A 43408-nucleotide genomic window follows, 5' to 3' on the forward strand; every position below is an offset into this window, starting at 1 on the left:
GTCACCGTCACGCCGGAGAACGATCCGCCGGTGGGTGAGGACGCATCCGTGACCACGCCCGAGGACACGCCGGTCAGCGGCACCGTCAGCGCGACGGATGTGGACGGCGACGACCTGACCTTCACGCTGGACGGCGGGCCGTCGAACGGCACCGTCACGGTGAACCCGGACGGCAGCTACGAATACGTGCCGAACGCCGACTACAACGGCCCCGACAGTTTCGACGTCGAGGTCAGCGACGGCAACGGCGGCACGACCACGGTGACGGTCGACATCACCGTTCTGCCGGTGAACGACCCGGCGACGATCTCGGGCGATACCGACGGCGCGGTTGTGGAGGCCGGCGGCGTCGCCAACGGCGATCCCGGCACGAGTTCCGCGAGCGGCACGCTGTCCGTGTCGGATGTGGACGCCGGTGAGGAGGTGTTCCAGACCCCGGCCGATCTCGAGGGGACTTATGGCACCTTCTCGTTCGACCCGGCGACCGGCGCCTGGTCCTACCAGCTCGACAACGACCGCGCGGCGACCCAGTCGCTGAACGACGGCGATGTCGTGAGCGACACGCTGAGCGTGACCAGCCTCGACGGCACCGCCTCCGAGACCATCACCGTCACCATCACCGGCAGCAACGATGTGGCCGTGGTGACGGACGACACCGGCACCGTGACCGAGGATGACGACGCCGGCACCGACATTCTGACGACCTCGGGGCAGATCACCGTGACCGATGTCGACGACGGCGAGGATGTCTTCGACGACAGCAGCACCAGCTTCGCGTCGGGCAGCCATGGCGGCGCCTCCGCGCTTGGCTCTCTCGTCGTCCAGCCGGATGGCAGCTGGGTCTACGAGATCGACAACGACCTGCCCGAGGTGCAGTCGCTGGCGGTCGGTGCGACCATGACCGAGACGTTCGAGGTCACCTCGGCCGACGGCACCGCGACCAGCACGATCACGGTGACGATCGAGGGCAGCAATGACGACCCGGTGATCTCGGGCGATTCCACCGGCGATGTGGCCGATGACGGCGTGCTGATCGCGACCGGCGATCTGGATTTCACGGATATCGACATCGGCAACACGCACAGTTTCGCGGTCGAGGGGACGACCGGCGCCTATGGCACGCTCGTGGTCGATCCCGCCACCGGGCAATGGACCTATACGCTCGACAACGCCGATCCCGATGTCCAGGCCCTCGCCGACGGCGAGACCCTGACCGACGAGATCACCGTTCGGGTGACCGATAACGACGGGGGTTTCGACGAGCAGGTGGTGACCATCACCATCACCGGCACGAATGACGCGCCGGTGATCGACGCGGGGTCTGAAGTGACCGGCACCGTGACCGAACTGGCCGATGGCGACCCCGACGAGAACACCGCCGAGCACAGCCAGACCGGCACCATCACGGCGAGCGATATCGACAACGGCGACAGCCTGGCGGCCTCCTTCGTGCCGGACGGCGCCGGCTATCTCGGCAATTTCTCGCTGGGCCCGATCGACCCGACCACGGGTGAATTCGACTGGACCTTCACCGTGGACGATGCCGATCTCGACGGGCTCGGCGCGGGGGATGTGCTGACGCAGGACTACACGGTCACGATCACCGACGCCGACGGGGCGATCGACACGGTGACCGTGACGGTCACCATCAACGGCGCCAACGACCGGCCCGAGCCGGAGGACGACAGCTCGCTGACCGCGATGGACGTGGCCGCGGTGCTGAACGTTCTGGCCAACGACAGCGACGCCGACGACGGCGAGACCGCCACTCTGGCGGTGACCATGGTCGACGGCCAGGCGATCGTGCCGGGCGGCAGCGTCACCCTGACCGACGGCAGCGGCACCGTGTCGCTCAGCGGTCTGGGCGAGCTGACCTTCACCCCGGCGTCCGGCTTCACCGGCCAGGTGACGATCGCCTACACCGTCGACGACGGCAGCGGCACGTCCAACGCCACGGCGAGCGCCGACTGGGTCGTCAACGTGGCCGGCGTGGATATCGTCGACGATTCGAGCCGCGACGCGCCGGGCGTGAGGGATGACGTCCTGTCCAATGTCGACGACCTGACGCAGGTGCAGATCGACGGCCTCGCGGCGCCGGGCGGCTCCGTGACATCGCTGGTCATTTCGGACGGCACCAACAGCGTGACCGTTCCGCCGGCCAGCATCATCGTGCAGCCGGACGGCAGCTATTCGGTCACCGCCGATCTGAGCGGGCTGGACGACGGCACGCTGACCGTGACCGCCGGCATCGAGGATGCGAGCGGCGCCACCACGACGACCAGCGACACGATCCTGAAGGACACCGTCACCGAGGTGACGATCGACCCGATCCTGGTGGTCGACGGCGTCGCGCCGACGATCACCGGCACGTGCGAGCCGGGCGCGAGCACGGTCACCGTCACGGTGAACGGCACGGAATACGACGCCGTGGTCGACCCCGCGGGCACCTGGAGCCTGACGCGGCCCGGCGCGCTCGGCACGGATGATCTGGAGGTCTCGGCCGAAGCCACCGACGTCTACGGCAACACCAATACCGACGACCGCACCGTCACGGGGCTGACGATCACCGACGCGGAGACGGGCCTGCCCGTCGACATTCTGGTGTCGGAAACCGGCCTTCCGGACGGCTCGGCCCCGGCCAGCGGCGCGCAGACCGCCAGCTCGACCTTCGCGCTCGGCGACACCTCCGAGCTGAGCGAGGTCGTGATCGGCGGCTCGGTCTCGGGCAGCGGGCTCGGTGGCGGCACCACGGTGACGCTGGCGCAGCTTCAGAACGCCGGGACCGTGCCGGTGAACGTGTCGACCGAATACGGCACGCTGACCATCACCGGCTATGACGCCGGGACGGGCACGATCACCTATAGCTATACGATCGACACGAGCACCGAAGATCACAGCGCCGCCGGTCAGGACGTGGTGTCCGAGACGATCCAGGTCGCCGTGGTCGAGACCGATGGCGACATCCGCGTGGACCGTCTGGTCGCCGGGGTCGAGGACGACGTGCCCGGCACCCCGGTGGACGACACGCCGGTGTCGACCGTCGAGGGCGGCGCCGCGGTCGGTTCCGCCAGCGGCGGGGCGAACCTCCTGGCCAATGACGAGCTGGGCGCCGACGGCGGGCGGGTGCATCAGGTCACCTATACCGACCGGGCCGGCAACAGCGCCACGGTCACCGTGGCCGAGGGCGGATCGCAGACCGTCGAGACGCTTTATGGCGAGCTGACCGTCAACAGCGACGGCAGCTGGAGCTATACCCCGCTCGACACCGTCAACCACGTGCAGCCCACGAACGACACCGAGCTGCGCGACGATTTCAGCTATAGCACCATCGACGGCGACGGCGACGTTTCCGCCGGTTCGGCCACGCAGCAGATCACCGTGACCGATACGGTGCCGCTGTTCGGCACGCCCGACACCGCCTCGATCGACGAGGAACATCTGGCCGTCGGCAGCAACCCCGACCCGGCCTCGCGCGAGGTGACGGGCAGCCTGAACCTGACACCGGGCGAGGACAGCCTCGACGTTCGCCTGACCACGACGACCCCGCCGGTGGGGCTGCAATCGGGCGGCGTGGATCTGCGCTACGTGCTCTCGGGCGACGGCCATACGCTGACCGCCGACACGGGCCCGGGCACCGATGCGGTCTTCGTCGTCACGCTGACCGATCCCACCGATGCCTCGGCCGGCTATTCCTTCGAACTGCTGCGTCCGCTGGACCACGGGGCCAATGCCACCATGGACCTGACCTTCGATGTCGAGGTCACCGACAGTGACGGCGACACCGACACCGCCAGCTTCGACGTCGAGGTGGTCGACGACAGCGCGCTCGCCACGCTGGGCGCGGAGATCGACGAGGACGTGGGCGTCTTCACCGCCAACATCTCGGCCGATGCGACCTCGGGCAACACCGTCGTCAACCAGGGCGGCATCGACCTGAGCGGCACCCCGGTTGCCGGCGGCATGGCCTACAAGACCGAGCACGGCACCGTCACCATCGGCGACGATGGCGAAATGACCTATGTGCCCGACCCGAACTATAGCGGGCAGGAGGTCTTCTCGATCGTCACCCAGGACGATGGCACCGCCAGCACCACGGTGGTGACGATGGATGTCACGCCGGTCGCGGATGCGGCGACCGTCGCGGTCGCGGATGCCGAGGTGAATACCGTCGAGGATACGGCGGTCGCCCTGGGTCTTGTCGCGCCGGTCATCACCGATGACGGCAACGGCACCGGCAACAACACCACGCCCGAGCGGATCGGCGTGATCACCCTGAGCGGCTTCCCCCTCGGCTCGGTCCTGACCTGGCCCGGTGGTGGCAACCTCACCGTCGGAGACCCGGCGGGGGTGGTCACGATCGGACTCACCGATACCGGGCTGAGTGTGACCGGCACCACAGGCATGGTCTCCATGAGCGCGGCGGATTTCGAAGCGCTGATGGTGACGCCGCCGCCGCATTCTTCGGACAATTTCGAAATCACCTACAAGGTCACCAGCTACGAGGTCGACGGCGCAGGCGACCGGCTGACCGGGATTGCCGGCGCCGAAAGCGAAGAGTCCGTGACGGTCTATGTCCAGGCCGCGACCGATCCGGCGACGCTGACCTTCGACACCGCCCTGGTCCTGGCCGATCTCGACAACGCCTCGCAGCTGAGCTTCATCAGCGGCACCGAGGCCGAGGTGTCCGTGGCCGAGGATGAAACGATCAACGTCGCGCAGATCCTCGAGGCGAGCTTTGCCGATCTCGACGGCAGCGAGGTCCGCTCGTTCACGATCACCAACGACAGCGGGCACGACATCGTGGTCAACGGCACGACCGTGCCGGCCGGGGGGACGTTCACCGTCCCCGCGCCCGACCTGAGCGACAGCACGACCGGCTTCCCGGCGATCAACATCGGCGGCACCGCTGATTTCAGCGGCACCCTGAGCGGCATCAAGATCACGCTGAACGCGCAGGACGTGGACCAGGACGGCTATTGGAACGGCACCGCCGAGGTGGGCGGGCCGACCAACGGCCTGGCCGAGGTCGACACCAGCGACAACACCGTCACGCTGAACCTGAACGTCACCCCGGTGGCCGATGACGTGCGTGTCTCCGATGTCGAGGGCGACGAGGACAGCGCGATCAGCTTCCTCTCCGGAATCTCCGTGACCGACACCAGCGGCGGCACCTCGGACGGCGGCTCCGAGGTCATCACCGAGGTCTCGTTCGACATCCCGACCGGCTGGACCCTCGGGGCGTCGAGCGTCGTGAACGGTGCGACGGCCACGACCGGGCAGCTCGGATCGACCTACACGATCACCTTCACCGCCGGCACCGAGGCCGAGCGCGAGGCCTATCTCGACGGTTTCACCCTCACCCCGCCCGCCCATGACAGCACGGATACCACGATCGCGCTGACGATCACCACGCAGGACTCCGTGCTGCTCGCCGGCGATGTGGTGCTGACGACGGACACGGCGACGCAAACGCACGATGTCGAAGTGACGGTGAACCCGGTGGCCGAGCGGGTCGGCACCGACACGGACGGCGACACCGTCGCCGACCTGACCATGACGGCGGGCGTCAACTACACGACTGCGGCGACGGAAGACGAGTGGTTCGACCTCAACAGCGACGGTTTCGACCTTGGCGCTGGTTGGAGCAACCAGGATGCGGGCGAGGAGACCTTCGCCCGGCTGACCCCCGAGCTGCTCGCCGGCGACGGCAATCCCACCAACGCCATCGGCTCGGAATTCCGCTGGGTCGAAGGCGGCGAGGTGAAGACCGCGGTCTATAGCGGCACGCCCATCGACGTGCCGGTCAGCGCGCTCGGCACGCTGGAATTCCGCGCGGTCGAGAACTTCTCCGGGCAGTTCCGCATCAGGGTGCAGGCGCATACCGTCGACACCGACGACAACGGCGGCACCACGGCCAGCGCAACCAGCGGGGAGGCCTGGCTGGACAACCTCGTGGTCGCGCCGAAGGCCGACGAAGTGACCCTGGCCCTCGCGGCCCGCACGCAGGGGCGCGAGGATACCGACATTCCGCTGTCGATCCGTCCGACCAGCTCCGACCCGTCGGAGGTCTTCGAAGTCACCATCTCCGGCATCCCCGCCGGCGCGGTGGTGACCTATGGCGGCACGGAACTGACGGTGGTCGGCGGCAGCGTGACCATCGAGAACTTCGACGCCTCGACCCTTCTCACCCTGCGTCCGCCGCTGAACAGCAACGAGGACTTCGACCTGAGCGTGACCGCGCAGTCGGTCGACAGCGTGATGATCGGCGGCACGCTGCTCACCGACCGCTCCCCGGAAATCACGCTCGACATGCATGTCGAGGTGCGGGGCGTGGCCGACGAGGCCGATGTGTCGGTGACGCCGCAGGTCTATTCCGAGGCCCTGGTGGATGCCGGCGCTGAGACGGTGAAGCTCTCCGATCTGGTTTCGGTTGGCCTGACCGATGGCGACGGCTCCGAGGTTCTGACCATGCGGGTCACCGGCCTGCCGGACGGGTTCGACCTGACCAACGCCACCCTGCTGACTGGCCCCGATGTCACCGGCGAGGACCGGGTCTGGGTGTTGCAGCAAACGCAGTTCGCCAACGCCGAGATCACGGTTCCCGCGAACCACAGCGGCGAGGTGAGCTTCGTGCTCGCGCCGGTCACGACCGAGAACGATGGCGCCTCGCTCACCGGCGTCCGCCAGGCCGTCAGCTTCACCGTGACGCCCTCGCCCGAGGCGACCGTCACCTCCGCGGCGGTGATCGCCGAGGACACGCTGCAATCCATCGGCTTCGGCATCGTCCACCAGTACGGCGACACCGACGAGACGCTCGATTCGGTGCGCATCCTCGCCTCCGATCTCGACGGGGCGGACTTCACGCTCTACCTCGGCGCACCGGGCTCGGAGCAGCCGCTGACCTCGGTCCTGTCGCCCGTCGATGTGGGCGGTGTGCTTTATTACGAGTTGACCGCGGCGCAGGCCGAAACGCTGTCGGCGCAGGGCGCGCCCCATCTCGACGGGGCGCTGGGCGGGTTCGATCTGCTCTACAAGATCACCGACCCGGGCGACGGCAGCGTGGCCGCGGTCACGAGCGACTGGCTTCCGGGTCGGCTCGATCTGACCGCGACTCCGGTGACCGACGCGCCGGTTCTGTCGATCCAGGGCGTCGATGTCGGCGCGGGCGGGGGCTCTGCCTCCGGCACCAGCGTGACGGTCGAAACCCCCGGAACGCCGGTCACGCTTGATCTCAACATCGCGAGCCCCGACAGCGACGGCAGCGAACATGTGGTTCGCGTCATTCTCGAGGGCGTGCCTGACGGCGTGACCGTCGAGGGGGCCGAGCTTTCGGGCGCGAACACCTGGATCTTGATCTACGAAGGGGGGGACGCGCTGCAGATCGGCGATGCCGGCGGCTATGTCCTGCCGGTGACCTTCGGCGTCAGCGGCATCGCCGGCGGGCTGGCCGATGCGCCGATCACTGTGATCGTGCAGACCCAGGACCGGGGCGACGTCCCCGGCACGGCGACCGAGGTGCTGGAAGACCGCACCCAATGGACGCTGACGACCACCTTCCTGCCGGGCGAGGGCGAGGTGCCGCCGACCATCGAGACCTGGGAATACAACGGGAGCAGCTCCACCGAAGACCTGAGCTTCGCGCTGTCCGAACGGGTCGATGCGGAATTGTCCGTGGCGATCCCCAGCACGGTCTCGAGCGTCCTGACCGTCACCATCACCGACCTGCCCCCGGGCAGCCAGGTGTCGGGCATGGTGCGCACCGTGGTCGACGGGCAGGAGGTCTGGACGGCCTCGACCGCCACCGCGCCGGGCGACGATACCGCCGCCGCGCAGGCCAAGCTCGACGCGCTGATGGACAGCATCATCATCGAGCTGCCCGAGCATGCGAACGACAACAACCTCGGTGAGCCCTTCACGCTGAACGCCACGCTCTCCGCGGCGATCGCCGGCGGCGGGCGCTCCAACACGGCCTCGCTGACGGACGACATCCCGGTCGCGCCGGTGACCGATCCGGCCGTGGTGTCCATCGTGCTCGGCGCGGCCGATGCCGACGGCGCCCTGACCGAGTCGGATACGGAAATCCCGCTGACCGTGACGGTAACCAACCCGGCCGATGGCGCTGCGGGCTCGGTGCTCGGCGATCTCTACTTGCAGATCGACGGAACCAACGGGCTGGGCGCGGGCACGCTGACCATCGGCGGCGTCGACTATGCGCCGCAGGCGATCAGCGGCGTGGAGGGGATCCCGAACGGCACCTATTACGTCGTCCCCGGCGTCACCATGGACGGGCCGTTCGACATGGTCTTCACCCCCGATGTGATGACCGAGGGCAGCGTCACCGTCGACGCCTGGGTCCGCAATATCGAGACCGGCGCGACGGCCGTGACCTCGACCGGCTCGACCACCCTGCCGGTTGCGATCAGCAACGACGGCGTCAGTCTGGACGTTACCGGCCCGTTCTACGGCAACGAGGCGGCCGACAGCGAGGCGGCCTCGCGCATCCCGCTGGATCTGTCGGTGTCGCTGAGCGATGACGACGGGTCGGAGGCGATCGGGACGGTTCTGCTCAGCGGCTTGCCGGAGGGCTTCCTCGTCTATACCGGCGACACCGCGGGCACGGCGACGCTTGCCGTCAACGCGGGCGGCAGCGGCGGGCTGAACACCTGGGTGCTTGCCGGCGAGGGCGAGAGCATGCCGGCCCATATCTCCATCCTGCCGCCGCGCAACTGGAGCGGGACGCTCAGCGATCTCGAGCTTCTGGTGAAATCCGGCGAGACGACGCTGAGCGAGGAGCGGGTCGATATCCTGCCGATCGGTGACGTGGTCGTGTCGCCGGTGGCGAACGGGATCGAGCTGACCGCGACCAACTCCTTCGGCGTGGAAGGCGCGATCGTGTCGCTGAACATGAACGCCTCGATGGACGACTTCCAGGACGCTTCCGTCCCGGGGGCGCCCGACGAGAGCCAGGAGACGGTTACGCTGGAGCTGACCGGGCTCGGCGCCTATGCGTCCTTCTACATCGGCACGACGCTGATCGAGAGCGGCGTGAGCTACGATCCCGGGACCGAGACCTACACGCTGACCGGGCTCAGCCAGTCCGACCTCGACAACCTCGGGGTTCGCCAGGCGGCCGCCGCGCTCGACGATCAGGACGGCGGCACCGCCGGCATCCAGATCGCCGTGACGGCGCGCACCGTGGACGGGACGGACGTCTCGGCGCCGCAAAGCAGCAGCATGACGCTGAACCTGAGCGCCCAGGTGCCGAGCACCGGCGATGACAGCCTGATCTGGACCGGCAACGCGATCAACGGGCGCGCCGGCGAGGATACGGTGGTCTTCCGCCAGGGCGAGTCCCTGACCGGGGCGGAGCTGGGGGCGCAGCTGAGCAACATCGAGACGCTCGATCTGGGCATCGCCGGGGCCAACGGCATCAGCGATCTGACGCCCGAAGAGGTCGCCGCCATGACCGATGGCGACAACCTGCTGACGATCCGCGGGTCGGCGGAGGACAGCGTGACGCTGTCGGGCGACTGGGTCGACAATTTCGACGGCACCTATACCGGCTCGCTGGCCGGCGGTGGCTCGGTCACGCTGACCGTCGAGGATGCGGGCGTCACCATGCCGCCGAGCGGGTTCGCGGCCTTCTTCTCGAGCGCCTCGTTCATGAGCTTCGGCCTTGCCTCGCTGGAGGAAGGCCCGGCGCCGCAGCAGGACACGCCCGAGGGCGAGACCGTCGCTCTCGACGAGGTTCTGGCAACGGGCACGCCGGAGGAAGACCTGACCGCCGGTCTGCCCGAAGAGACGGTTGCGGTTGCGGTGGCGCAGGCAGACGGTGGCGACACGGCCGAGCCGATCGCCCCGCCGCCGGCATCGGCGCTGGAAGACGATCTGCTGTCCAGCCCAGTGTACGAGGTCTAGGCCGGTGGCACTCGCAGCCGCAGACGAGGGACCAGCCCCGGGGGGGAACACCCCGCACCGGGGCTGGAGCGATGCTGTCTTGCGCGTGGCCGCGCATTACCGCATCGCCGTCTCTCCCGAGCGGCTTCGGCTGGACCTCGCCTGGGCTTCCGAGGCGGACCCTCTGGGCGGGCTTGCCCGCTCGGCCGGCCTGTCGCTTCGGGAGGCCGATCCGCGCGTGCCGGCGATCTCGGGGCTGCGCCTGCCGCTCGTCGCCGAACTCGACGGGGGCGACATTGCCGTCGTCGAGCGCGAGACGGCGGAGGGGTTCGGCATCGTGCTGGCGGGCGACGGCGGGCTCGAAACGCCGATCTCGCGCGAGGAACTGAGCGCGCGCCTGCGCCGGCTCTTCGTGCTGCGCCCGGTTTCCGGCCGCCCCGACCGCCGCGTCGACGAGTATGTCGCGCCCTGGCGGCCGGACTGGCTGCGCAGCATCGCGCTGTCGGACATGCGCGCCTATCATACCGTCATGGTCGCCTCGCTGGTCTCGAACGTCCTCGCGCTGGCGGGCACGATCTTTGCCATGCAGGTTTACGACCGGGTGGTGCCGGGCCAGTCGATGAGCACGCTCTGGGTGCTGTTCATCGGCGTGATGATGGCCACCTTCTTCGGGCTGGCCATGCGCATCGCGCGGGGACGGATCTCGGACGCGGCCGGCAAGGTGGCGGATCTGCGCATTTCCGACCGCGTGTTCGGTCATGCGCTGCGCGTTCGCAACATCGCGCGGCCACGCTCCACCGGCACCTTCATCTCGCAGGTCCGCGAGCTGGAGCATGTGCGCGAGATGATGACCTCGACCACGGTCGCCGCCATCGCCGACGTGCCGTTCTTCCTGCTGTTCTGCGCGCTTTTCCTCTATATCGCCGGGTCGCTGGTCTGGATCCCCGTCGCCGCCATGGTGCTGCTGGTGGTGCCCGGCCTTCTGGCGCAAAAGCGCCTGCGCCGGCTGGCGGAGGCCAACACCCGCGAAAGCTCGCTGCGCAGCGCCATGCTGGTCGAGGCGATCCAGGGGCTTGACGATATCAAGTCGCTGCAGGCCGAGGCGCGGTTCCAGGCGCTGTGGAACCATTACAACGAGACCACCGCCGGCTCCTCGATGGAGCTGCGCGATCTGGTGAACCAGCTGTCGTCCTGGGCGCAGACAGTGCAGGGCGGCGTGTTCGCGGTGGTGATCTTCTTCGGTGCGCCGCTGGTCATGGCCGGGGACATGAGCACCGGCGTGCTGGTCGCCGCCTCGATGCTGTCGTCGCGGATGCTGGCACCGCTGGCCTCGGTCACGCAGATCCTCAGCCGCTGGCAACAGGGGCAGGTGGCGCGCCGCGCGCTGGACGGGCTGATGGCCTTGCCGGTCGATGTGGCCGCCGAGGAGCAACGCATCCACCGGCCGGTGGTGCACGGCGATTTCCGTCTCAGCGAGGCGGTCTTCGGCCACGATCCGAAAACCCCGGCCCTCAAGGTCGCGCGCCTGACCATCGCCCCCGGCGAGCGCATCGCCATCCTGGGCCGCAACGGTGCCGGCAAGTCGACGCTCCTAGCCGGTCTCGCCGGGCTCCTGGAGCCGCTGGCCGGGGAAATCCGCGTCGATGACGTGGTGATGGGGCTGATCGACCCGGCCGACCTGCGCCGCGACATCGGCCTGATGGGGCAGGGTGCCCGGCTGTTCCACGGGACGCTGCGCGAGAACCTGACCCTCGGCGCGCCGGAGGCGAGCGACGAGATGATCCTCGGCACGCTCGGCCGGATGGGGCTTGCCGATTTCGTGCAGCGCCTGCCCGAGGGGCTGGACCATCCGGTGCAGGAGGGCGGGCTGGGCCTGTCCGGCGGTCAGAAACAGGGCCTGCTGCTCGCGCGGCTTTTGCTGCGACGGCCGAATGTGCTGCTGCTGGACGAGCCGACGGCGTCCTTCGACGAGGTGTCGGAGGCGGCGGTGATCGACATGCTGGGCCGGCTCGACCGGCATGTCTCGGTGATCGTGGCGACCCACAGGCCGGCGATGCTGCGCATCGTCGATCGGTTGATCGTGGTCAACAACGGCGCGATCGTCATGGACGGCCCCAAGGATCAGGTGCTGGCACAGCTGCGCACCGGGCAGGCGGCGGCATGACGGGCGTGCTGGTCATGGGCGAGCACCGCCCGACCGCGCGTGCCGAGCGCCGCTTCGTCTGGCTGGTCTTCGTCATGCTGGCGCTCTTCGTCGGCTGGGCCTGGTATTTTCCGCTGGTCGAGGTGTCGCGCGGCCAGGGCACGGTGGTGCCGAGCTCGCGCGAGCAGCTGATCCAGTCGCTCGACGGCGGGATCGTGGCCTCGCTCTTCGTTCGCGAGGGCGACATCGTCGAGGCGGGCGAGGTTCTGGCCCGGCTCGACGCGACGCGCTCGGTTTCCAACTTCGACGAGGCGGCGGCGCGCTATCACGGTGCGATCGCCGCCGCCGCGCGCCTGCGGGCGGAGCTCGACGATGCCGAGACGGTGGCCTTTCCGGCCGCGCTCGAGGCCGCCGAGTTCGCCCAATTGCGGGCCAACGAGCTGGCTCTGTTCCAGTCCCGCCGGGCCAGCCTGGAGGAATCCCTGGCGGGCCTCACCAAGGACCTTGAGCTCATCCGCCAGGAACTGGCCATCGCCGAGAAGCTGCAAACGAGTGGTGCGACAAGCCGTGTCGAGGTTATCAAGCTCCGGCGAGAGGCTGCCCAGACCGAACTGGAGATCGCCCGCCTGCGCGCCGATTCCCGGGTCAAGACCGGCGAGGAACTGCAGAAGGTCAATGCCGAGGCCGAAGTGCAGGCATCTATTATGCGCGGCCGCTCCGACCAGCTCGAACGACTGGTGTTTCGTGCGCCGATGCGTGGCATCGTCAAGGACATCGCCGTTACGACCATTGGCGGCGTCATTCCGCCCGGCGGGCAACTCATGACCATCGTTCCGCTCGATGACAAGCTGCTGGTCGAGGCCCGCATCTCGCCGCGTGACATCGCCTTCATCCATCCGGGACAGGAAGCGCTGGTCAAGATTTCAGCCTACGACTACGCGATCTACGGTGGTCTCAAGGGGGAAGTGGTCACCATCTCCCCCAACACAATGCGCGACGAGGTGAAGCCCGATCTGGTCTATTACCGCGCCTACATTCGTACCGACGAAGACTATCTTGCCAATAAGGCCGGAAAGCACTTCCCGATCGTGCCCGGCATGATCGCTACAGTCGACATCCGAACCGGGGAAAAAACCGTCTGGCAGTACCTGATCAAGCCCTTCAACCGGGCGCAGGAGGCACTGCGTGAGCGCTAATCCCGTTCTACAACTACAACATCCATTCTCGATGAGAGGTCCCAAATGACACCGTGGTCTGGCCAGCGCGCCGCTCTGCAGCGGCTTGCCGTTATCGCTATTGCTTCATTGTGTGTGTCGACGGCTCAGGCGAGCGCACAGCTCAATGAGGTCAATCCCCGCGTCGGTTTCACGTCGGTTTCAAAGGCGTATCCCGACATGGACGCGCGCTATGTGCGCATTGGGACGCCGCGCACGATCGAGCAGGTTCGCAGCATCGCTGTCGGCCAGTCCAAGGTCGAGATACAGGCGGCTCTGGGCCGACCTGCTGTTCGCAATGGGGATGGCTCCTTCGAATTCCACCTTTCCCTTCCGCTGACCGGCAGGGACCGGCTGATCTGCCAGTACCGCGTCTTCTTCGACAATGGGGGCAACGTGTCCAGAGCAGTGTGGCGGCGTCCACAGTGTGCAGATCTCGTCGCAGGCAATCGGAACTGAGCGAAGAATGAACACGCTCCAACTCCCAGCACGACGGAAGGGCCGCCTCAAGGCAGCGACAGCCATTGCCGCATGCATGCTACTTGGCGGATGTGTTGGCCTGCCAGACGCTGGGGGCACCGAAGCAGCTATCATCGAGAAGGCAGCCACGATGCCGGCACTGACGCCCGCCGAAGGTGCAGAGGTGAAGGCGGTGGCACGCAACGGATTGCTCATCAGTCCTTCGGTGCGTCAGGCTGCGAGCGTGATTTCTGCAAGTGCTGACCAGGTTCGCGTACAACGGGCAGCACTGTTCCCCAGTCTTTCACTTTCCGGAGGCGCCGGAGTGGGAACAGAGGGCAACAGGAATCCGAGTGTTGAGCTGACTGGAACGCAAATGCTGTTCGATGGCGGCAGAACAAAACGCGCGATCCAGCTGGCGGATTTCGACCTTCAGATAAACTACATCGCGTTCCAGAAGGCGGTGGACGATGCATTGCTCGAGGTTCTACAGGCCTATGACAATGTTCAGCTTCAGAGCGAGCTGCTCGCTGTCTATGAAAAGCAGCTGAAGGCGCTGACGCAGCTGGATGGACTTGTCGCCGATCGTGTCAAGAATGGTGCGGCCACATCAAGTGACCGTCTCGAGACCCGCAAACGGGTTCAGTCGGCCGCATTCCTGGTTAATGACACCCAGCTCGCGCTGGCTGAGGCCCGTGACCGTCTGACCCTTCTCACCGGACAGCCGAACGGCGGTCGTGTACAGCTCGCAACCACGAGCTGCGCGGCATTCGGAGAAACCGACGATCTGCGCATGGCGCGCCTGGAACAGGCACGCGCCCAGCTCGCTCTACAGAAGGCCGAGAGTGAGAAAAACCCGCGAATTGCGCTGAAACCGGTGATTGGCGGAGAGCTGGGCGTTAACAAGCTTCCGCTTGGGGTCAACCTCGATGTCCAGTCTGACGTGCTCCAGGGCGGTGCGTTGACCGCCAAGGCCAATGCTGCGCGCAACCAGCTCGCCGCAGCCGATGCCAAACTCGCGGCTGTGCTGCTGGAGGATGGTCTGGCCGAAAATGCTCTGTTGCGTTCACTGTCAACCGCGGACAAGAAAATGGCCATGCTCCAGCGGCAGATCAGCCTGCTGGAGGAGACCCGCAAGCTTTACCGAAGCCAATACTTCGACATGGGAAAACGGCAGATTTCGGAGCTACTCGACAACGAGGAAGAGTATTACAGCCGGCAGGCAGAAATGGCGCAGGTGCGCTCTGATCTCAGCCAGAGCAAGGCCAGGTGCGCGGTTCGTAGCAGGGTGCTGCGGCAGGAAATGGGTGTCAGCGGCAACAGCATCTATGGCTTCCCGCTGTCGACGGATCTCATCTGAAATTATTACCAGCCATCCGGGCGTAACCGGAGGGCTGGTCCCGACGATCGATACGCATCTGGGTTGCCTCCGCCTTGTTCCACCTTCGCGCCGCGTTAAGGTATACATGTTGATTTCCGTCGAGACGTGACCCGGCTTTTCCACCGAGAACTGACCCACCTTTAGATTATGCGAAGCGGGTCATGTTTGGGTCAAACGAGATGAATGAAGCCACGGTGCGCCAGCTCCATCGATGCGAGTTCATGGAGGGGGCGCAGAACATCGTGCTCATCGGTGGGCCCGGCTGTTGATTTCCGTCGAGACGTGACCCGGCTTTTCCACCGAGAACTGACCCACCTTTAGATTATGCGAAGCGGGTCATGTTTGGGTCAAGTCATCGCAGCCTCCTTCTTTTTTCGGGCGGCTGCTTCGGTGCTGGCTTTGAAGCGGAAGCTGTCGTTACCGGTTTCCAAGATATGGCAACGGTGAGTAAGCCGATCGAGCAGCGCCGTTGTCATCTTCGCATCGCCGAAGACCGTGGCCCATTCGCTGAAGCTGAGATTTGTGGTGATGATGACGCTGGTGCGTTCGTAAAGCTTGCTCAGCAGATGGAAGAGCAGTGCGCCGCCTGAGGCGCTGAACGGCAGGTAACCCAGCTCGTCGAGGATCACGAGGTCGAGGCGCACGAGGGTCTCGGCAAGCTGGCCTGCCTTTCCCTTCGTCTTTTCCTGCTCAAGCGCGTTGACCAATTCGATGGTCGAGAAGAACCGCACCTTGCGGCGGTGATGCTCAATGGCCTGGATGCCAAGCGCGGTCGCAACATGGGTCTTTCCGGTGCCGGGCTGTTGATTTCCGTCGAGACGTGACCCGGTATCCGGCAAAATTTTCATTGAGAATTGACCTGTCGCGTAGCCCTTAATTGTGGGATGAAAAATCCAACGAAATCAACGGCTGTGCTTTGCCCTTAAATATGAGATTTTGCCTTTAATTCCGATATTTTTGCCCTTAAACCTGAGACAGGGTTCGCAGCTTCGTATGGCAAATATTGATGGATGATGATCGCGAAGACTCCGTTGCCGCTGGTGCTGAGGAGGCGCGCAGGGCGGCCGTTCTGCGTCCGCTTGTTCATGCATATCTCAAAGGAACTGGCAGTCTGGAAAGTGGCATCAATGATGCTGTTTGGGAGCTTGGTGTCAGCAGGGCGACTGTCTGGCGCTGGATAAAGCGTCTGGCCGAAGAGGGTGGGCGCACCAGCGCTCTGGTACCGCGGAAACGGGGCCGCCCGACTGGTACAACCTTGATATCCGGCAAGGTGGAAGCGGTGATTGAAGAACATCTTCGCCGTTATTTCTTAAGGCGGGAACGTCCAAGCCTGTCGCGCGTCGTGACAGAAATTCGCAGCGCGTGCTGGCAGCAGGGCTTGCAACCGCCGACACGTCGGACGGTTCAGCGCAGGCTGGATGCAATAGATGCCCGCGAAATTGCCAAGGCACGCGAAGGCGCAAAGGCGGCCCGCCAGAAGTTTGCGCCGGTCGTAGGCGACAACAAGGCAAACCAGCCACTGGAGGTCGTGCAAATCGACCATACGCCTGCGGACATCATTCTCGTCGACAGTTTTGAACGCCAACCAATTGGGCGGCCTTGGGTCACGCTGGCGATCGACGTCGCAACGCGGATGGTGACCGGATATTACACCTCTCTCGAGGCACCTTCGCGTCTGTCGGTGGCGCTTTGCCTGACACAGGCTGCGGCCCCCAAGGCGGAACTTCTGGCGGAATTGGTGTGCAATGTTCCTTGGCCCGCGCAGGGTAAACCGCATAGGATCCACGTCGATAACGGGCGCGATTTCCGGTCGCAAGCCTTTCGGTCGGCATGTGCGGAATGGGGGATCGATCTGGTCTATCGGCCGCCAGGCAGTCCTCATTTCGGAGGGCACATCGAACGATTGATCGGCACGATGATGGGGGCCGTGCACCTGTTGCCTGGAACAACGCAATCCTCGGTCGTGGCCAAGGGCGACTATGACGCCGAGGGCATGGCCACGATGACCTTAAGCGACTTCGATCGCTGGTTTGCTCTGGAAATCTGCCGCTACAACAACAGCATTCATTCAAGTCTTGGCTGTACGCCCGTCGCCAAATGGGAGGCACTCTCAGCGGAAATGATGGGCGACATCCCCTTCGAGATGGAAGCTTTTCGGGTGAGCTTCTTGCCGAGCGAACTGCGTAAGGTCAGGCGTGACGGCATCCATCTGTTCCAGATACGGTACTGGTCGGATGCTCTTGCAGGCCACATTGGGCGCGGCGATGGGAAGGTGGTCGTTCGCTACGACCCTCGCGATATCTCAATGATCTGGGTCGAATTGGACGATGGCCGATATGTTGAGGCGCGTTACAGAAACTTGGAAATTCCGCCCGTGCCGCTCTGGGAATATCGCGAAGCCATGAGGAAGGCCCGTGCCCTTGGCAAATCCGGGTCCAATGAGTTGGTCTTGGCTGAGCTGATCCGACAGCAACGCCAGATCGAGTTTGAAAGCCGGGGCCTAACGAAGGCCGAACGCCAATCCCGTGAAAGAAAAGGGACATTGGAGGGCACCAACTCGGCTGTCTCGAAAACCGAAGGGCTGCGCCCGATCGACACGGGTGATACATCGCGCCCATTGTTCAAAGTGGAGAGATGGTGAATTGAGGGCAGGGACAACAGAGGAAGACGGTCGGATCGCCCTCATTCAATCGGATATCTGGATCGGCTTTCCGCGGGCCGAACAAGTTCTGGACCGTTTGCAGTGTATGATCGAAGCGCCAAGGCAAACCCGTATGCCTGGCCTTCTTGTGCATGGCGCATCCGGGATCGGAAAGACGATGATCGCCCGCAACCTGTCGCGCAGATATGCACCGGAATATGACCCAGCATCGGGAATTACGCGAACGCCGCTCTTGCTGTTACAAGCACCGCCAGCTCCCGACGAACGGCGGTTCTATCTGCACATCCTGGCGTCCGTCGGGGCACCGGCCACGGCACTGGGCGCGCGCGCTCAAAATGTGGCCTCCCTCGAAGTCCGTGTTGTTGCGCTTTTGCGCGACCTTGGCCTGCGGATGATCATGATCGACGAGGTCCACAACCTCTTGGCCGGGACCCACCGCGAACAGCGACGCTTTCTCAATGTTCTTCGTTATCTCAGCAATGAGCTCGAGGTGTCACTGGTCTGTCTTGGGGTCAGCGAGGCCGTCGACGCCATCCGTGGTGATATCCAGCTTGCCCGACGGCTGGACGAACATCACTTGCCAAACTGGCGCGACGATGCCGAGTTCTCGGACATGATCCAGACCCTTATTGCTGCCATGCCACTGGAAAAGAAGTCCAACCTGAAGGTCAAGTCACTCAAGCAGATACTTGCACTGACCGGTGGGGTGACCTCGCGCATTTTCGCCCTGATCAAGGATCTTTCCATCGACGCCATTGCAACAGGTGATGAATGCATCACCGATGACGCAATCGCAAAATGGACACCGGTTTGGTCGCGCCATGCGAACGGCAATCGGCGGCTCGAGAAGTCCGGGGTGTGAAGCCGCACCCGCTGCCAAAAACTGTCGCGCCGCTGCCAGACGAGTTGTTGTCAGGTTGGTTGTCTCGGTTGGCTGCGGCCAACTACTGTGATGACGCCGAACTGCTGGCTCATATCAAGATCGATACCGCGCATGGCACCGCCTTGGACTTCGGCATTGACGCGGTGGCGGCAGAGAAGATTGCCAGCGCTGCACGTGTCGCCCCAGACGTCGTGCGATCTTTGACCTTTCCAGCAATGACGCCACGAGAAGCCTCGCTGACGGCACAGATGCCATTCCAGCATTGCCCGCAATGCTCCCGAGAGGGCCTTTCGCTCAGGCATTGGAGGCGGGCCTGGGCATTCGACTGCCAGGTTTGCGGGACGAGACTTGTGCAGACGCTCGGCAAGGACGGTGGTGAACAGATGCCCGAAAAGCTGATAAATCGTGCGCGCCACGGCGCAGCGCGGCTTGAATACGCCGCGCGATTACGCAGTCTCAGGCAACTTCGGCGCGCAATGCGCGCGGTCACCTTTGCCATATCATTAAAGGCCTTCCGCGGAGATCCGGCATACGCTCTTCAGAGCCACAAACCAGAAGTGAGGCTGTTCGGCCTTGCTGCCATTGATGCCGCCCGATCACGTCCGCTGGTCAAAGCGGCCATCTCAAGCTCCGGCATCGACGACTATGCAAGGGTTGCTCTATTGCGCGCCTTCGAGAAAGAGCCACGTCTGCTTGTTGCGGTTGATCATATTGCGCAAAGGCGCGCAAGAAGCACAGGCCCGACGACAGCCGAATCTCGCAATTAAGGGCAAAAATTGTCGTCAAACGCGCCGCGTCTCAGAATTAAGGGCAACGCGACAGCCGTCCCGCCCTCCTCGATGTGATAGAGGTAGCGGGCGATGGCATCCACATGGATGCTCCCCGGAACAAGGCCTGCCCGCGCCTCCACCCGTTGCGGAAGAAATCGCGGATCGAGACCCCAGGGATTGGATACCTCCAGATCGAAGAAGGGTGGCGTGACCTCGGCATCTCATGCGCTCTTCTGCGCCTCGCTGGGCCAGCTATCGGCCAGAAGCGGCCCGGCAACAGGGGGCGAGAACAAGGCGGATGCGGTCATGATGAAATGGCGGCGCGTCAGGCCCGTCTTTCCGGCTGCGGTCATTGTTCCGGCTCCCGTGCATCAGAAACAAGCGAACTTAGCTGTTCCACGTCCACGACACCGGGCACAAGGGCGTCGCCGATCACGAAAGATGGCGTACCCGTGATGCCGAGGGCCTGCGCCAGGCGCATCGAGGATTCGATGTGTGCGTCGATCTCCGGCGCTTCCATATCGCGGCGCAATTGCGCGACGTCCAGGCCGATGTCTTCCGCGATCCGAAGGACGGACGACTCCTCGGCGCGGCCGCTCATGCCCATCAGCGCCCAATGGAAGTCTTCGTAAAGCCCCTGTTCGCGCGCGGCCAGCGCGGCACGGGCAGCAAACACCGACCCTTCGCCGAGGATCGGCCATTCACGATAGACAAGGCGAACATCCGGATCGGCGGCCAGCAGGGCCTCGATCTCGGGCTTGGCACGACGGCAATAGGGACAATTGTAGTCGAAGAACTCCACCACCGTGACATCGCCCTCCGGATTGCCCAGGACCGGCGCATTGGGGTCGCGTTCCAGCGTGTCACGTTCGCGGGAGAGGACCTCGGCTTGCGACGCCGCCTGGGCCTCGGCCTGCCGGGCTTCGAGGATCGCGACGGCCTCCATGACGATCTCGGGGTTTTCGCGGATCGTCTCAAGCACCAGCTCGCGCACCCTGTCCTCCGAGATGTCCTGCGCCGCTGCCTGCAAGGGCAGCGCAAGGAAAAGCGCCATCGCCATCATTGAAATGCAATTCTTCATGTCAATTTCCTCCGTTTGCCAGATCGGCGGCCGTGCGTTCGGCCTGCGCGGCGCGTTCGCGCTCGGGCCAGGTTGATTGGATGTAGGCGAGGATGTTCCAGATCTCGCGATCCGTCAGGACGTCGCCGAAACCGGGCATGCCGCTGTCGAATTCCACGCCTTGCCGGGCCAGGGCCTCGCGTCCGCCGAGTTTCGTGTATTCAAACAGCATCCGGTCGGGATGGTGCCATGTGTGCCCGGTTTCATCGTGAGGCGGCGCGGGCAGACGCCCATCCGCATCGGGGGTTCGCCAGTCCGGCTGTCCTTCGAGGTTGGCGCCGTGACAGGCGGCGCAGTTCTGGGCATAAAGCGCTTCGCCCTGCGCGATATCCACCGTCGCCGGCATCACCGGCACGGTGGTGTCCGTGGCGGTCTGCGGTGCGCCGCGCAGCGCCAGCCATGCCAAGGCCCCTGCAAGCCCAAGCGCCACGGGCGCGGCGATCATCACCCAGGCCTTCATGTCACCCTCACCCATGTCATCATCCCGCTTTCGGCGTGGCTGAGCATGTGGCAGTGAAACAGCCAGTCGCCCGGATTGTCGGCGACGAAGCCGATCTCGCGCGTCTCTTGCGCGGCCACCAGCAGCGTGTCGCGCATCGGGCCGACGGGTCTGCCGTCGCGAATTTCGCGGAAATGCATCCCGTGCAGATGCATGGCGTGGGGAAAGACGGTCTCGTTGACGATCTCAAGCCGCACTGGCTCGCCAAGGGAAAGATCGGCCAGCGGGGCCTGCGTCATCTCTGCCATGTCGTTGAAGGCCCAGAACCGCCCCCGCGCCGCGAGTTCGCGAAAGCCCAGGCGCTCTCCGCCCAGCACGGCGTTGTCCATCCGCCCCATGGCGCCCCCCGACATCACCAGCCGCAAAGGACGGGCATCGGCCAGCGACCCAAGGCCGCTGACGGAATTGGGCGGCAGGGCCATCGGTGCCGCGCGCGGCGTCTGCGCGATGCTACCCGAGACGGGAAACGCCACCTGCGCGGCGGGTCGGTCGTCATTGTCAAGCCGGACGAGATGCGCAGTCTCGCCCGCTTCGGCCGTCACATCGACGATCAAATCGGCGCGTTGCGCCGGGGCGAGGTCGAGGACGTCCTCCAGCGGTTCGGGCGCGGCAAGCGGCATGCCGTCGAGCGCGACCGTCCAGCCCCGCAAACCCGCAAGTTGCAAAGGAAAGATCCGCGCGTTCGACGCGTTGATGAGCCGCAGGCGCATTCGGCTGTGCCGCGCGACCGGGATGGACAGGTCAAAACGCCCATTGGTCGTGATCAGGTTCCCGATCCGGCCGCCATGGCTCATCCTCATGGGCTGGTCGAAGCTGTCTTCGATCAGCGCCGTTTCGGGATCGAGCAGCCAGTCGTCGAGCACGAGGGTCTCCTCGCGATCGACCTCGGGCGGTTCGGCCTCTTCCACGATCAGCGGCCCGTGCAGGCCGCGGGCGACCTGTACCCAGGACCGGTTATGCGCGTGGTACCAGTAGGTTCCGGCATCGGGCGCCACGAAATCATAGTCGAAAGCCTGACCCGGCGCGACGGCCTCTTGCGTCAGGCCCGAGACACCGTCCATCGCGTTGTCGATTCGGATCCCGTGCCAGTGGACCGAGGTCGGCTCGGGCACGTCGTTGACCAGCCGCCGCCGCACCCGTTCGCCCTGGAGCACCCGGATCGCCGGGCCGGGCGCGCGGCCCTCGTACCCCCAGATGGAGGTTGCCGGATAGCGTTCGGGGGCGAGTTGCACCGATGCCTCTCGCGCCGTCAGGGTCGCGGGCGTGTGAGAGGTGGCAGACACCTGCCGACCGCTCGCCGCCAGGCCCAGAACGGCGGCGGTCTGTCCGAGGAAGGCGCGTCGTGTCGGCATGGTCAGGGCCTCCGGAAAAGTGTCGGGGCGGGCGAAAGTCTCGCCCGCCGCCAGTCGTCTGTGTGTCAGGAACCGTGACCCATACGGAAATCGCCGACCATGCCGGCGTTGCGGTGGCCGGGCACATTGCAGGCGAAGCCGATCTCGCCGCCTTCGGGGAAGGTCCAGATGACCTCGCCCGTATCCCCCGGCTCCAGCAGGACGCTGTTGGCATCGTCATGCATCATCCCGGCCTCCATCATCCGGTCATGATTGATGCTGCGCATCGTCATCATGCCTTCGCGCATCATCGTCTGCATTTCACCAAGGTGGCCATTCCAGGTTTCGCTCGTCCCGATGTTGAATTCGTGGACAACGCGGCCAACGTTCACCACTTCGAAGCGGATCGTCTCTCCGGGTGCGACCTCGATGGCCGCCGGGCTGTATTTCATCTCGTCCATTTCGACAGTGATGGTGCGGTCGACTTGTGCGGCGTCGCCAGGCTCGCCGATGCCGTCTCCATGGCCGGGGCTGGCAACCGCGATGGAGGCAGTAAGGCTGGCCGCGAGGGCGGTGCCGGTCAGAAGTGTCTTGATCATGTGTTGGACTCTCATGTCTGGGGGTATTTCAGGGTATTTGATCGTGGCACGGCCCAAGGTCGCGGAGGAGGAAGATCGACGGGCGCATGCCTCCCGCCTATTTCTGTTTTCGCGAGCGGCTGACGTACGGACCGGAAACCTTGTGCCCCGAATATCGGTCGAGTCATCAAAATGGCGGCCGGGGAACACGTCGGGTCGGGATGGCAGTAGCGGTCAAGCGTGTCCTCATGCGCAGCGTGCTCAGCAGTCGCGACATCGCCGTCCGTGACCTTGACGATTTGTGAATGCGCATCCCACGTGCCGGCAAGGCCGGGTGTCGGCGCGGCGAGGGCCACGAGCGCGATCATGGGTATTGCGACAAGACCGCCGAGCGCGGCGAGAAAGGACAGAGCCCGCATCAATTGATTCCGTTCTCGCGCTGCACCTCGCGGATGTAGCGGGTGATATACTGAACGTCGGCACGGGTCAGACCCTTGATCGGGGGCATGTTGCCAAAGGGCCAGTGATGCGCGCGCACGCCGTTCCGAACCGCCATCTGAAAGGCTTCGTCCGAATGATGGCTCGGCTCATAGGTGCGGTGGATCAGAGGCGGCGCGACACCGTTCTGACCAGCCGCGTTGGCCCCGTGACACTCCGCACACACGGCTTCGAAGGCGCGTTGACCGATCGCCGCCTCGGGCGACAGCTGTTCGGGAAGCCGAACCTCGACGATGGGCGCGCCCTCGGCCAGGTCGCTCAGGGCTGTTGGCTCCGGGTGGACCATGCCCCCCGCCGGTGGCTCGTTCGGTTGCATGAACTGCCAGACCGCCACACCAAGCCCGGCAACAAACACACCGCCGATGAGAAGCCCCAGCTTGTCCACGTTCTTTGCCCTTTTCTTGCCTTTGATCCGTTCCACTCCAATTAGGCTCCGGTCAGGGCACTGTGGTTTCAGACCGCTCGATACTTGAGGATTTTTCTACCGGCTCTCAGTCACGTTACAACCGGATAGACCCGTGTTTATTGTATCCAAATGTATCCTTGACCTTTACCCGAAAGAGGCGCCTATCGTTCGGCCTGTTAACGGATTTGGAGGACATGATGGCCTGGAACCCACGGACTCTGCTATCAGGTGGTGCCGGAATGAAGCTTGGCATGCTGGCCTGTTGTGCCGTGATGCTCGTCCCGCTTGGCGTCTACATTGTCGCGGGCGGAACGCTCGGCGGGCTTGCGGGCAACCTCGGCCTTCTGGCCCCGCTGGCGCTGTGCCTCGGGGCGCATGTCGTGATGCATCGGATGATGGGCAGATCCTGCCACGACAACACCGCAAATCCCCGGGAGAAGACCCCGGACGAGAACCCCGAACAAGGCCCGGCGGTTGTCCCGGTCCATGCCCCGCGCTGATTGCACGGTAATGATCCACGGCGCGCGCCCGAAACTGGCGCTGGTTGGCCTTCTTGCACTGGCCGGTTGCGGAGCGGGAGTGCGGCAGTGCCTGAATACCGACGCCACGCTGTCAACGCGCGGCGCGGCGTTCACGCTTCCGGATGGATGCCGCGCGATCCGGACCGGCCCGGACGGTGTCGTCACCCTCGCTTGCGATGATGGGCGTTTCGGCTATGGATTCGACGCCCTCGCCATCGGATCGCAGGAATTGCCATGACATCCAGGCGTTCGACACTTGCCTTTCTCGGCGTCGCTGCGGGCGTTGTTGTCGGCTTTCAGGCGCTTCCTTCCCTGTTGGATCGTTTCTCGGGTCTGCCTGAGTTTGAGCCTTTGGCGAATCCAGAAGGCTTCCGGAGGATAACGGGCGGAAGTTCCTCGTCCGGCGCATTCGACCCATTTGTCGGCCTTGAAGCCCAAGACGACGGGTTGAGAGCGGAAACCATCGCGGCCGTAGAAGCCGATCTTTGCAATGCGCTTTACGCGGATGTGGCAGAAGATCCGTCGACCGTACCGATCGCGTCGTTTTCGGACTATTACTGCCCCTACTGTCGCGTGCAGATGCGGCGCTTGGCAGATATTGCCGAACAGCTTGATAGCGGCGTTGCGATTTCCTGGCACGAGCTACCGCTTCTCGGCGAAGGCTCTGACCGTGCGGCGAGAGCGGCTTTGGCAGCAAAACGCCAGGGTGCTTATCTCGCATTTCAGCAAGCTCTGTGGACGACGCCGTTTCAGCCGACATGCGACTATCTTCTGCGATTGTCCGAGACCGTCGGAATTGATGGTGAGCGCCTGATAAATGACATGCAAAGCCAGGATGTCGCCGAAGACCTCATGGTCAGCAAGGCGCTTTCCCGGATATTCGGCTTCATCGGCACGCCGGCCATGGTGGTTGGCGGCACTGTCATCCAAGGCGAAATCACGGACGCCGTGTTGCGCAGCGTGATCGCTATCGAACTCGACGACGGCTGGCAACGGATATGCTGAACAGATCGAGCAGACAGTGTGCCGCGACGATCGCATTGAGCGTCTTGTCTCTTGTCGCCTCGTCGGTGGCAATTCTGGCTGCGACATCGGAACGAGCGGCGACACCGGCGGTCAGCGCGCAGCTCATCACGGCCGAAAACGGCATCGCGCCGGGCGCGGGGACGGTTTCGGCGGGGCTGGCGCTGGCGCTTGGCGAGGGCTGGAAAACCTATTGGCGCACACCCGGCGAGGTGGGCTTCCCACCCGAAATCGACTGGACCGGGTCGCGCAACGTGGCCGAGGTCGAATTTCAATGGCCCGCGCCCGAGCGGTTCACCGCCTTCGGCATCGAGAATTACGGCTATCACGGCGAGGTCGTCTTTCCGCTGCGCATCGCGCTGGAACAGCCGGGCCAGCCTGCCCATCTCTCCGCCTCGGTGACGCTGCTTACCTGCTCCGATGTTTGCGTGCCGCAGGATTTCAGCCTGTCGCTGGACCTGCCCCAAGGCACGTCGATCGACCCGGACAGCGCGGCGCGCATCGCCGATTACGCGGGTCGCGTCCCGGTTGGGGCGGAAGCAGGTGGCATTCGGTCCGCCACCGCGCATGTCGATGCCGACGCAACCGCGCTGACCGTGACGCTGCGGCGCTCCTCGCCCTTCGAGGCGCCGGATGTGTTCCCGGAACTGGGCGAAGGTGCCTCCCTCGGAACCCCTGACAACAGGCTGGGTGAGAATGGCCGCCTGCTCTGGGCGCGCCTGCCCATCCTTTCGCCGCCCGCCGATCCGACGGCCGCGCTATCGCTCACCGCGACCGAAGCCGATGGCTGGGCCGTAAGTGTGACGCCGGACAGGGTCGCGACCGCGCCGCCCCCGCCCTACACCGAAGCCCGCACCACCGCGCCGCTTTCCAGCATGGTCTGGATCGCCCTGACGGCCTTCCTGGGCGGGGTGATCCTGAACGTCATGCCCTGCGTGCTGCCGGTGCTGTCGATCAAGCTGTCCTCTGCCATGAAGCTCGAAGGCGCCGGGCGCGCGACCGTGCGATGGGGATTTCTCGCTTCGGCCGCGGGGGTCATGACCTTCATGTGGGGCCTCGCCGCTGCGCTGTTCGCCTTGCGGTTGGCGGGTGTCACGGTGGGCTGGGGGTTGCAGTTCCAGAACCCGGTCTTCCTTGCGCTCATGATCGGCATCCTGGCCATTTTCGCAGCAAACCTCGCCGGCGCCTTCGAGATCGCCCCGCCCGCCGGTCTGCAAACCCGGCTTGCGCGGGCCGGGGGCGCCGGGGGTCATGTGGGCGATTTCCTGACCGGGGCCTTCGCCGCGGTGCTGGCCACGCCCTGTTCCGCGCCCTTTCTCGGGACGGCCATCGCCTTTGCGCTGGCCGGGCGCGGCACCGACATCGCGCTGGTCTTCAGTTTCCTCGGGCTGGGGCTTGCGGCCCCCTACCTTCTGGTCGCCGCCCGACCGGGCCTTGTCCGCCACCTGCCAAGGCCGGGGCGGTGGATGATCGCGCTGCGCGTGGTGCTGGGCATCCTTCTGGCCGTCACCGCGGCCTGGCTTGTCTGGGTGCTACACGGAGTGGCCGGCACGACCACGATGCTGGCGGTCGTCGGGCTGACGGCAGGCGTCGTTCTGCTGCTGTCGTTGTCGAGGCTCCGGGGCACAGTTCGTGCCGGGCTCGCGCTGCCCCTCGTGGGGGTCATGCTCTTCGGGGCAGCGTATCTGGCCGACACATCAGCGCCCCGCGCGCTTTCGTCTCAGGTGACCGAATGGGTGCCCTTCGACCGGGCAGAGATCGCGCGCCGCGTCTCGCGGGGCGAGGTTGTGTTCGTGGATGTCACGGCCGACTGGTGTCTGACGTGCAAGGCGAACAAGGCGCTCGTGCTCGACCGTGACCCTGTCGTCTCGGCGCTTGCCGCAGAGGGCGTCACACCCATGCAAGCTGATTGGACCCGGCCCGACCCGGCGATTTCACGCTACCTGGAAAGCTTCGGCCGTTACGGCATTCCGTTCAATGCGGTCTATGGCCCGGCAACCCCGGACGGCGTCGTCTTGCCGGAACTGCTGACCCCGGACGTGGTCGTGGCGGCGCTCGACGATGCCGCAGGGGAAGAACGGGATATCGCCGGTCAGCCCTGAACGCACGCTGCCGCACCTGTTTCCGGCTGCGGCAGGTGAGGTTCATGGCGTGGCACTCGCGCCGGCCTTACCCCGCAGCGGCGTGCCTGGCACAGAACCGCCGCTCACTTTTCCAGCACCTTGCGCCGCCGGTCGAACTCATCCTCGTCGATCTCGCCCGAAGCAAAGCGTTCGCGCAGGATCTCCATTGCATCGCGCTTCCCGGGGTTGCTGCTGCGCTGGTTGTCGGTGAGCCATTTCACCGCGATTACGATCAGGGCGATGATGATGCCCCAAAACACAATCATCATAAGCCCGCCAAATATGCCGAATCCACCACCCCACATCATGTGACCGTATCCTTCCTGCCAGTTTTCCACGGGGTCCGCAGCGGCCAGTGTCGGCGCCGAAAGACTGCTGATTGCCCAGATTGCCAATCGTTTCATTTCATTATTCCTTCCGTTGTCTCGCGTCGTTGATGGCTGCGCCCTCTGCCAGCGGGATGAGGATCGATGCCTTCAGACCGCCTTCGGGACGGTTTTCAAGCCGGATGTCACCGCCGTGTCCGCGCACGATCGCCCGTGCGATGGCAAGGCCCAGCCCATGCCCCCCTGTTTCGAGCGAACGGGAGGCTTCCAGCCGGTGAAACGGCGCGAAGACCTCTTCGAGTTCATCCTGGGGGATTCCGGGGCCACAGTCGGTAATCTCGATTGCCAGATCGTCGCCTGCGCGGTGCCAGCCGACCGTGGCCCCGCCCCCGTAACGCGTGGCGTTCTCCACAAGGTTGCGAACGGCCCTGCGCAGGGCAAGGGGGCGTATACGCAGCGTCATCGGGGGGCCACCGGACAATTCGAACGGCGTGGCCTTGTCGTCTGCCTGTGTTTCGAGCCAGTCGGGCAGGTCGACGACCTCCGAGGTTTCCCGCCCCGCCAGCCCCTGGGCGAAATCGAGCGTGGCCTCGGCCATGGCCTGCAACTCGTCGATGGAAGCGATCAGGCTCTCGCGGGTCTTCTCGTCCTCGACGAGTTCGGCATCAAACCGCATTGCCGTGAGAGGCGAGCGCAGATCATGGCTGACCGCGGCGAGAATGCGGGTGCGATCCGCGACAAAGCGCGTCAGCCGGTCCTGCATGCGATTGAACGCGCGGGTAAGGTCGCGCACCTCATCAGGGCCGGCGACAGGCAACGGGTCACGCGCGTCGCCGCGCCCCAGGTCCTCGGCGGCGCGCGACAAATCTCGCAGGGGGCCCGTCAGACGGGTCATCACGAACCAGAATGCCGCGACGAGGATCAACGCGGCCGTCAGCCCGAAAGCGAGGAAGGACGACAGGGGCCACTGCAATGGCGGGCGTTCGAACCGGGTGTCGACGTTCAGCCACTGGCCGCCGGACAGCGCAATAGACAGGGTCAGCTCGACCGCCTGCATCCGGCCGCGCATCATTTCCTGATGCATCTCGGCCATCTGCGGGGACAGGTTCGGGATCGGATGAAGGGGGCTTGCGGTTTCCCTTAGGTTGACCCGGATATCACGACTGAAGCCGTCACCCAGCAAGGCCCGGATGCGCGTTTCGATATAAGCGGCATGATGGTGATCGGGCGTGGTCACGCTTGGGGCAGGCGCAAGGTCGAACCGAACGAGTGGTGAATTTGCCGCCCGCACGATAGACGCGGACAGATCGGGCGGCGCGTCTTCCAGCAGGCGAACGACATTGGCGGCGCGTCCTGCTGCCTCGAAGCCAAGGGCGGCGCGGACGGCCAGGCTGCGCTCGTCCGTGAAGAGCCACAGGCTTACCGCCTGCGCGATGGCCAATGCCCCGAGGATGAGGATCACGAGCTGCGAACGCAGGCTGCCTATGCGCAGCCGGGTCATGCGACCACCTCGACATCCGTGTTCAGACTGTATCCCTGGCTTCGGATGGTGGTGATGAGCGTCGGGCGCAACGGGTCCATCTCGATCTTGCGTCGCAGTCGACTGATCTGGTTGTCGATCGTACGGTCGAGCGGTCCCGCCGCGCGTCCCGCCGTAAGATCGAGAAGCTGCTCGCGGCTCAGAACCGTGCGCGGACGCGCCAGAAGGACCGTCAACAGCCGGAAATCCGCCGTCGTCAGTTGCACGCGATTGCCGTCCCGGTCGGTCAGCATGTGCGCGTCGGTATCGAGCGTCAGTCCGCCGAACCGCAGGATGCGCCCCGAAAGCGGCCCGGCCTCGCGTCTCTCCTCGGGCGCGCGGCGCAGGACCGCCTTGATCCGTGCCAACAGCTCGCGCGGGTTGAACGGTTTCGGCAGGTAGTCGTCTGCGCCGATCTCCAGGCCCACGATACGGTCCTGGTCCTGCCCGAGGGCCGTGAGCATGATGATGGGAAGCCGTTTCTCGGCCGACAGGCGCTTGCAGATCGAAAGCCCGTCCTCGCCCGGCATCATGACGTCGAGCACCATAAGGTCGAAATGACCCTTCCCGAGCTTCTCGTCCATGTCCCGGGCATCCTTGGCCGCTGTCGCCCGCATGCCATTGCGTTCCAGGAATCGCGTGACCGAGTCCCGTATCTGGCGGTGATCGTCGACGACCAGGATATGCGGCAAGCTATTCATCCTTCTCATTTGGCAGGGTGGCGACACAAGGTCAGCACCGCGATTGTAACGCTTTGTATCAGGCACCCTCGTTGCGACGAACGGATACAAGATCGGCAATGACGCGGCCTTGGTCGTCCTTATTGTGTTCCCATGTCAGTCAGGGTTTCACACGAGAAAGGATACAGACATGAAAACCAGAGAGAAACTCGCGGCGGCAACCGCCATTTTGATGGCTATGGGCGGTGCCGCCCTGGCCGCAGGCGATCACGCGAATGGTGGTCGGGCCGCTCCGGGACCGCAGGGTCCGGGCGACGGTAATCATGACATGATGCAGATGATGATGCGAATGCACTCGCAGATGGGGGGCAGCGGGTCCATGGGCAGCGTGGCCATGATGGGGTCCGGCGGCCCCATGTCGGGCATGGGGATGATGGGCGGCGGCGCGCCGTTCATTGGTATGGCCATGGAGCAGTTCGACACGGATGGCGATGGCACGGTCACATCGCAGGAGGCGCACGAAGGGTTGCAGGCCCTGCTGGCGGAATATGACGCCGATGGCGACGAAGCCCTGTCACTCGCCGAATTCGAGACGCTCCACAGTGCGCTTATTCGCGAAACGATGGTGGACCGCTTCCAATTCCTCGACGACGATGGAGATGGTGCGGTGACGGTGGCAGAGATTGTGAAACCCGCCGACGTGGTGGAGCGCATGCAGACCATGCGCGACGGCATGATGCCCGGGACGATGCGCGGACCGAAGGGCGGGATGATGGATGCCGGCGGCATGCAGGGCAACGGCGGCATGATGGACGACAACTGAGCCTGGTGTGCCGTCACCCATTGCCCGGCCCCGCATCTTGCGGCGCCGGGCCAATCCCATGAAAGGAGAGACAGAATGGCATATACGCATAACCGCTTGATGGCGGAAACCGGAATGGACGAAGCAGATGCGCGGGTGCGCGCGGCGCTGGCAGACGCCGGTTTCGGCGTTCTGACCGAGATCGACGTGCAGGCCACGATGAAGAAGAAGATCGACAAGGACATGGCGGGCTACAAGATCCTTGGCGCCTGCAATCCGAACATGGCCTGGCAGGCCATCGGGCTGGAGCCGCGGATCGGCGCGATGCTGCCCTGCAACGTGATCCTGCGCAGCGTCGAGGGCGGCACCGAGGTGAGCGCCATCGACCCGGTTGCCTCCATGTCGGCCGTGGACAACTCCGAACTGCACGCGGTCGCCGGTCAGGTCCGCGACATGCTCGTGCGCGCTGTGGATGCAGCCTGAAGGAGACAACCGATGACAACGGCACACGGTCGGCGCCTCTTCATTCTTGGGCTGGCGGCAGCGCCTGTCACCCTCATCACGTCTCCTCTGACCGCACAGGCCCGGACAATCTGGTCGGCGGACGAGGCCTATGACGCCCTTCTGGCAGACAGCGCGCGCGTCGTCGATGTGAGGTCGCGCGAGGAGTGGCTGGAAACCGGCGTCGGGGCCGGGGTCTGGCCGATCAGCATGCACGAGGACCGATTTCCGGATCGCCTCTTTGCGGCGAAGGCGCTGGCCGGATCCCGAGACGTCGGCCTGATCTGCGCGACCGGGGGGCGTTCGGCGTCCCTGCTCCGTGCGCTCCGGCAGGCTCATTACGAGGGCTACGTGGATATCTCCGAGGGAATGCTGGGTTCTCGCCGGGGTCCCGGCTGGCTTGCTGCCGGTCTGCCCGTGGTTCCGCTGGACGCAGCGCTTGCCTCGATGCCGGAGGACCTTGCCTGACGTGCCCGAAGAGAGCGCCTCAAAGAGAAATAACTACCTGTTCCTCGGCAAGGGTGCCGCCCTTGTCGTCGGTGCTCTCCTTGGGCTGGGCCTCGTAGGCTGGGCTGCAGGATGGTGGTCGTTCGACCTGGACCGGGTGACGGTCGAGACGTGGGTCGCGCGCGCCGGATCTCTGGGTCCACTCGCGGTTGTCTTCCTCATGACGGTCGCGGTCGTTGCCAGCCCCATTCCAAGCGCGCCGGTCGCGCTGGCTTCGGGGGCCGCTTATGGTCACTACGCCGGCACTCTCTATGTGGCATTAGGATCCGAGCTCGGCGCACTTGCGGCCTTCCTCATAGCCCGCGGGCTGGGGCGTGGTCCGGTCGAGCGCCTTCTGGGCGAAAAAGCCGATTACGGCCTGTTGGGCTCGCAGAACGCGCTGACTCTCACGGTTTTCGCCAGCCGCCTTCTGCCCTTCGTCTCGTTCGACGCGATGAGCTATGCCGCGGGGCTCAGTCGCCTTCACTTCTGGCGCTTCGCCCTGGCCACGATGGCCGGCATCCTGCCCGCGAGTTTCGTGCTCGCGCATTTTGGCAGCGCTGCGATGGACGGCGCCTTCGGCAGCGCGGAATGGATCGCCCTCGGACTGGGCCTCATGACGGGCCTTCCCCTTTTGCTGGTTGCGCTTCGCCGTGGCGCAACCTCGAGAAAAGACGATCGGGCGAAAGACACCACGGAGGCCGGTCGATCATGAGTTCGGATTACAAGAAGAACAGCCTCAGCCTGCCCGACGCCGTGGCGATGGGAACGGGCGTGATGATCGGCGCCGGTGGAAATGAGAGGATCGGCGCATCGCACCTTGACCTTCCCATTACTGGAAGCCCTACGTGAGAGGTATATGCAAAAAAAGGGATAACCGATGTCCGACCACGACCATCACCACCGCCACCACGCTCCGGCCTCCGGCGCGAAAACCGCGACGGATCCCGTCTGCGGCATGCAGGTCGAGATGCGCGAGGACGCGCGGTCGCGCGAGTATGGCGGCGAGACCTACTGGTTCTGCTCGGAAGGCTGCGAGACGAAATTCGGTGTGGATCCTTATTTCTACGCGTCGGGAAACGCGCAGAAGACATCGCAGAAAGCCCAGCCCGGCACGCAATACACCTGCCCGATGCACCCCGAGATTATCCGCGACGAACCCGGAAGCTGTCCGATCTGCGGCATGGCGCTGGAGCCGATGGTGCCCTCGGACGAGCCCAGCGAGGAACTGACCGACTTCACCCGCCGGATGTGGATCAGCGCGACCGCGGCCGTGCCCCTCGTGATCCTGACGATGGGCGAGCTGGTCGGCCTGCCGGTTCGCGACTGGCTGGGCCACCAGCTGGCGGTTTACATCGAATTCGTCCTCGCCACGCCCATTGTCCTCTGGGCAGCGCTTCCGTTCTTCCGGCGCGGCGTCGACTCCTTCCGGAGCCTGTCCCCGAACATGTGGACGCTGATCTCGCTCGGGGTCGGCGCGGCCTATGCGTATTCGCTGGTCGCCACCTTCGCGCCGGGGTTGTTCCCGGAGCAGTATCGGATGGGCGAAGGCGTCGGCACGTATTTCGAGGCCGCCGTCGTCATCATCGCGCTGATCTTCGTCGGCCAGGTGCTCGAGTTGCGCGCACGGGAACGCACCGGCGACGCGATCCGGGCGCTGATGGACCTCGCGCCCAAGACCGCGCGGCGAATTCTTCCCGACGGAAGCGAATATGATGCACCGCTCGAGAACATCGTGGAGGGCGACTTGCTGCGGGTGCGCCCCGGCGACAGCATGCCGGTCGATGGCGAAGTGGTCGAGGGCCACACGTCCGTTGACGAAAGCATGATCACCGGCGAGCCCGTGCCCGTCGAAAAGGCAGAAGGCGACCGTGTCACGGGCGGCACGATCAACAAGAACGGTTCGCTCGCGATCCGGGCGACGCAAGTTGGCGCCGACACGGTGCTGGCGCAGATCGTGGACATGGTGGCCGGTGCCCGACGCTCGCGCGCGCCGATCCAAGGGCTGGCGGACCGGGTCTCGGCCATCTTCGTACCGACGGTCGTCGCGGTGGCCATCGCGGCGTTCTTCGCCTGGCTTGCCTTCGGTCCCGAGCCGGTGCTGGCATTCGCCATCGCCTCGGCCGTCTCCGTCCTGATCATCGCCTGTCCCTGTGCCCTCGGCCTCGCGACGCCGATCTCGATCACCACGGCCGCGGGGCGCGGCGCACAAGCGGGCGTGCTGATCAAGGACGCCGAGGCGCTGGAACGGATGGCGCGTGTGGACACGGTGATCGTGGACAAGACCGGCACGCTGACCGAGGGCAAGCCGACGCTGACGGAAGTCGTGGCGCTGCAGGGCGACGAGGCGGAGGTGTTGGGCCTCGCCGCCGCTTTGGAACGTGGCTCGGAACATCCGCTGGCCGAGGCGATCGTCGCGGGCGCGCGGGATCGCGGTCTGTCGCCCGGCAGCGCGGCCGATTTCGAAGCGGTCACCGGCAAGGGCGTGCGCGGCACCGTCGACGGACGCAACGTGGCGCTCGGCAATCCGGCGATGATGCGGGATCTCGGGCTCGAGACCGGCGAAGCCGAGGCGCGGGCCGACACGCTCCGCACGGATGGCAAGACGGCGATGTTCGTTGCCGTCGATGGGGCGCTCGCGGGGATCGTCGCCGTGGCCGATCCGATCAAGCAAAGCACCGAAGGGGCGATCCGCGATCTGCACGCGCTCGGTCTGACGATCATCATGGCCACCGGCGACAACCAGCGAACGGCCGAGGCTGTCGCGCGTCAACTGGGCATCGACGAGGTGCGCGCCGGCGTTCTGCCCGAGGACAAGCAGAAGCTGGTCGAGGAATTGCGCGCGAAGGGCGCGTCGGTGGCGATGGCCGGCGACGGTGTGAACGACGCCCCGGCGCTGGCGGCGGCGGACGTGGGCATCGCCATGAGCACGGGCGCCGACGTCGCCGTGGAGAGCGCGGGCATCACGCTGATGCGCGGCGATCTGGTGGGGCTGGTGCGGGCGCGGAAACTCGCGAAGGCAACGCTGCGCAACATCCGCCAGAACCTGTTCTTCGCCTTCGCCTACAACGCGGCAGGCGTGCCGATCGCGGCGGGCATCCTCTATCCGGTCGTCGGCCTGCTCCTGTCCCCGATGATCGCGGCGGCGGCGATGAGCCTGTCCTCGGTTTCCGTCATCTCGAACGCGCTGCGGCTGCGGGGCGTAAAGCTCTGATCGAAAGGAGATAGTCATGGCCAACGGGCATCACGGGCATATGCCATCGAGCGGGCGCGGCATGGCGATCTCCGCCTGGCTGACGGGAGTCTACTTCGTCATCGAGATGGGCATCGGCCTCTGGACAGGGTCGATCGCGGTGATTTCGGACGCGTTCCACACCTTCTCCGCCGTTGGCGGCGTCCTGGTGGCCATCGTCGCCGCGCGTCTGGCCCGGCGTCCCGCCGATGCGGATCGCAGTTTCGGCTGGTATCGCGCCGAAATCATCGGTGCGCTGGTCAACGGCGGCTTCCTGCTCGGCATGGCGCTGGTGGTGATCGTTATGGCGGCCATGCGCCTGTCGGACCCGATCGACCTGCCCACGGGCCCCATGCTGCTGGCCGCTGCCGGCGGGCTGGTGACCGAGTTCATATCGCTGGGGCTCATCTGGAAGCAGAGCCAGAGCGACCTCAACGTGAAGGGGGCGCTTTGGCACATCATCCAGACCTTCGTCGGCAGCCTGCTGATCATCGTGACCGCATTGGTGATCAAGTTCACGGGCTTCCTGCTCATCGACCCGATCCTCGGCATGGCGTTCGGCTTTGTGCTGCTCTGGGCAAGCTGGGGGATCCTGCGCGACTCCATGCACCTGCTGATGGAGGGCACGCCGGGCGGGGTCAGCCTGCCGGAGATCACGCGGATGCTCGAAGCCCTCGACGGCGTTGCCGACGCGCACCACGTTCACGCCTGGGCACTCACCAGCGGGAAGCACGTATTCTCCGGTCACCTGCGCGTGCGGGAGGGCACCGACCCACAGGACGTGCTCAAGGCCGCGCACGGCATGCTGCGCGACCGCTTCGGCTTCTTCTTCGTTACCTTGCAGGTCGAGGACCGTTGTCTCGATGAAAGCGGCACCGAGACGATCGATATCACGCGAAACGACCAGACCGGGGCGGGTTGATGCCGGTTGTACTCCTTCTCGCCCTGATCACCGTCTCCGAAGCCACGATCGGCGTCTTCGTCAAGCTGACCGGGGATGCGATCCCGATCCAGACGCTGAACTTCTACGCGCTGAGCTTTGCCGCCGCGTTCCTCGCACTGGCCATCCCGCACGCGACCGGCCGCCCTCTGCGCTTTCCGCGCGGCAACGTGAAGGACACGGTCATCATCGGGGTGCTCATCGCCGCTCAGATCAGCGTCTTCAATTATGCGATGACGCTCGTGCCGATCGCCAACGCTGTGGTGTTCTGGAGCGTGGCTCCCTTTTTCGTGTTCATCTTCTCGGCGGTGTTCCTCGGCGAGCCCGCGAAGAAAAGCTACGTGCTGATCTTCGGGCTGGCGCTGGTGGGCATCGTGCTGGCCAAACCGCTGGCGGGCGGCGACTGGTTCGGCAACCTTGTCGCGCTCAGCACCGGCGCGATCTATGCCGCCATGGTCACATACATGCGCCATGAGGGACGCGAGGAGGCGGGAAATGATATCTTCTGGTCAATGGCGGTCGGAGCGGTCCTGCTGTCGCCGGCGCTGGGTCTCGCCGGGCCGGGCGAAGTCGGCAAACTCGTTGCCTATCCCGCCCTGGGCGTTTCGCTTCCGGTCATGCTGTGGGCGGTCTGCCTCGGCGTCGTCTCGACGGGGTTCGCCTATTTCGGGATTTCGCTGGTGCTCAAGAAGATCTCGGCGAACATCTATTCGCTGGTCGATATCATCGTCTCGCCGATCGTGGCGGCGACTCTGGGATACCTTGTCTTTGGCGAAGTTCCAGCGCAGGGCATGATCTTCGGTGGAGGATTGTTGCTCCTGTCCGGTTTCTGGCTGACGCGCGAGATGAGCCGCGGCAAGGAAACCGCCGCCGTCCACCCTTGCCAATGCGAGCAAATGAATGCATTTGGTGCCTGAAATGGAGGGATAAATCGAGATGAAGTTCCACGTGCCCGACATGAGTTGCGGTCACTGCGTCGCAGCCATAGACACGGCTCTCAGGGTGATCGATCCGGACGCGAGAGTCGATAGCGATCTGACTTCGAAGACCGTCACGATCATGTCCGCGCAGGATGCCGCCACGCTTCAGGCCGCCCTGAAGGAGGCCGGCTATCCCGCCACTCCGGCCTGACGACCTGATAAACGACCATGGGTCATGCGGCCGCGAAAACCGAAAAGGATTTGGGAATGGACACACGAATGAACAGACGCGCTTTTCTCGTTGCGAGCGCCGCAGCAACCGGATTGGCCGGCCGGGCCAGTGCGCAGACGGCGCGCCTTGAAGTCTACAAGTCGCCGACCTGTGGATGCTGCTCGGCGTGGATCGAGCATATGGAGCGCGCCGGCTTCGTCGTGGACGCACGGAATGTCGACCAGGACGCCCTTTATGCGTTCAAGGCGCAGTCCGGGATCACGCCGGAGCTTTCTTCCTGCCATACGGCGCTCGTTGACGGCTACGTCGTCGAAGGTCACGTGCCCGCCGGCGATGTCGAGCGACTGCTGGCCGAGCGGCCCGGCGCGCTCGGCCTGACGGTTCCCGGCATGCCAATCGGCTCTCCGGGAATGGAGATGGGCAACCAGCGTGATGCTTTCGACACACTGTTGCTGCTGCAAGACGGCTCTACCGAGATCTTCGAGCGACATTCCTGAACGGAGACGGTTGAGGTGACAGATGACTCATCTCAGAGTATTCTACGCCCTCTGTGAAGTGGACGCTGGTACAGCACTGCTTCACCCCGCGCAACACGACAGCTTCGCGACATCCTTGTCGAAGGTTTGCGCGGCGAGCTTCAGCGCCTCGACCGTGGTAAGATAGGGAACGATCGTCTCGCCGAGTGCCTTTGTCGTCATGCCGGCCTTGAGCGCCATGGCGAGCGTCTGGACGCTGTCCGCCCCCTCCGGCGCAATGATCACACCGCCAAGCAGACGGTCGGTCGCCCGGTCCGCGACGAGCTTTATCAGTCCGCGCGTGTCGCGCGCGGCGAGCGCGCGGGGCACGTTGTCGAGGGTCAGCACGCTGGTCTTGACGTCATATCCGGCATCACGCGCCTGCGCCTCGGTCGGCCCGACGCACGCCACCTGCGGATCGGTGAACACGACCCAGGGCATCGCGGCGTTGTCGTAACGCTCCGCCCCGCCCAGCACGGCGTTGCGGGCTGCGAGCTTGGCGCCATAGGCGGCCATGTAGACGAACTGGTCGCGGTCCCTGACATCACCCGCGGCAAAGATCCCGGGCTTCGTGGTCTGCAGCTCCGTTACGACAACCCCGGCCTGGGTTATTCCGTCCTCGCTCGATCTCCAGAGCCTACGACCCGGCGCCACACCGATTCGCGACAGAGGGCGGACAAGAAGTCTTCCTTTGGCAAGCCTGCGAAGATGTTTGCCTCGGTGACAACAGCATCGCAGTGATAACGGCACTATGTTCTGGTCATGAATCCTGTAAATATTAAAATTAACATAAACTTCACTATCGGATCTTGACGTTCTCCGCGGGGTTTTCCCGGCTCCAAAGCTTGGCAAGCGAACTTACCTGGAAATTTCCCCTGCCAGAACCGCCCGTCCGTGCACTGCCAACGTCGCTGAAAACCTCTGGCACCCAAACTTGCGGACTACATCGAGTACCCGCGCTTCGTAGGCAGCGTGCCCGATCAAACGACACAGGTCGGACGCATGGAACTGGCGGTTCGCAGTCGGCGCGGCTTGCATCTGTTTCAGCAATTCGCGCTCTTTAGGGTCCGTTATTGGTCTCGCGGGCGGCTTGACCGCGGGTCGAGTTGGAGTTCCCGAAGAATTTCGCCATCGACGCATGAAGCCAAGCAGGAAGCCGGCCGGCACCCTGCCGTTGCCTCGGGACCGGTTGAAGGCGAGGAAGCGATCCCAAATGACCTGGGTGTCGATGTTCCAGCAAGGCAACGTGGCCTTCGCTGCTTTGATGAGCTCTGCCCAACTGGTCTGGAAAACGTTCGAACTCGCGGTGATTTCGATCAGCCCTGAGAAGATAGTTTTGTTATTATTATCTCTAGATAGTGATGTGTCGCCTTCACCTGACACGAGATCATGGGTTTCACTCTCCTCGTCGAAGGCGGAAAACCGAAAGATCCAGGGCGCGAACTTGCCATTCGGCTTCGCCCGCTCGAGCTGCAACTCCGAAGCCTCAAGTTCGTTCAGAAGAACCGTAAGATACTGCCGTGAGACACCCATCTTCTCCGCCAGGGCCGAGAGGGTGAAGGCTGCCGTTCCGCGCGACAAACCGTTGTAGCCATCCTTCCAGGCGATGGCGTCGAGGATGAGGGTGGCAAGCTTGTGCGCTGCAACAGAGAGATTTGTCTGCGTGATCCGTCGCAGGATCAGGCCGGTCGTAGGTTCCATGGTCGAGGTCTCCTTGGAGATCCGACGCCATGTCGTGAGACAACAACATTCTTGCCAGCAAAACAACTTTGCTGGTTGCAGGTGTTTTAGCGGTGCGCTAGGAAACTCTTGTTCACGGAGTTTTCTAGCACGGCGTCAGGCTTCACGGTCTGGCGTCGTCTCCTTTTTGGGCGTTTTGCACAGCCGTCCGTGCGGGGTTGTGAGGACGCGCGCGGCAAAACCGCGTGCAGATTTTGTCAGTAGCGAACTTCTTCAGAACCATAGTTCCCGGCGTGATCACGCCAGTCGACGAAGACGGAGCGGTAGAAGTAGCTGCCGCATCCATTCGGAATGCTCAGGTCAGATGCAGCCGGCACTTGGCCCACGTTGGATCTTGTCCATCGGTAATCGCCTTGCACACCGTAGGACCCCAATCGCGTGGAGTCGCTGCGATTGCAGTCACCATCACGGTTCTCGTGCTGGCGGTACTGGATGTGATAGACGCGAATGCTGCGCACGAAATCAAAGGCGTCGCCTGAGATGTCGATGTCGGCGCCATCTGTGGTTTGAACCTTGATCACCTGTCCGTCGTCCGGGAAGGACTGCCGGGGCAGGGTGGCTTGGAATGCGGTGTCGAACAGGCGCTCGGCCGGGCCGGGGCTTTCCAAAGGAGAGAACGCCACCCCCATAGGGCAGCGCCATATCTGGAGCGGCGGCTCGATGGGCCAAGGGGTGATCCGGCGTATGAATACGGCTCGAGCATGGGCACAAGGTGCCGATGCTGGCCAGCCACCAGCAAGACAGAGCAGGATGGCGCAATCCACTTGGTAGGCACTTGCGGGCGTCGCAAGAGGAACTTGGCCCGAAAGCGTCAATGTCGCGGCCATCGCCAGCCGCACGATATGGCGTCTCATGTATCGACTCCCCACAAAACTATTCGCGCGAATACAATACAACATGATTGACAGCAATCAGATTTCTTTGATTGGGATATCCGGCTCGAAGGCCCAGGATCTACGTTTTGGATGCGGCAATTGCTCGGAGAAGCCAGTCAGCGAGACTCAATCACTTGCTTTATGTCTACTTATGCATACATAAAGGCCGCAATAAGACCGAGGATAGAAGCATTGCCTGCGTCATACCTTCCGCCCCCCGCAGCCAAGCGGGCGATCCGCAAGCTCGGGTCCGATATCCGTGACGCACGTTTGCGCCGCGGCTTGCCGGCGTCTGTTGTCGCCGAGCGGGCGGGTATTGCGCGCTCAACCTACCACAAGATCGAAAAAGGTGATGCTGGCGTGTCCATCGGCATCTATGCTGCTGTGCTGCAAGCATTGAACCTGATGGATGGACTTGCAGATCTCGCTGATGCCAGGAACGATCCCCAAGGTGCACATGCAGCTCTTGAGCGCTTGCCGAAACGCGCGGTTCTTGCGCGCAAGAAGCCTGGCTCCAAGGAGAGCAGCTAGGCCATGGCAGAACGGGTCGTCGAAATCGACATCGAGCTCGATGGTGCGATGGTGCCTGTCGGGACCATGCGTTGCGTGCCATCCCGGGCGCGCGAAACCGTCGTTTTCGAATACTCGGACGATTGGCTGAACCGGCCAGAGCGGTTTGCTATTGATCAGGGCGTGCCTCTCTCGCCCGGGCCGTTTGTGCCATCAGGCAACGGAGAAATGTTTCCAGCCCTTGGCGACAGTGCCCCAGACAACTGGGGTCGTGCCTTGATGCGGCGTCGGGAACGGCGCCGCGCTGCGCGGGAGGAACGTCCGGTTCGGACCTTGTTCGAGACAGATTATCTTATGGGTGTCTCCGATGTCAGCCGCATCGGAGCCTTGCGGCTGCGATGGCGGGGCGATGCCGACTATGCCGCGCCCATCCAAGATGGCGTTCCGGGGTACATCGCGCTCCAGCGCCTTCTCGACGCAGTCGGGCGTTTCGAAGCTGGCGAGGAACGAGACGAGGACCTCGATCTCCTTTTTGCGCCCGGAGCATCGCTTGGCGGTGCACGCCCAAAATGCTCGGTCTATGATGTGCAGGGCAAGCTCTCGATTGCCAAGTTTCCCAAGGCTGACGACGATTACAGCAAGGAACGCTGGGAGGAAGTCGCCGCGCGATTGGCAGATCGGGCCGGCCTTGCCATGGCTGATCACTTTCTGGCAAACATCGGTGACCAGCCGGTCTATCTGAGCGCCCGGTTTGACCGACGCGCAGCTGGCGAACGCATCCCGTATATGTCAGCCATGACCATGACCCAGAACCGGGATGGCGTATCTGGCAGCTATCTCGAGATCGTAGACGCGATCACAAGGACTGGCAGCCAGGCTGCCAGGGATCGCGAAGAACTCTATCGCCGCCTTGTCTTCACTGTTCTGGTGTCGAATACGGATGACCATATGCGCAATCACGGGTTTCTATGGGATGGGCCAGCTGGATGGCGGCTGTCGCCGGCGTTCGACATCAACCCGACGTCCCAGTTGGAAAAACCGCGTGTCCTGCAGACACGGATCGATTTCGACGACGGGACCTGTGACATTGACCTGGTGTTGGCCGTGGCACCTGAATTCGGCCTCCGCACCCAACACGCCCGGGAGATCGTCTCTGAAGTGGCAAAAGCGACAGCGACGTGGCGCGAAGTTGCGCATCAGGTCGGGGCTCCGGCACGCGAGCTCGACTATCTTGAAAGTGCTTTCGAGCACGACGATCTGGAGAAGGCTTTGACGCTTTAACGTCCGCTTATGCGGACATTAAATTCATATAGTGTCTGCTTTCAAAGTCTCCAACATGGAGACGACGAAGAGTCATTCCAATATCTCGACCAGCCTTCCGTAGTCCCGGCTAACCTCCTGTGCCTCGTGAAAGGCGCGTTGGCGCTCGGCGTCCAAGCAGCGGAAGTATTCTTGTATGTCGGCAATGTAGCCCTCGAAATCAGAACGGAGCAGATCGGCATATTCTCGAATGTCTTCGGACCGCTCAGGCAGGAAAGGCCGTTCCGGCGCGGTACATGCATTGGCGATTTGGCCAATCGACGCGAGAGGCACAACAAGACCAAGCAAACCGTATCGAAATGCACAAAACATGCGCATGGCAAAACTCCTTTGCCACTTCAAATTTATGGTTTCGTGCGGTAGCTACCTATTGCAGCCAAAGACGGTTCGTCAACTCAAATAAATCGTCTTGAAGTCAATTATGTTGTCTTGTATCGCCCGTGTGGAAATGTCCCCGCGGGCCGATACTCATGATGAGGAGGGCCCTGGGGAGGTCATGATAGAAGAAGCACCGAATGTGGTCACCGAAGACGGACTGCGCGGCTTGCTCGCCGAGGGCTACCTCATTGAGGTGGTCTGCAAGGAGAGAGCGGAGAAGCGCCATAACAGCTGGTACGGCTCGTGGGTCATCCGCGCCGTCGCCTCTGATGGGCGTGACGACAAGATGCTCGTCACCAGCCGAAGCGTCCTCAAGCTCCGCGACTTCAAAACCATCGTTGGCCTTGTCAGTTTCCTGGCCGACATGGGCTGTACGACCGCTAACATCCCACTTGAAGAAGGTGGCCGCGAACGCCACGCCGCGCCTCCGGTCAAAGGCAGCTGACCGCGCGACTGCGCTCGTCGTTGCTTTGGGTACAGGCGTTTGTTCCGCGCCCCCGGCCCTGGCCGACGGTTTCATCTTTTCGGTTGGCCCAGACGGCCAATTGATTTCCTCTTCTCAAGAGGCAAACGGGCGCCTTTTTCTCTTCGCAGAACCTCGCGGTCCTGACGCAACGAGCGAGACAGCGATCCCGGCTCGATCCGCCGCCCGCGCCACCCCAGAAATCCTCCATGCGATCGAGACCACGGCTCTGCGGTATGCCGGGCATGGTGCGCTGCGTCGCGCAGGGCTTTCAGTCACTGATTGGGCGCTCCTTTACCGGGCCAATATCGAAGTCGAAAGCGCATACAATCCGGCTGCACGTAGCCCTGTCGGTGCCATAGGCCTTGGCCAGCTGTCGCGTAGCCCTTAATTGTGGGATGAAAAATCCAACGAAATCAACGGCTGTGCTTTGCCCTTAAATATGAGATTTTGCCTTTAAT

Annotated in this window: 37 protein-coding genes and 5 pseudogenes; 27 read left to right on the forward strand and 15 right to left on the reverse strand. The window is 64.3% G+C overall.

Features of this window, described 5'->3' with window-relative positions; all coding sequences use genetic code 11:
• The 6 genes and pseudogenes from I9P22_RS13200 to I9P22_RS13225 form a co-directional block, all read left to right on the forward strand.
• On the forward strand, nt 1–9918 hold a 9918-nt coding region (locus tag I9P22_RS13200), incomplete at its 5' end, for a VCBS domain-containing protein (protein WP_199259953.1).
• A 4-nt stretch (nt 9919–9922) separates the two neighbouring features.
• Complete coding sequence (locus I9P22_RS13205; RefSeq protein ID WP_332909029.1) at nt 9923–12061, forward strand: type I secretion system permease/ATPase; 2139 nt, start codon at nt 9923–9925, stop codon at nt 12059–12061.
• Nucleotides 12058–13236 carry an HlyD family efflux transporter periplasmic adaptor subunit gene (locus tag I9P22_RS13210; protein WP_199259955.1) on the forward strand — a complete coding sequence of 393 codons (1179 nt, stop codon included), beginning with the start codon at nt 12058–12060 and terminating at the stop codon, nt 13234–13236. The genes I9P22_RS13205 and I9P22_RS13210 overlap by 4 nt, the downstream gene beginning before the upstream one ends.
• Nucleotides 13237–13281: 45 nt before the next feature.
• Complete coding sequence (locus I9P22_RS13215) at nt 13282–13713, forward strand: hypothetical protein (protein ID WP_199259956.1); 432 nt, start codon at nt 13282–13284, stop codon at nt 13711–13713.
• 151 nt (nt 13714–13864) lie between these two features.
• Entirely contained in the window at nt 13865–15073 is a 1209-nt protein-coding gene (locus I9P22_RS13220) for a TolC family protein (RefSeq protein WP_199259957.1), read from the forward strand.
• Nucleotides 15074–15273: 200 nt separating this feature from the next.
• Nucleotides 15274–15357 (forward strand): annotated as a pseudogene (locus I9P22_RS13225) (ATP-binding protein); the annotation flags it as partial.
• Nucleotides 15358–15441: 84 nt separating this feature from the next.
• On the opposite strand, the pseudogene I9P22_RS13230 reads toward I9P22_RS13225, so the two are convergent.
• A pseudogene (locus I9P22_RS13230) lies at nt 15442–15894 on the reverse strand (ATP-binding protein); the annotation flags it as partial.
• Nucleotides 15895–16100: 206 nt separating this feature from the next.
• On the opposite strand from I9P22_RS13230, the gene I9P22_RS13235 reads away from it, so the two are divergent.
• Genes I9P22_RS13235 through I9P22_RS13245 form a run of 3 tightly spaced genes read left to right on the forward strand, consistent with a single transcriptional unit; the run spans nt 16101 to nt 19406 of the window.
• Nucleotides 16101–17735: a Mu transposase C-terminal domain-containing protein gene (locus I9P22_RS13235; protein WP_199259958.1), complete on the forward strand. Its 1635-nt coding sequence runs from the start codon at nt 16101–16103 to the stop codon at nt 17733–17735.
• Nucleotides 17695–18618, forward strand: coding sequence for a TniB family NTP-binding protein (locus I9P22_RS13240; protein ID WP_332909030.1), 924 nt, complete (start codon nt 17695–17697; stop codon nt 18616–18618). Before I9P22_RS13235 ends, I9P22_RS13240 begins: the two co-directional genes overlap by 41 nt.
• On the forward strand, nt 18615–19406 hold the full coding sequence (locus tag I9P22_RS13245) for a TniQ family protein (RefSeq protein WP_028095138.1): 792 nt from the start codon (nt 18615–18617) through the stop codon (nt 19404–19406). Before I9P22_RS13240 ends, I9P22_RS13245 begins: the two co-directional genes overlap by 4 nt.
• A gap of 23 nt (nt 19407–19429) precedes the next feature.
• On the opposite strand, the pseudogene I9P22_RS24575 reads toward I9P22_RS13245, so the two are convergent.
• From I9P22_RS24575 to I9P22_RS13275, 7 genes and pseudogenes are all read right to left on the reverse strand, one after another.
• Nucleotides 19430–19717: pseudogene (locus tag I9P22_RS24575) on the reverse strand (L,D-transpeptidase); the annotation flags it as partial.
• A gap of 41 nt (nt 19718–19758) precedes the next feature.
• Entirely contained in the window at nt 19759–20490 is a 732-nt protein-coding gene (locus I9P22_RS13250) for a DsbA family protein (RefSeq protein WP_199259960.1), read from the reverse strand.
• A gap of 1 nt (nt 20491) precedes the next feature.
• Entirely contained in the window at nt 20492–20875 is a 384-nt protein-coding gene (locus I9P22_RS13255; RefSeq protein ID WP_233253382.1) for a c-type cytochrome, read from the reverse strand.
• 110 nt (nt 20876–20985) lie between these two features.
• The gene (locus I9P22_RS13260) at nt 20986–22380 is read right to left on the reverse strand and encodes a multicopper oxidase family protein (RefSeq protein ID WP_199259961.1); all 1395 of its coding nucleotides are present in this window, start codon (nt 22378–22380) and stop codon (nt 20986–20988) included.
• Between the two features lie 65 nt (nt 22381–22445).
• Nucleotides 22446–22958, reverse strand: coding sequence for a cupredoxin domain-containing protein (locus I9P22_RS13265; RefSeq protein WP_199259962.1), 513 nt, complete (start codon nt 22956–22958; stop codon nt 22446–22448).
• 11 nt (nt 22959–22969) lie between these two features.
• Entirely contained in the window at nt 22970–23356 is a 387-nt protein-coding gene (locus I9P22_RS13270) for a hypothetical protein (RefSeq protein ID WP_199259963.1), read from the reverse strand.
• Nucleotides 23356–23856: a c-type cytochrome gene (locus I9P22_RS13275; protein WP_456299611.1), complete on the reverse strand. Its 501-nt coding sequence runs from the start codon at nt 23854–23856 to the stop codon at nt 23356–23358. Before I9P22_RS13275 ends, I9P22_RS13270 begins: the two co-directional genes overlap by 1 nt.
• A gap of 224 nt (nt 23857–24080) precedes the next feature.
• Between I9P22_RS13275 and I9P22_RS13280 the strand changes: the two genes are divergently transcribed.
• The 4 genes from I9P22_RS13280 to I9P22_RS13295 all read left to right on the forward strand — a co-directional run bounded on the left by I9P22_RS13280 (nt 24081) and on the right by I9P22_RS13295 (nt 27487).
• Nucleotides 24081–24341 (forward strand): DUF2933 domain-containing protein, encoded by a 261-nt coding sequence (locus I9P22_RS13280; protein WP_233253376.1) that lies wholly within the window; start codon nt 24081–24083, stop codon nt 24339–24341.
• 10 nt (nt 24342–24351) lie between these two features.
• The gene (locus I9P22_RS13285) at nt 24352–24600 is read left to right on the forward strand and encodes a hypothetical protein (RefSeq protein WP_199259965.1); all 249 of its coding nucleotides are present in this window, start codon (nt 24352–24354) and stop codon (nt 24598–24600) included.
• Nucleotides 24597–25367 carry a DsbA family protein gene (locus tag I9P22_RS13290; RefSeq protein ID WP_199259966.1) on the forward strand — a complete coding sequence of 257 codons (771 nt, stop codon included), beginning with the start codon at nt 24597–24599 and terminating at the stop codon, nt 25365–25367. Before I9P22_RS13285 ends, I9P22_RS13290 begins: the two co-directional genes overlap by 4 nt.
• Nucleotides 25368–25432: 65 nt before the next feature.
• Entirely contained in the window at nt 25433–27487 is a 2055-nt protein-coding gene (locus tag I9P22_RS13295; RefSeq protein ID WP_332909031.1) for a protein-disulfide reductase DsbD family protein, read from the forward strand.
• Between the two features lie 104 nt (nt 27488–27591).
• Here I9P22_RS13295 and I9P22_RS13300 read toward each other — a convergent pair whose 3' ends face one another.
• The 3 genes from I9P22_RS13300 to I9P22_RS13310 are packed head-to-tail and all read right to left on the reverse strand — an operon-like array spanning nt 27592 to nt 30054.
• A complete protein-coding gene (locus I9P22_RS13300; protein ID WP_233253377.1) occupies nt 27592–27912 on the reverse strand; it encodes an SHOCT domain-containing protein in 321 nt (106 codons plus the stop codon).
• 4 nt (nt 27913–27916) lie between these two features.
• Complete coding sequence (locus I9P22_RS13305; RefSeq protein ID WP_199259968.1) at nt 27917–29335, reverse strand: ATP-binding protein; 1419 nt, start codon at nt 29333–29335, stop codon at nt 27917–27919.
• Nucleotides 29332–30054 (reverse strand): response regulator, encoded by a 723-nt coding sequence (locus I9P22_RS13310; RefSeq protein WP_199259969.1) that lies wholly within the window; start codon nt 30052–30054, stop codon nt 29332–29334. The genes I9P22_RS13305 and I9P22_RS13310 overlap by 4 nt, the downstream gene beginning before the upstream one ends.
• 169 nt (nt 30055–30223) lie before the next feature.
• On the opposite strand from I9P22_RS13310, the gene I9P22_RS13315 reads away from it, so the two are divergent.
• From I9P22_RS13315 to I9P22_RS13360, 10 genes are all read left to right on the forward strand, one after another.
• Complete coding sequence (locus I9P22_RS13315; RefSeq protein ID WP_233253378.1) at nt 30224–30856, forward strand: EF-hand domain-containing protein; 633 nt, start codon at nt 30224–30226, stop codon at nt 30854–30856.
• A gap of 75 nt (nt 30857–30931) precedes the next feature.
• Nucleotides 30932–31318, forward strand: coding sequence for a DUF302 domain-containing protein (locus I9P22_RS13320; RefSeq protein ID WP_199259970.1), 387 nt, complete (start codon nt 30932–30934; stop codon nt 31316–31318).
• Between the two features lie 12 nt (nt 31319–31330).
• Nucleotides 31331–31804, forward strand: a complete 474-nt coding sequence (locus tag I9P22_RS13325) for a rhodanese-like domain-containing protein (RefSeq protein ID WP_199259971.1) — start codon at nt 31331–31333, stop codon at nt 31802–31804.
• 1 nt (nt 31805) lies between these two features.
• Nucleotides 31806–32537: a TVP38/TMEM64 family protein gene (locus I9P22_RS13330; protein WP_456299612.1), complete on the forward strand. Its 732-nt coding sequence runs from the start codon at nt 31806–31808 to the stop codon at nt 32535–32537.
• Nucleotides 32534–32674 carry a hypothetical protein gene (locus I9P22_RS13335; protein ID WP_199259983.1) on the forward strand — a complete coding sequence of 47 codons (141 nt, stop codon included), beginning with the start codon at nt 32534–32536 and terminating at the stop codon, nt 32672–32674. Before I9P22_RS13330 ends, I9P22_RS13335 begins: the two co-directional genes overlap by 4 nt.
• 28 nt (nt 32675–32702) lie before the next feature.
• Nucleotides 32703–35036 carry a heavy metal translocating P-type ATPase gene (locus tag I9P22_RS13340; RefSeq protein ID WP_199259972.1) on the forward strand — a complete coding sequence of 778 codons (2334 nt, stop codon included), beginning with the start codon at nt 32703–32705 and terminating at the stop codon, nt 35034–35036.
• Nucleotides 35037–35052: 16 nt separating this feature from the next.
• Entirely contained in the window at nt 35053–35976 is a 924-nt protein-coding gene (locus I9P22_RS13345; RefSeq protein WP_199259973.1) for a cation diffusion facilitator family transporter, read from the forward strand.
• On the forward strand, nt 35976–36911 hold the full coding sequence (locus I9P22_RS13350; RefSeq protein ID WP_199259974.1) for a DMT family transporter: 936 nt from the start codon (nt 35976–35978) through the stop codon (nt 36909–36911). Before I9P22_RS13345 ends, I9P22_RS13350 begins: the two co-directional genes overlap by 1 nt.
• 19 nt (nt 36912–36930) lie before the next feature.
• A complete protein-coding gene (locus I9P22_RS13355) occupies nt 36931–37125 on the forward strand; it encodes a heavy-metal-associated domain-containing protein (protein WP_199259975.1) in 195 nt (64 codons plus the stop codon).
• Nucleotides 37126–37193: 68 nt separating this feature from the next.
• Complete coding sequence (locus I9P22_RS13360; RefSeq protein ID WP_199259982.1) at nt 37194–37643, forward strand: DUF411 domain-containing protein; 450 nt, start codon at nt 37194–37196, stop codon at nt 37641–37643.
• Nucleotides 37644–37724: 81 nt separating this feature from the next.
• Here the strand turns inward: I9P22_RS13360 and I9P22_RS13365 are convergent.
• The 3 genes and pseudogenes from I9P22_RS13365 to I9P22_RS13375 form a co-directional block, all read right to left on the reverse strand.
• Nucleotides 37725–38237 (reverse strand): annotated as a pseudogene (locus tag I9P22_RS13365) (mercury(II) reductase); the annotation flags it as partial.
• A 282-nt stretch (nt 38238–38519) separates the two neighbouring features.
• Nucleotides 38520–39362 carry a hypothetical protein gene (locus I9P22_RS13370; protein WP_136340107.1) on the reverse strand — a complete coding sequence of 281 codons (843 nt, stop codon included), beginning with the start codon at nt 39360–39362 and terminating at the stop codon, nt 38520–38522.
• A gap of 236 nt (nt 39363–39598) precedes the next feature.
• Nucleotides 39599–40255 carry a hypothetical protein gene (locus I9P22_RS13375; RefSeq protein WP_233253379.1) on the reverse strand — a complete coding sequence of 219 codons (657 nt, stop codon included), beginning with the start codon at nt 40253–40255 and terminating at the stop codon, nt 39599–39601.
• A gap of 111 nt (nt 40256–40366) precedes the next feature.
• Here I9P22_RS13375 and I9P22_RS13380 point away from each other — a divergent pair, with 111 nt between their 5' ends.
• Both I9P22_RS13380 and I9P22_RS13385 read left to right on the forward strand, forming a co-directional pair.
• Complete coding sequence (locus I9P22_RS13380) at nt 40367–40807, forward strand: helix-turn-helix domain-containing protein (RefSeq protein ID WP_233253380.1); 441 nt, start codon at nt 40367–40369, stop codon at nt 40805–40807.
• A gap of 3 nt (nt 40808–40810) precedes the next feature.
• On the forward strand, nt 40811–42067 hold the full coding sequence (locus tag I9P22_RS13385; protein WP_199259976.1) for a type II toxin-antitoxin system HipA family toxin: 1257 nt from the start codon (nt 40811–40813) through the stop codon (nt 42065–42067).
• Nucleotides 42068–42139: 72 nt separating this feature from the next.
• Here I9P22_RS13385 and I9P22_RS13390 read toward each other — a convergent pair whose 3' ends face one another.
• A complete protein-coding gene (locus I9P22_RS13390) occupies nt 42140–42424 on the reverse strand; it encodes a hypothetical protein (RefSeq protein WP_408635186.1) in 285 nt (94 codons plus the stop codon).
• 178 nt (nt 42425–42602) lie between these two features.
• Here I9P22_RS13390 and I9P22_RS13395 point away from each other — a divergent pair, with 178 nt between their 5' ends.
• Together I9P22_RS13395 and I9P22_RS24580 are read left to right on the forward strand one after the other, a co-directional pair.
• Nucleotides 42603–42929, forward strand: coding sequence for a hypothetical protein (locus I9P22_RS13395; protein ID WP_136340110.1), 327 nt, complete (start codon nt 42603–42605; stop codon nt 42927–42929).
• Nucleotides 42886–43323: pseudogene (locus I9P22_RS24580) on the forward strand (lytic transglycosylase domain-containing protein); the annotation flags it as partial. The gene I9P22_RS13395 and the pseudogene I9P22_RS24580, both read left to right, overlap by 44 nt.
• Nucleotides 43324–43408: the final 85 nt, after the last annotated feature.

Origin of the sequence: Paracoccus binzhouensis (assembly GCF_016446475.1) — a bacterium.
In the GTDB taxonomy this organism is placed as follows: Bacteria; Pseudomonadota; Alphaproteobacteria; order Rhodobacterales; family Rhodobacteraceae; genus Paracoccus; species Paracoccus binzhouensis.

What these genes read in the sequence shown, in the direction of transcription:
- I9P22_RS13210 (WP_199259955.1), top strand. Translation starts at nt 12,058, where the DNA reads ATGACGGGCGTGCTGGTCATGGGCGAGCACCGCCCGACCGCGCGTGCC.
- I9P22_RS13215 (WP_199259956.1), top strand. Translation starts at nt 13,282, where the DNA reads ATGACACCGTGGTCTGGCCAGCGCGCCGCTCTGCAGCGGCTTGCCGTT.
- I9P22_RS13220 (WP_199259957.1), top strand. Translation starts at nt 13,865, where the DNA reads ATGCCGGCACTGACGCCCGCCGAAGGTGCAGAGGTGAAGGCGGTGGCA.
- I9P22_RS13235 (WP_199259958.1), top strand. Translation starts at nt 16,101, where the DNA reads ATGGATGATGATCGCGAAGACTCCGTTGCCGCTGGTGCTGAGGAGGCG.
- I9P22_RS13250 (WP_199259960.1), bottom strand. Translation starts at nt 20,490, where the DNA reads ATGAAGAATTGCATTTCAATGATGGCGATGGCGCTTTTCCTTGCGCTG.
- I9P22_RS13255 (WP_233253382.1), bottom strand. Translation starts at nt 20,875, where the DNA reads ATGCCGGCGACGGTGGATATCGCGCAGGGCGAAGCGCTTTATGCCCAG.
- I9P22_RS13260 (WP_199259961.1), bottom strand. Translation starts at nt 22,380, where the DNA reads ATGCCGACACGACGCGCCTTCCTCGGACAGACCGCCGCCGTTCTGGGC.
- I9P22_RS13265 (WP_199259962.1), bottom strand. Translation starts at nt 22,958, where the DNA reads ATGATCAAGACACTTCTGACCGGCACCGCCCTCGCGGCCAGCCTTACT.
- I9P22_RS13270 (WP_199259963.1), bottom strand. Translation starts at nt 23,356, where the DNA reads ATGCGGGCTCTGTCCTTTCTCGCCGCGCTCGGCGGTCTTGTCGCAATA.
- I9P22_RS13280 (WP_233253376.1), top strand. Translation starts at nt 24,081, where the DNA reads ATGAAGCTTGGCATGCTGGCCTGTTGTGCCGTGATGCTCGTCCCGCTT.
- I9P22_RS13285 (WP_199259965.1), top strand. Translation starts at nt 24,352, where the DNA reads ATGATCCACGGCGCGCGCCCGAAACTGGCGCTGGTTGGCCTTCTTGCA.
- I9P22_RS13290 (WP_199259966.1), top strand. Translation starts at nt 24,597, where the DNA reads ATGACATCCAGGCGTTCGACACTTGCCTTTCTCGGCGTCGCTGCGGGC.
- I9P22_RS13300 (WP_233253377.1), bottom strand. Translation starts at nt 27,912, where the DNA reads ATGAAACGATTGGCAATCTGGGCAATCAGCAGTCTTTCGGCGCCGACA.
- I9P22_RS13305 (WP_199259968.1), bottom strand. Translation starts at nt 29,335, where the DNA reads ATGACCCGGCTGCGCATAGGCAGCCTGCGTTCGCAGCTCGTGATCCTC.
- I9P22_RS13310 (WP_199259969.1), bottom strand. Translation starts at nt 30,054, where the DNA reads ATGAATAGCTTGCCGCATATCCTGGTCGTCGACGATCACCGCCAGATA.
- I9P22_RS13315 (WP_233253378.1), top strand. Translation starts at nt 30,224, where the DNA reads ATGAAAACCAGAGAGAAACTCGCGGCGGCAACCGCCATTTTGATGGCT.
- I9P22_RS13320 (WP_199259970.1), top strand. Translation starts at nt 30,932, where the DNA reads ATGGCATATACGCATAACCGCTTGATGGCGGAAACCGGAATGGACGAA.
- I9P22_RS13325 (WP_199259971.1), top strand. Translation starts at nt 31,331, where the DNA reads ATGACAACGGCACACGGTCGGCGCCTCTTCATTCTTGGGCTGGCGGCA.
- I9P22_RS13335 (WP_199259983.1), top strand. Translation starts at nt 32,534, where the DNA reads ATGAGTTCGGATTACAAGAAGAACAGCCTCAGCCTGCCCGACGCCGTG.
- I9P22_RS13340 (WP_199259972.1), top strand. Translation starts at nt 32,703, where the DNA reads ATGTCCGACCACGACCATCACCACCGCCACCACGCTCCGGCCTCCGGC.
- I9P22_RS13345 (WP_199259973.1), top strand. Translation starts at nt 35,053, where the DNA reads ATGGCCAACGGGCATCACGGGCATATGCCATCGAGCGGGCGCGGCATG.
- I9P22_RS13350 (WP_199259974.1), top strand. Translation starts at nt 35,976, where the DNA reads ATGCCGGTTGTACTCCTTCTCGCCCTGATCACCGTCTCCGAAGCCACG.
- I9P22_RS13355 (WP_199259975.1), top strand. Translation starts at nt 36,931, where the DNA reads ATGAAGTTCCACGTGCCCGACATGAGTTGCGGTCACTGCGTCGCAGCC.
- I9P22_RS13360 (WP_199259982.1), top strand. Translation starts at nt 37,194, where the DNA reads ATGAACAGACGCGCTTTTCTCGTTGCGAGCGCCGCAGCAACCGGATTG.
- I9P22_RS13370 (WP_136340107.1), bottom strand. Translation starts at nt 39,362, where the DNA reads ATGGAACCTACGACCGGCCTGATCCTGCGACGGATCACGCAGACAAAT.
- I9P22_RS13375 (WP_233253379.1), bottom strand. Translation starts at nt 40,255, where the DNA reads ATGAGACGCCATATCGTGCGGCTGGCGATGGCCGCGACATTGACGCTT.
- I9P22_RS13380 (WP_233253380.1), top strand. Translation starts at nt 40,367, where the DNA reads ATGCGGCAATTGCTCGGAGAAGCCAGTCAGCGAGACTCAATCACTTGC.
- I9P22_RS13385 (WP_199259976.1), top strand. Translation starts at nt 40,811, where the DNA reads ATGGCAGAACGGGTCGTCGAAATCGACATCGAGCTCGATGGTGCGATG.
- I9P22_RS13390 (WP_408635186.1), bottom strand. Translation starts at nt 42,424, where the DNA reads ATGCGCATGTTTTGTGCATTTCGATACGGTTTGCTTGGTCTTGTTGTG.
- I9P22_RS13395 (WP_136340110.1), top strand. Translation starts at nt 42,603, where the DNA reads ATGATAGAAGAAGCACCGAATGTGGTCACCGAAGACGGACTGCGCGGC.